The 57,671-nt window shown below is 43.4% G+C and carries 44 protein-coding genes and 2 pseudogenes (2 of these 46 cut by a window edge); 32 read left to right on the forward strand and 14 right to left on the reverse strand.

The window, feature by feature from the left end; translation table 11 throughout:
- Positions 1-711, reverse strand: partial view of a 4-hydroxythreonine-4-phosphate dehydrogenase PdxA gene (gene pdxA, locus A0125_RS13230; protein ID WP_066757095.1) — the 5' portion only. 345 nt of this gene lie to the left of the window's left edge; the window shows 711 of its 1,056 coding nt (coding positions 1-711); the start codon lies at positions 709-711; the stop codon falls past the left edge of the window.
- A 117-nt stretch (positions 712-828) separates the two neighbouring features.
- Between pdxA and rsmA the strand changes: the two genes are divergently transcribed.
- From rsmA to A0125_RS13245, 3 genes are read left to right on the forward strand one after another with little or no spacing between them, the layout of a single operon-like run.
- Positions 829-1,611 carry a 16S rRNA (adenine(1518)-N(6)/adenine(1519)-N(6))-dimethyltransferase RsmA gene (rsmA, locus tag A0125_RS13235; protein ID WP_066757098.1) on the forward strand — a complete coding sequence of 261 codons (783 nt, stop codon included), beginning with the start codon at positions 829-831 and terminating at the stop codon, positions 1,609-1,611.
- Positions 1,608-2,777 (forward strand): FAD-dependent monooxygenase, encoded by a 1,170-nt coding sequence (locus A0125_RS13240; protein WP_066757100.1) that lies wholly within the window; start codon positions 1,608-1,610, stop codon positions 2,775-2,777. Before rsmA ends, A0125_RS13240 begins: the two co-directional genes overlap by 4 nt.
- A complete protein-coding gene (locus A0125_RS13245) occupies positions 2,777-3,709 on the forward strand; it encodes an NAD(P)-dependent oxidoreductase (RefSeq protein ID WP_066757110.1) in 933 nt (310 codons plus the stop codon). Before A0125_RS13240 ends, A0125_RS13245 begins: the two co-directional genes overlap by 1 nt.
- Positions 3,710-3,929: 220 nt before the next feature.
- On the opposite strand, the gene acs is transcribed toward A0125_RS13245, so the two are convergent.
- Complete coding sequence (acs, locus tag A0125_RS13250; protein ID WP_066757281.1) at positions 3,930-5,846, reverse strand: acetate--CoA ligase; 1,917 nt, start codon at positions 5,844-5,846, stop codon at positions 3,930-3,932.
- A 167-nt stretch (positions 5,847-6,013) separates the two neighbouring features.
- On the opposite strand from acs, the gene A0125_RS13255 reads away from it, so the two are divergent.
- Positions 6,014-6,886, forward strand: coding sequence for a UbiA prenyltransferase family protein (locus tag A0125_RS13255; protein ID WP_156472547.1), 873 nt, complete (start codon positions 6,014-6,016; stop codon positions 6,884-6,886).
- On the opposite strand, the gene A0125_RS13260 is transcribed toward A0125_RS13255, so the two are convergent.
- Positions 6,880-7,545, reverse strand: coding sequence for a class I SAM-dependent methyltransferase (locus A0125_RS13260; protein ID WP_066757116.1), 666 nt, complete (start codon positions 7,543-7,545; stop codon positions 6,880-6,882). The genes A0125_RS13255 and A0125_RS13260 overlap by 7 nt on opposite strands.
- A 426-nt stretch (positions 7,546-7,971) precedes the next feature.
- On the opposite strand from A0125_RS13260, the gene A0125_RS13270 reads away from it, so the two are divergent.
- The 5 genes and pseudogenes from A0125_RS13270 (at position 7,972) to uvrA (ending at position 13,338) form a co-directional block, all read left to right on the forward strand.
- Positions 7,972-8,526, forward strand: coding sequence for an RNA polymerase sigma factor (locus tag A0125_RS13270; protein WP_066757125.1), 555 nt, complete (start codon positions 7,972-7,974; stop codon positions 8,524-8,526).
- On the forward strand, positions 8,516-9,400 hold the full coding sequence (locus A0125_RS13275) for a hypothetical protein (RefSeq protein WP_066757129.1): 885 nt from the start codon (positions 8,516-8,518) through the stop codon (positions 9,398-9,400). Before A0125_RS13270 ends, A0125_RS13275 begins: the two co-directional genes overlap by 11 nt.
- Positions 9,401-9,411: 11 nt before the next feature.
- Positions 9,412-9,543, forward strand: a complete 132-nt coding sequence (locus A0125_RS16440) for a hypothetical protein (RefSeq protein WP_262507308.1) — start codon at positions 9,412-9,414, stop codon at positions 9,541-9,543.
- The gene (locus A0125_RS13280) at positions 9,543-10,409 is read left to right on the forward strand and encodes a DUF4097 family beta strand repeat-containing protein (protein WP_066757132.1); all 867 of its coding nucleotides are present in this window, start codon (positions 9,543-9,545) and stop codon (positions 10,407-10,409) included. The genes A0125_RS16440 and A0125_RS13280 overlap by 1 nt, the downstream gene beginning before the upstream one ends.
- A gap of 68 nt (positions 10,410-10,477) precedes the next feature.
- A pseudogene (gene uvrA / locus A0125_RS13285) lies at positions 10,478-13,338 on the forward strand (excinuclease ABC subunit UvrA).
- On the opposite strand, the gene A0125_RS13290 reads toward uvrA, so the two are convergent.
- On the reverse strand, positions 13,335-13,793 hold the full coding sequence (locus tag A0125_RS13290) for an energy transducer TonB (RefSeq protein ID WP_066757135.1): 459 nt from the start codon (positions 13,791-13,793) through the stop codon (positions 13,335-13,337). The pseudogene uvrA and the gene A0125_RS13290 sit on opposite strands and share 4 nt — an antisense overlap.
- Positions 13,794-13,876: 83 nt before the next feature.
- Complete coding sequence (locus A0125_RS13295) at positions 13,877-14,860, reverse strand: hypothetical protein (protein ID WP_066757139.1); 984 nt, start codon at positions 14,858-14,860, stop codon at positions 13,877-13,879.
- Positions 14,861-15,003: 143 nt separating this feature from the next.
- Between A0125_RS13295 and A0125_RS13300 the strand changes: the two genes are divergently transcribed.
- On the forward strand, positions 15,004-16,131 hold the full coding sequence (locus A0125_RS13300) for an acyloxyacyl hydrolase (RefSeq protein ID WP_231863232.1): 1,128 nt from the start codon (positions 15,004-15,006) through the stop codon (positions 16,129-16,131).
- A gap of 5 nt (positions 16,132-16,136) precedes the next feature.
- On the opposite strand, the gene topB is transcribed toward A0125_RS13300, so the two are convergent.
- Together topB and A0125_RS13310 are read right to left on the reverse strand one after the other, a co-directional pair.
- Positions 16,137-18,254 (reverse strand): type IA DNA topoisomerase, encoded by a 2,118-nt coding sequence (gene topB / locus A0125_RS13305; protein ID WP_066757143.1) that lies wholly within the window; start codon positions 18,252-18,254, stop codon positions 16,137-16,139.
- A gap of 31 nt (positions 18,255-18,285) precedes the next feature.
- Entirely contained in the window at positions 18,286-19,632 is a 1,347-nt protein-coding gene (locus tag A0125_RS13310; RefSeq protein ID WP_066757153.1) for a deoxyguanosinetriphosphate triphosphohydrolase, read from the reverse strand.
- A gap of 147 nt (positions 19,633-19,779) precedes the next feature.
- Here A0125_RS13310 and A0125_RS13315 point away from each other — a divergent pair, with 147 nt between their 5' ends.
- The 7 genes from A0125_RS13315 to A0125_RS13345 all read left to right on the forward strand — a co-directional run bounded on the left by A0125_RS13315 (position 19,780) and on the right by A0125_RS13345 (position 30,579).
- On the forward strand, positions 19,780-20,847 hold the full coding sequence (locus tag A0125_RS13315) for an aldose epimerase family protein (RefSeq protein WP_066757155.1): 1,068 nt from the start codon (positions 19,780-19,782) through the stop codon (positions 20,845-20,847).
- Positions 20,848-20,895: 48 nt separating this feature from the next.
- Positions 20,896-22,407 carry a TlpA disulfide reductase family protein gene (locus tag A0125_RS13320; protein ID WP_066757157.1) on the forward strand — a complete coding sequence of 504 codons (1,512 nt, stop codon included), beginning with the start codon at positions 20,896-20,898 and terminating at the stop codon, positions 22,405-22,407.
- Positions 22,408-22,573: 166 nt separating this feature from the next.
- Positions 22,574-23,182 carry an RNA polymerase sigma factor gene (locus A0125_RS13325; protein ID WP_066757162.1) on the forward strand — a complete coding sequence of 203 codons (609 nt, stop codon included), beginning with the start codon at positions 22,574-22,576 and terminating at the stop codon, positions 23,180-23,182.
- A 109-nt stretch (positions 23,183-23,291) separates the two neighbouring features.
- Positions 23,292-24,233, forward strand: a complete 942-nt coding sequence (locus tag A0125_RS13330; protein ID WP_066757164.1) for a FecR family protein — start codon at positions 23,292-23,294, stop codon at positions 24,231-24,233.
- Between the two features lie 112 nt (positions 24,234-24,345).
- On the forward strand, positions 24,346-27,516 hold the full coding sequence (locus A0125_RS13335; protein WP_066757172.1) for a SusC/RagA family TonB-linked outer membrane protein: 3,171 nt from the start codon (positions 24,346-24,348) through the stop codon (positions 27,514-27,516).
- An 11-nt stretch (positions 27,517-27,527) separates the two neighbouring features.
- On the forward strand, positions 27,528-28,964 hold the full coding sequence (locus A0125_RS13340; RefSeq protein WP_066757175.1) for a hypothetical protein: 1,437 nt from the start codon (positions 27,528-27,530) through the stop codon (positions 28,962-28,964).
- A gap of 13 nt (positions 28,965-28,977) precedes the next feature.
- Positions 28,978-30,579: a calcineurin-like phosphoesterase C-terminal domain-containing protein gene (locus tag A0125_RS13345; protein WP_066757178.1), complete on the forward strand. Its 1,602-nt coding sequence runs from the start codon at positions 28,978-28,980 to the stop codon at positions 30,577-30,579.
- 130 nt (positions 30,580-30,709) lie between these two features.
- On the opposite strand, the gene argH is transcribed toward A0125_RS13345, so the two are convergent.
- A complete protein-coding gene (argH, locus tag A0125_RS13350) occupies positions 30,710-32,044 on the reverse strand; it encodes an argininosuccinate lyase (RefSeq protein WP_066757181.1) in 1,335 nt (444 codons plus the stop codon).
- Positions 32,045-32,260: 216 nt separating this feature from the next.
- Between argH and A0125_RS13355 the strand changes: the two genes are divergently transcribed.
- From A0125_RS13355 to hemB, 7 genes are all read left to right on the forward strand, one after another.
- Complete coding sequence (locus A0125_RS13355) at positions 32,261-35,101, forward strand: alpha/beta hydrolase family protein (RefSeq protein ID WP_197464882.1); 2,841 nt, start codon at positions 32,261-32,263, stop codon at positions 35,099-35,101.
- A 431-nt stretch (positions 35,102-35,532) separates the two neighbouring features.
- Positions 35,533-35,910, forward strand: coding sequence for a 30S ribosome-binding factor RbfA (gene rbfA, locus A0125_RS13360; RefSeq protein WP_066757191.1), 378 nt, complete (start codon positions 35,533-35,535; stop codon positions 35,908-35,910).
- Between the two features lie 18 nt (positions 35,911-35,928).
- The gene (gene aat / locus A0125_RS13365) at positions 35,929-36,621 is read left to right on the forward strand and encodes a leucyl/phenylalanyl-tRNA--protein transferase (protein WP_066757194.1); all 693 of its coding nucleotides are present in this window, start codon (positions 35,929-35,931) and stop codon (positions 36,619-36,621) included.
- Positions 36,622-36,654: 33 nt separating this feature from the next.
- A complete protein-coding gene (locus A0125_RS13370; RefSeq protein ID WP_066757197.1) occupies positions 36,655-37,281 on the forward strand; it encodes a hypothetical protein in 627 nt (208 codons plus the stop codon).
- 194 nt (positions 37,282-37,475) lie between these two features.
- A complete protein-coding gene (gene hemA, locus A0125_RS13375) occupies positions 37,476-38,717 on the forward strand; it encodes a glutamyl-tRNA reductase (RefSeq protein WP_066757200.1) in 1,242 nt (413 codons plus the stop codon).
- Between the two features lie 92 nt (positions 38,718-38,809).
- Complete coding sequence (gene hemC / locus A0125_RS13380) at positions 38,810-40,396, forward strand: hydroxymethylbilane synthase (RefSeq protein ID WP_066757203.1); 1,587 nt, start codon at positions 38,810-38,812, stop codon at positions 40,394-40,396.
- A gap of 7 nt (positions 40,397-40,403) precedes the next feature.
- Complete coding sequence (gene hemB, locus A0125_RS13385) at positions 40,404-41,378, forward strand: porphobilinogen synthase (protein WP_066757206.1); 975 nt, start codon at positions 40,404-40,406, stop codon at positions 41,376-41,378.
- 228 nt (positions 41,379-41,606) lie between these two features.
- Here the strand turns inward: hemB and carB are convergent, their stop codons facing one another.
- Positions 41,607-44,426 carry a carbamoyl-phosphate synthase large subunit gene (gene carB, locus A0125_RS13390; protein WP_066757209.1) on the reverse strand — a complete coding sequence of 940 codons (2,820 nt, stop codon included), beginning with the start codon at positions 44,424-44,426 and terminating at the stop codon, positions 41,607-41,609.
- A 168-nt stretch (positions 44,427-44,594) separates the two neighbouring features.
- Positions 44,595-46,853 carry a glycoside hydrolase family 20 protein gene (locus tag A0125_RS13395; protein WP_066757212.1) on the reverse strand — a complete coding sequence of 753 codons (2,259 nt, stop codon included), beginning with the start codon at positions 46,851-46,853 and terminating at the stop codon, positions 44,595-44,597.
- 210 nt (positions 46,854-47,063) lie between these two features.
- Here A0125_RS13395 and lipA point away from each other — a divergent pair, with 210 nt between their 5' ends.
- Complete coding sequence (gene lipA / locus A0125_RS13400; protein WP_066757216.1) at positions 47,064-47,945, forward strand: lipoyl synthase; 882 nt, start codon at positions 47,064-47,066, stop codon at positions 47,943-47,945.
- A gap of 83 nt (positions 47,946-48,028) precedes the next feature.
- Positions 48,029-48,904, forward strand: coding sequence for a hypothetical protein (locus A0125_RS13405; protein ID WP_156472548.1), 876 nt, complete (start codon positions 48,029-48,031; stop codon positions 48,902-48,904).
- Positions 48,905-48,934: 30 nt separating this feature from the next.
- Here A0125_RS13405 and A0125_RS16670 read toward each other — a convergent pair.
- Together A0125_RS16670 and A0125_RS13420 are read right to left on the reverse strand one after the other, a co-directional pair.
- Positions 48,935-50,574 (reverse strand): annotated as a pseudogene (locus tag A0125_RS16670) (amidohydrolase).
- 141 nt (positions 50,575-50,715) lie between these two features.
- Complete coding sequence (locus A0125_RS13420; RefSeq protein ID WP_066757227.1) at positions 50,716-51,126, reverse strand: BrxA/BrxB family bacilliredoxin; 411 nt, start codon at positions 51,124-51,126, stop codon at positions 50,716-50,718.
- A 197-nt stretch (positions 51,127-51,323) separates the two neighbouring features.
- Between A0125_RS13420 and A0125_RS13425 the strand changes: the two genes are divergently transcribed.
- On the forward strand, positions 51,324-51,818 hold the full coding sequence (locus A0125_RS13425; protein ID WP_066757230.1) for a Dps family protein: 495 nt from the start codon (positions 51,324-51,326) through the stop codon (positions 51,816-51,818).
- A gap of 103 nt (positions 51,819-51,921) precedes the next feature.
- Here A0125_RS13425 and lpdA read toward each other — a convergent pair whose 3' ends face one another.
- Complete coding sequence (gene lpdA, locus A0125_RS13430) at positions 51,922-53,310, reverse strand: dihydrolipoyl dehydrogenase (protein WP_066757232.1); 1,389 nt, start codon at positions 53,308-53,310, stop codon at positions 51,922-51,924.
- A gap of 213 nt (positions 53,311-53,523) precedes the next feature.
- Between lpdA and A0125_RS13435 the strand changes: the two genes are divergently transcribed.
- The 5 genes from A0125_RS13435 to asnS all read left to right on the forward strand — a co-directional run bounded on the left by A0125_RS13435 (position 53,524) and on the right by asnS (position 57,016).
- Positions 53,524-53,844, forward strand: a complete 321-nt coding sequence (locus tag A0125_RS13435) for a DUF3817 domain-containing protein (RefSeq protein ID WP_066757236.1) — start codon at positions 53,524-53,526, stop codon at positions 53,842-53,844.
- Positions 53,845-53,994: 150 nt separating this feature from the next.
- Positions 53,995-54,339, forward strand: a complete 345-nt coding sequence (locus tag A0125_RS15640; RefSeq protein ID WP_156472550.1) for a hypothetical protein — start codon at positions 53,995-53,997, stop codon at positions 54,337-54,339.
- 12 nt (positions 54,340-54,351) lie between these two features.
- A complete protein-coding gene (locus A0125_RS13440) occupies positions 54,352-54,855 on the forward strand; it encodes an RNA polymerase sigma factor (protein WP_066757239.1) in 504 nt (167 codons plus the stop codon).
- Positions 54,845-55,471: a hypothetical protein gene (locus tag A0125_RS13445; RefSeq protein WP_156472551.1), complete on the forward strand. Its 627-nt coding sequence runs from the start codon at positions 54,845-54,847 to the stop codon at positions 55,469-55,471. Before A0125_RS13440 ends, A0125_RS13445 begins: the two co-directional genes overlap by 11 nt.
- A 99-nt stretch (positions 55,472-55,570) precedes the next feature.
- Entirely contained in the window at positions 55,571-57,016 is a 1,446-nt protein-coding gene (gene asnS / locus A0125_RS13450) for an asparagine--tRNA ligase (protein WP_066757245.1), read from the forward strand.
- Positions 57,017-57,113: 97 nt separating this feature from the next.
- On the opposite strand, the gene A0125_RS13455 is transcribed toward asnS, so the two are convergent.
- On the reverse strand, positions 57,114-57,671 hold the 3' end of the coding sequence (locus A0125_RS13455; protein ID WP_066757248.1) for a Gfo/Idh/MocA family protein. The gene runs 864 nt beyond the window's last position; only the last 558 of its 1,422 coding nucleotides appear in the window; its start codon lies beyond the right edge, outside the window; its stop codon occupies positions 57,114-57,116.

Genomic DNA, 57,671 nt, shown 5'->3' on the forward strand with positions numbered 1-57,671 from the left:
CGATTTTGCTTTTTCAATTGCGGGCGCGATGATTTCTCCATCCTCTAGCCCGATCAGCCCATGATCTCCCGCATGCGGGTTGAGCCCTAGCACTGCGATTTTGGGTTTCTGAATCCAAAAATCAGTTTTTAGGCTGGCATGCATCATACGCAACTTATGCAGAATAGCATCCTCACTTAAGGTGTTGGCAACTTCCTTTACAGGAATATGCCCAGTTACAACGCCCACTTTAAGCTCATCACTCACCATAAACATCAAAACATCTTTCGCCTCAGATTTTGCTTGCAGATATTCGGTGTGTCCCGGAAATTCGAAACCCTCTTGTTGTATATTATGCTTGTTGATTGGCGCGGTCACCAAGGCGTCGATTTTTCCGGCTAACAAATCTTCGCAGGCTTTTTCTAGCGAAAGAAAGGCATATTTACCTCCTATTTCATTCTCTTCGCCCAACGTAATTTTTACATCCTCCTGCCAGCAGTTAATTAGATTAGCCTTTTTAGCAATCGCTTCCTCCGCTGAGGAAATGACCTGAAAATTGAAATCATGCGCATTAATAGCTTTGCGATGAAATGATGCCACCTTTGTATTTCCGTATACAATGGGTGTAAAATGCTCCAGTATACGGCTATCTTGTAGTGACTTGATAATCACTTCCAAACCTATTCCATTAATATCTCCTACTGTAATACCGATTTTTAGCTTATCCTTCATCCTGTAATGCTTATAGCGCTGATTGCTCAAAAGTAAACAGTTAAACGGGAAATGGCAACTATTTAAAATCGGTCTGCCCGAGTTTTTTGCGTACTTTTGAAGCATCAAACAAGCACTATGAGTACAGTACGCGCGAAAAAACACCTTGGTCAACATTTCCTAAATGACAAATCTGCCGCCCTGCGAATTGTCGATGCTTTGCAACCAGAGTTGGGATTCCAACAGGTGTTGGAAGTGGGGCCAGGAATGGGTGTTTTATCAGACATTTTGCTCACACGCGAGCAAAACTATCAAACTTGGCTTATCGATATCGACGACGAATCCGTCGGCTATCTGGCTAATCAGTATCCCAACTTGGGCGATCGTTTGATTCATGGTGACTTTTTAGCGTTGGATTTTGATCAACATTTTCCAAGTAGCGTAGCTATTATTGGTAATTTCCCATACAACATTTCGTCTCAGATTTTATTTAAAATACTAGACGAACGACACAAAGTGATACAGATGGTCGGTATGTTTCAAAAGGAAGTAGCCGAGCGCTGTGTAGCCAAGCCTGGAGGCAAAGAATACGGTATTTTGAGTGTTTTCTTGCAAGCCTATTATGATGTAGAATACCTTTTCACGGTCAAAGCAGGTGCATTTACACCACCGCCAAAAGTTCTTTCGGGGGTGATGCGCATGACGCGTAATGATAGAGAAACGTTAGATTGTGACGAAAAACTTTTTTGGCGCGTCGTAAAAGCCGCTTTTAACCAAAGACGCAAAACATTGCGCAATGCCCTTTCCGCGGTGCTCCCCAAAGATCGAATGAGCAATAATCCGCTCTACGAACTACGAGCAGAGCGATTAACCGTGGCCGATTTTGAAAATCTGACCAAAGAGATTGGTGCCGTGCTATGAAAAGCTTAGACTGCGAATTTGCCATCATTGGCGGCGGAGTAGCAGGGTTGAGCATGGGAATCTCACTCCAGGCTTTAGGGAAGGACTTTCTTATTTTTGAGCAAGCAAGTGAGCTGCGCGGTATTGGTGCTGGATTTGGTCTGGCGGCCAATGCTATGCATGCCTTCGAATATTTAGGATTGCGACAAGAAGCAGAGCAGATCGGATTTTACACCAAAACATACAATATCTTGGACCAAAAAGGTCAAGTATTGATTGCGCCAGATACCGCACGTTTGGGCATGCAGTATCAGCAGCATAATTTCACGGTGCATCGGGCAGATTTACATCAATTTCTCCAGTCCAAATTAAAGGCAGATCAGCTTTTGCTTGGCAAGCGCATTCAGCGCTACGAACAGCAACAAGATCGTATTCGATTGATATTCGCTGATAATAGCTCCTATTCTTGTCGCTATCTTCTTGTCGCCGACGGGGTCAAATCACCCATTCGCCAACAACTGTTGCCAATGTCCACACCACGCTTTGCCGGTTACACTTGCTGGCGCGCTACGATCGATAATGCGAACATTGGACTGAAAGATGGTTCTGAAACGTGGGGCGCACAAGGCCGCTTTGGAATGACGCCGCTTGTGCGAGATCGTGTGTACTGGTACGCCTGTCTTAATGCCAAAGCACAAGACGAAACATATAAAAAGTATTCGCCGCAAGATCTTTTGCGTCATTTTGGAAATTATCATTCTCCTATTCCAACTATATTAGCGCAAACTGCGCCCGAGGATCTTTTGTGGAATGATATTGTTGATATTAAACCGTTGTCGCATTTTGCATTTGGATCGATTCTGTTAATGGGCGATGCCGCGCATGCCACGACGCCAAATATGGGACAAGGAGCTTGTCAAGCATTGGAAGATGTTGCCGTGCTGACAGATGAACTCAAAAAGAATCAAACAGTACCGCAAGCATTCGTTCATTTTGAACGACGCAGATTGGCACGCACACGCTACATTACCACAACCTCATGGCGTATCGGCAAGATCGCACAATGGTCCAATCCGATTTTGGTGCCAATACGCAATGTACTTATGCGAGCCATGCCAGCAAGCTGGAGCGAAGCCTCACTTAACAAATTATTAAAACAAGATTTTTTGACCATTAATCCTTCTTAATGACAACACGTATTCTTATCGTAGACGATATTCATCCTGTTTTTTTGGAGAAACTGCAACGTAACCATGTGGAATTGATCTATGAACCAAATATCAACAAACAGGATGCAGAGCTGTTGGTAAAAGATATGGATGGGTTAATTATTCGTTCCAAGTTTTTTGTGGATGAAGATTTTCTAGTCCGCGCGCCCAAACTTCGCTTTATTGGACGGGCAGGTGCTGGTATGGACAATATTGATGATGTGGCTGCACAAAAGCGTGGTATTCAGCTATTCCCAGCCAACGAAGGCAACCGCGACGCCGTAGGCGAACACATGATCGGCATGCTCCTCAGCTTAATGAATAAGCTGCGACGTGCGCATCAGCAGATTACCCATCAACAATGGTTGCGCGAAGAAAATCGCGGGCTTGAGCTCAAAGGATCTACGGTGGCACTGATTGGCTATGGCCATAATGGGCAAGCGATGGCCAAAAAATTGTCAGGTTTTGAAGTGGAGGTGATCGCTTACGACAAATATAAAACCGGTTTCTCCGATCAATATGTGCGCGAAGTATCTATGGAAGAAATTGTAAAACACGCTGACGTACTGAGCTTTCATATTCCGCTAACGCGGGAAACAAAAGGTATGGTCAACGATGAATACCTACATCACTTCCGCAAACCGATCTTCTTTTTGATGGGAGCACGAGGTGGCATAGTCGATGTATCTGCGGTGCTGAAAGGATTGGATGCAGGAAAAATCCGTGGCGCAGCATTCGATGTATTGCCCATTGAAAAATTTCCGGCTTTAGCCGAGCAATCGTGGTTTGAGGAGCTGGTTAGTCGTGACAATGTTTTGCTAAGTCCGCATGTGGCTGGCTGGACAGTAGAAAGTTACTATAAACTTTCTGAGGTATTAGCCGACAAAATTTCACAACACTTAGCTTGTTGAGCTCACTTTGCCAAGCAAAGCAGTCGCTAAGCTTCTCATAACCGATAATCGACCCTAACCATAAAAAAGCCACCTGCTTCGATAGCAGGTGGCTTTTTTATGCTGATGGCTTCGTGATAGAATAGCTGGCTGATAAGGCGAGTACAATCTTCAAAAGATAAGCCCTAGCACCACACACCACCTCTGAAAAAGATGAAATTGATACCCTTCAGCAATTGCATTATTTTTTATGTGCTTGCGCTCCCTCTAAGATCTTGTCAACGATTGAGGGATCCAGTAAAGTAGAGGTATCCCCAAAGTTATCGGTATCACCTTCAGCGATTTTACGCAAAATTCTACGCATGATTTTGCCCGATCTTGTTTTAGGCAGATCTTCCACGAATTGAATCACATCAGGTTTAGCTATCGCGCCAATTAACCGAGTAACAGTCTGTAAGATATTCTGTTTAGTATCTTCTTCTTTCCCATGATGATTGGCAATCACATAGGCATAAATTCCCTGTCCTTTTACCGAGTGGGGATAACCCACGATAGCCGACTCGACAACATCCGAGTGCATGTTGATGGCATTTTCGACCTCAGCCGTTCCAATTCTGTGGCCCGAAACATTTAGCACGTCATCTACACGTCCCGTTATGCGATAATAACCGTCTTTGTTGCGATAGCAACCATCACCGGTAAAGTACATATCTTCATACGTAGAGAAATACGTTTTCTGACACCGCTCATGATCGCCCCAAGTCGTACGGAGCATTCCCGGCCATGGAAATTTGATACATAAATTGCCAGTCACATCATTCTCTACAATTTCTTTTCCGTTCTCATCCATCAGGCAAGGTTGCACACCAGGAAGCGGCAGCATAGCATAGCCGGGAATGGTGGGTGATACACCGGCTAAGGGCGCAATTAATATACCTCCATTCTCCGTTTGCCACCACGTATCAGTGATAGGCGCATTTCCGCCACCAATCTTTTCGCTAAACCAATTCCAAGCTTCCTCATTGATGGGCTCACCTACTGATCCCAACTTACGAATACTGCTCAAATCTTTGTTTTCCAAATATTCATCGCCAAATGCCATTAAGGATCGGATTGCAGTAGGTGCTGTATAGAGAATATTGACTTTGTGCTTGGCCACAATATCCCAAAAACGACCCGCATCTGGAAACGTTGGAATGCCTTCAAACATTACTGAAGTAGCTCCCTGAGAGAGTGGGCCGTATACAATATATGAGTGCCCCGTTATCCAACCGATATCTGCCGTACAGAAATATATTTCATCCGGCTGGTATTGAAACACATTGGAGAATGTATACCCTGTATACACCATATATCCGGCCGTACTGTGTACTACGCCTTTAGGCGTGCCCGTAGATCCAGATGTGTACAAAATAAATAACGGATCTTCAGAATCCATTTCTTCTGCCGGGAAAGCCAGATTACCTTGTGTCTCTACTTTGGAGATTTCATCTTCCCACCACACATCGCGCCCTTTAATCATGGACACCGGTGTACGAGATCGCGTTAACACGATTACGCGCTCTACCGATTGGCATTGTACTAACGCATCGTCAACAATATTTTTGAGTTCGAGCACTTTATTGCCTCTAAAGCCACCGTCAGACGTGATGACTAATTTACATTGCGCGTCGTTGATCCGGTCGGCGATCGATCTGGCTGAGAAACCACCGAATACGACCGAATGAATAGCACCGATACGTGCACAAGCTAATGTGGCGATAGCCAGCTCAGGTACCATCGGTAGGTAAATGCATACACGATCTCCTTTCTTAACATTGTTATTTTTGAGCACGTGCGCGAATTGCTCTACTTTGGCCAACAGTTGCTTGTAGGTGAGTACGCGATGGGCTTCTTGTGGGTCATTGGGTTCCCAAATGATAGCCGGTTTATCTCCATTACTATAAATATGTCTATCCAGGCAGTTTTCAGTAATATTTAGCTTTGCTCCATCGAACCATCGGATATCGGGTTCTTTGAAATTCCAGTTAAGTACATTGGTCCACTTTCTCTTCCAGAAAAAGTGTTCAGCAATTTCTCCCCAGAATGCTTCCGGATCGGAGACGCTTTTATCATAAGCCGCTTGATAGGCTTCAAAGGTATTAATTTGAAAACTCATCTCTTTCAAGTATTGTGTTAGGTTTATAGATTACGTTGCTATTTATTATTTTCAGCCAATCCGTTATTTGATTAACTTAAACACTCGTAACTTTAACTAATTTAGCTTTTATATTAAAAAAACCCAATTTTTATAAGAATGTTTAAACAAGTTTTTTGTTGAAGATCATGATGAAAGCCCTTGCCCGTCTGTTTCGAATTTTGGTCTTTTCTAATGGAATTATTGCGCTGGCTAGTGTAGCCCAAAGCGCGTTAACGTATATAATTCTTGATCTGCCGGTTAATCCTTTCGTATTACTCATCGAATGTTGCTCCACCATCGCGCTATATAACATGAGCTTGTTTTACGCCAAACCTGCAGAGCCCGGAAAATCTCGATTTGCACGAACGCGCTGGTTTTTTGGACATCAGCAGGAGATGGTGACGGTCACACTGATCGCCGTGTTTAGTTTACTATATTGCCTCTGGCACATTCATCTCTACACCGTTTTCTACCTAGGTTTTATCGGTGTGCTGAGTTTGTTGTACAATATTCCCTTTCTTAGGCTTGGCAAGCATTCGGGTGGTTTACGACAGATTCCAGGCCTCAAACTGTTTCATATCGCTACAGTATGGTCGTTGAGTACGGTTGGGTTGCCCGTGATTGAGGCGTGGGCAGAGGGTACAGCTATTGATTGGACCGCTGCAAACTTTCTGGGCATTATTAAAATAGTATTCCTTTTGGTCTGCACGCTCCCTTTTGACGTTCGAGATATCAAGCAAGACTCGTACTATAATTTGAAAACGGTGCCGACTATGATTGGCGAACAAAATGCAATACGATTAAACTATGTGCTTATTGTTTTTCACACCTTATTGATTGCGTTTGCACCTTATGTGTTATCTATACAGATCGGATTATGGATTACGAATCTGTTTATCTTTTTCCTATTGCGTCGATTTATTTTTGTTGCTCAGCAAAAGCATTATCATGCAGTATACTTGTTAGATCTATCCTTGGTCATTCAATTTTTAGCCGTATGGGCAGTATCATTTTATTGATTCTTTAATTGCAATAGCGCAATATAATAGATTCGTTCTACCAAATCCCCGACCTTACTACGGACCTGTTCGGTTCGCGAATATAGGTCTGCTATTTTCCAAGAGCTATCTTTTACTATATCCTGTAGGTTTTCAGGTTCGTAAAGTGTAAAACCATACTGTGTGAATGGCAAAGTCTGCATAAATGCCTTACTGGCGAAGGTAATCGCCAACACGGCATCTATTTTGGCAACACGCGCCAGTTCTTGCAGCATGGCTAACGGATCTGCCCAGAAATAGAGGGTATTCACGGTGAAGATTTTATCGAAAAAATGATCCGCATAAGGAAGTGACGAACCATCGTAACAGTCAAAACATATGGCGTGTTGTGTCATCAGTGTTGCATTGAGCTGTTGCGCTTCAGACTGCATCGTCGACGATATATCAACACCCACATACTGCAAATCATTAGCTGCACCGATCAGCTTAACCAGATGTCCGCCATTGCCGTACCCCAATTCGAGCACATGCTCGGCATCGGCCAAACGCAATGCTTCCAAAGTTTGCAAGGTCATATTGCTATTGGTGTCATTCATGTTTTCGCCAATCTGCACACCATGTTGCCCTTCGGGACAGCGCAGTTGTGCAGCTATCGCCTGTAATTCATTTTCTGTTGCCATACACTCAATATTACTTCATTTTCATGGCGACTGTTTTCTCAGCTTATTTTTTTGCTGCAACATTAACCTACCGCGCTACATTAGCCACGCCCGCCATCGCATTCCAAATGATTATTCTTCTCTTAAGATACAACTATTCAGAATACCAAGTGATCGATAATTGTAATTCGTCTGTCGAAATGTTTCGTACCAGAAAAATTAGCCACACAAATTACACATTCCTTCTTTGGTCACGAGATTTACAAAAGCTCAAGAATAATAGATATCATGAGCGGGCAGATGATCTGTACCAAATTCGAAAGAAAACCCTTTTACGAATGGATTTTGAACATATGAAATTTTTTTTATCCTAATTTGCAACATTGTGCTAATGACGGCGACTATAGAATAGAAACAAGATGAAAAACACCACTGTAAAACAATAAAGTGAAAGCTAGTTGGACTGATAAGGAATTAATAGACTTATGTCTTGCTGGTAAAGACAGCGGATATACACGCCTATACGAACGATATGCGACATCGATCTACAATTCGATTTATCGGTTAGTCAACAATATAGCGGAAGCCGAAGATTTACTGCAGGAGGTATTTGTCAATGTATTTTCGAACGTAAATCGGTTGGTAGAACTAGACAGTTTCGAGGCGTGGACAAAGCGTATTGCTATCAACAAAAGTATTTCGCACCTGCGCAAACGTCGCATTTATTTTTCGGACATCGATGAAATAAAGGGCACCGAAATTCTGCACGATGAAGAAGAGAGCGAATGGCAACAAAGTCGCGTAGAAGATATAGAACAGGCCATAGAACGGCTACCAGACACGGCCAAGACGATCGTGAATTTGTTTCTCTTTGAAGATATGTCACAAGAAGAAATCGGAGAAACGCTCGGGCTGTCGCACACCGCTGTACGTAGTCAGTACCATAGAGCCAAGCAGAAAATAGCACAAATGATAAAGGAGAAAGGGTGTTATGGAAGATAGATTAAAGAAATTTGTAAACGAGAATAGGCAAGCCTTCGAACGGCATCAGCCTTCGCCACTCGTTTGGGATCGGATCAAGAAAAACTTACCGCCACAAACGGCAAACACCACGCCGGAAGAGGAAAAAGTGACACCGATACGGTGGATGCGTTCGGCCCGCACGTGGTATGCAGCAGCATCAATTGTGGCGATATTGACAGTGACAGGGATTTTTTGGAGACAGCTCACGCAGAATGGCATCGCTACAGACGAAAACATCCAAACTCGCCTGGCGCAACAAGAACAACTGTCGGATAGTAGCAATGACGTCGTGAATACAACCACAGAGCAACCAACATCGTCGCCTCTGCAGAGCACTATCAGCAAAGATGGATCAACGCATAACATGGATGCCCGCACAGCAACGATCAAGCCTGCAAAAACACAGAAACACGTAAACAATAATCGTCCGTTAGAAATGGAAATGGAAGATCCCCTAGTAAAATCTTATGCTTTGCTAGCAGATGAGCATTCGGCGATCAATCGGATGGAAGGTGTGTTGCAATTGGCGAGTCTGGATTATATCCCTGATGCTGCTATGGCAAAAATTCAACAACTTATGGGAAGCGACCCAAATGAAAACATCCGCTTAGCGGCTTATGACATATTCATGGAGCACGCTTCAGCAGAGCAAAAAGAAAAGCAAATTCAGGATGTATTCCTGCAACAAAAAGATCCTGCGATGCAGATGGAGCTGATGCATGCTATGGTTGATGCAGATGCATTACAAATCAACGATGCTACGACCAAGCGACTGGAAGCGATTGTAGAAGATCCGTTGACGATTGACTTAGTCAAAGATCAGGCGTATGCCGTATTAATGAAAAATTGGTAAAACACAACATTATGAAAACACAGATAATTAGCAGCGTTATAGCCTTGGCAGCTATGTGTACCTGGGCAACTGCGCAAGTACAACACAATAACACGAAGCGAGAAAAAAAGAATTCCGTTTTAAGAAAAATAGCGGCAAACTAATGGTAAATGCCAATGCAGTATCGGTAGAAGGATATGACGGCAATGAGGTCGTCATTGCAACTTGGGCCGAACATACAGAATATGATGAGCGCGCTGCGGGTTTGCAAGGCATTAATAGTTCAGGATTAAAGGACAATACCGGCGTTGGCTTACAGCTCACAGAATCGGATGGTATAACCATATTAAGTGTCGTAAACCGGCAGAAATTGGACTCGATACATCTTCAGTTGCCGCATAAAATTGCCTTGGCCATCAAAGCACCTTCCAGCTGGACCGAAGGTAAAATCGTTTTGCAAGATTTGCTCGCAGATATTGAAGTGAGTAACACGTTTGGAGATGTGAAACTCCACCAAGTGACAGGACCTATGACCGTCAAAACCGTTCATGGCAATATTGAAGCAGTACTCGACAAACCAGTAAAAGGCCCAGTTTCATTGGTTTCTACATTAGGCTTCATCGATGTTGCTGTTCCGATTTCTACACCGGCAAATTTGGAATTACGCACTACTTTGGGAGAGATCTTCGCAGCCGAAGAACTTAATATTGATCTCAAACCTGTAGCTAACCGAAAAGAACCCACTATTGTATTGGCAAATACAAAAGCATACGTGAACACAGATAGCTTAAGCAACGAAATCGCAGCCAATATGCAGTCACAAGGTTGGCTTGACTCTATCGGAACTGTCGTAGAAGAAGCTATGGAATCAGCCAATGTAGCGTTAGAATCTGCTTTTTCTGAATTACCGCAGTCATTTACGATTTCTGGTTCATCGAATCGAATTCAAGGCACCATCAATGGCGGCGGTGAAAACATCAACCTGCGTACTACGAATGGTAAAATTTACTTGCGTACGACTAAGAAGTAAGCCAAAGCAAAACGCGAAAGTCGACTTTAAAATGCGTAACTTTGCCACCTGCATAAATCAGGATTCTAATGGCAAAAAATAAGACGGTAGATCTGGGTGAACAACGTGAGGTAGAGGTTTTTGGAGCAAGGGTACACAATCTTAAAAACATTGACGTATCCTTTCCTCGTAATGAGCTGGTCGTTATCACTGGCTTGAGCGGCAGTGGAAAGTCATCCTTGGCTTTCGACACCATTTATGCCGAAGGGCAGCGACGTTACATGGAAACTTTTTCGGCATATAGTCGTCAGTTTCTTGGTGGAATGGAGCGCCCCGATGTGGATAAAATCTCTGGATTGAGTCCGGTGATTTCTATCGAACAGAAAACCACTTCAAAAAATCCACGATCAACCGTAGGAACCATTACCGAAATCTACGATTTCCTACGTTTGCTATACGCGCGTGCTGGCGAAGCTATTCGTATGCCAGTGGTCGCAAGATGGAGCGCATGTCCGACGATCAGATCATCGACCGCATTACGACAGAGTACGCGGGTGATCCTATCTATATTTTGGCACCCGTCATCAAGGGTCGTAAAGGACATTATCGCGAATTATTCGAACAGATCCGCAAACAAGGCTATACTAAAGTCCGAGTGGATGGCGACATTTTAGATGTGGTTGCCAAAATGCAGGTTGATCGATACAAAATCCACGACATCGAGATCGTGATCGATCGGCTATATGTCAATGAAGATGATCGCAAGCGATTGTATACATCGGTATTGCAAGCATTAAAGACAGCAAAAGGCATTATCAAAATTGTCAATAAAGAAGATAAAGAAAATTTCTACAGCCGCTACTTAATGGATGCCGAATCTGGCATCTCTTATGACGAACCGCAGCCTAATACGTTTTCGTTCAACTCACCATATGGCGCTTGCCCCAAATGCGATGGTTTGGGTTACGTATTTGAGATCGACAAGCAAATGGTCATTCCAGATCGTTCTTTAAGTATCCAGAAAGGTGCTATCGTACCGATCGGCGCGCTGCGCGAATCTTGGACATCAGCCATTATCAAAGCGATAGCCGCTAAATTTGACTTTTCGCTTTCTGCACCGATCAGCAAACTCACCGAAGAGCAGATCGACCTGCTTTTATATGGTGCCGAAGAGCCAATTCCATTAACCGTCTCTTACGGCAGCTATGGCGCCAGAGAATACAAAGTCAATTTTCAAGGTATCTTTACGATGCTAGAAGAGCACGCTCCCAAACAGCAAGAAGATAGCCGTTCGGTAGAAGATTTCCGCACGAAAGTTACCTGCCCTACTTGCAAAGGAGCGCGGTTAAAACAGGAATCGCTCCATTTTAAGATCGATGGCAAAAATATCTATGAACTAGCATCGACGGATATCTCCAATTTATATGCTTGGTTTGAAGGCTTAGAAGATCGGCTTAATGATCGTCAGCGCACCATCGCGACCGAAATTCTAAAAGAGATACGTACCCGTTTAGGCTTTTTACTGGATGTCGGCCTTACCTATCTCACGCTCAACCGTAGTTCTAAAACCCTTTCTGGTGGAGAAGCGCAACGCATCCGATTGGCCACCCAGATTGGTTCACAGTTGGTAAATGTGTTATACATACTCGATGAGCCAAGTATTGGTCTGCATCAGCGCGACAACGAGCGCTTAATCCACGCCTTGAAAAACCTTCGCGACATCGGCAATTCGGTATTAGTAGTGGAGCACGATAAAGATATGATCTTGCATGCCGATTATGTGATCGATATGGGGCCGGAAGCTGGTTTGCATGGCGGAAAAGTCGTAGCAGAAGGCACACCAAAAGATATACTAAAAGCAGATACGCTGACAGCAGCTTATCTGAACGGTAGAAAAGAAGTAGCGATTCCTGCCTCTCGTCGTGAAGGTAATGGCAAAGAATTGATACTAAAAGGAGCTACTGGGCACAATCTGAAGAAAGTGGATGCCGTATTCCCATTAGGGAAACTAATCGCTGTAACAGGCGTATCGGGCTCCGGAAAATCCAGTTTGATTACTGGAACGCTTTATCCCATCTTGAATCATCATTTCTTTCGTGCTAAAGCAACACCACTACCTTACAAATCCATTGAAGGATTGGAACATATTGATAAAGTCATCGAGATTGACCAAAGCCCAATCGGACGTACACCACGATCCAATCCTTCTACATATACTGGCGTATTCTCCGATATACGGACACTGTTTGTGCAACTGCCGGAAGCCAAAATCCGCGGTTATAAACCAGGACGCTTTTCATTTAACGTCAAAGGCGGACGTTGCGAAACTTGCCAAGGTGCCGGTCTGAAAATCATCGAAATGAACTTTCTGCCAGATGTCCAAGTACCTTGCGAAACCTGCCATGGCAAACGTTATAACCGTGAAACATTGGAAGTACGCTACCGTGGCAAATCGATCGCCGATGTATTGAACATGAGTATTGACGAGGCCGTGGATTTTTTTGAGAATATCCCATCTATCTTCCGCAAGATCAAAACTTTGCAAGATGTCGGTTTAGGCTACATCACGTTAGGACAATCTTCGACAACACTGTCGGGCGGTGAAGCGCAGCGCGTAAAGCTAGCGACCGAATTGTCCAAAAAAGATACCGGAAGTACGTTTTACATCTTGGACGAGCCGACGACCGGACTGCATTTTGAAGACGTGAATGTACTAATGGGTGTCATCAATCGTTTGGTCGATCGTGGGAACAGTGTTCTTATCATCGAACACAATCTGGATGTGATCAAAACGGCAGATTGGGTGATCGACATGGGGCCAGAAGGAGGTGCTGCAGGCGGCAAAATGATGTTTGCCGGCGTACCAGAAGATCTGATTAAAGTGAAGCAAAGCGAAACCGGAAGATTCTTAAAGGAAGAAATGAAAACGCAGTCCGCCGCTACTATCTAGCGTTCTTTGAGGTTGACTATTACGGGTTGTCGGAAACGTGTTTTCACGGGTTGCCCATCGCGCAGCGCTGGTTTCCAGCGTGGTGAACGTTTCATCACGCGCATTACCTCTTCCTCAAATTCTGGACTGATCTTATCTGCATTGAGCACTTCTATGTCGCAAACTTTACCGTCTTCACACACGGTAAATTCTAGATTAGCCTGCTGCACCAGACCAAAGCTGATATAAGTATCCTCATCAATGCTTTGCTGGATGTTGCGTATGTTCAGATTTCTATTTAGAAAGTTGCTCCAAGCCTTTGCGCCGCCCGCAAAACGCGGAATTACATCTACCTCAGTATAGATAGTATCCACTTCAATCTGATTTACCGCACTAACGCGAGCAAAGCTCGATATCGCACTGAGTACCAACCACAGTATAAATGTGGTGGAGAAGATAAATTTAATTAATTGCATCCTTACGTTCCTAATTTTCTAACAGGTTAGAAACAAAAATCACTCCACGAAAAGAAAATAGTGCGTAACGCAGCATTGCTGTATTAAGCGAGTGGCAAATCGACCTTTTCTATAAAATTACCCTCTCCATCTTGAATAAAACTCATTGGTTCTTCTGGATTTTTAATAATCTCAAATAGCGTATATCCCCATGGTTTCCAAAAGTTCTCTAGCACCTGTCCAAAGGTTTTCACTTGCCAATGATCGAAAATAGGCTTCATGGTCCAATCTTGCATCGGCATCGGCTCTACATAAATCATCTTGGGTGTATCCATAAACGTGTATTCTGGCAACTTATTAAACAAATAGGCCGAATAAAAATAACGCGCACAGATTTCTTCGAATTGAATCGGATGCAATACCTTGTCTTTAACCGTAGTCAGCACATCTTCATGATAGATCGCATGCGTTCCATTATCTTGCAGCGTCGCGATAATCGCAAAATCATTCATCCGCAAGGAAAATATCAAAGTATTGATCTCATCACGGTAGATAAATGTTTCAGGAGCATTGTCCACAGGAAGAACCAGCACTGAGAAAGGATTTCTATTTTCAAATTCCATCGGATGTACAACCGATTGCAACATCGCATGTAGATTGCGAAATTTGTGCACCAAAGCTTGCGAAAAATTCATCTCCTCCCCACTCATGGTCGCTTGGCGGATACCCGCTTGTATTTCATTAAAGACCACGCCGTACAAGATCTTGGCAACCCATTGAAAGAGAACTGCCGCCGGAAGCTCTTTCACCGCCTCATAGCCCACAGCCATGGCATGCTCTACCGCAGATTCTATTGATTCAAGCTGTATGGCCGCATCTGCAGAACAGGGCAATTTCAATTTTTTATACGTCGAAAAACTCTCATCCAACATCTTGAAAGGTTTTTCCTCCAAATCAAAAGCACGCATCATCCACACAGGAAATACTTGAATTTGCTCATCAGCGGAGCTCAAAGTTCTTCCTGTCAGGAAACAGGTGTGATTATCGAAGGTAAAGTCCAGAAAAGGATTGTAAAGTCTTGTCGTCATATCGTAGGCAAAGGTAGTGCTTTGCGCAAATTAACGAACACCACGCCAAGCTAATGACGTAAATATGGCGCTGAATGACTATAACGAAACAAAAAAATCTAAAAATGTATGTAATTTTGCGCCTTATTAAATAAATTCTATTCGTGCTATATCGTTCGTTTACGCTATTTTTCATTTTATTTATTGTCATCGCCGATGGCGTCTACGGACAAAATGACTCAATCATAAGGCAAAAATCTCCTATTATTTTCGAAATAGAAGTAGAAAACGGCGGTATATTGCAACAGAAAAATGCACGTGTCTCCTATCAAGACGCCTATTATGAAGGCATCAATTTCAAAGTAGGCTGGCAGCAGCGCAACAAAAAAGACCCGTACTTTGAATTGTACAACAATCCCATTTACGGTATCGGATTCTATTCTAGCACCTTCCATAATGATATCATAGGCAATCCATACGCAGTTTACGGATTTGTGCAAACACCTATTGCGCCAAGAGCGCATAGCCGGTGGTCTTATGATTATCGTATTGGATTAGGTTTGTCAGGAAATTTTTACCCATTTGATGAGGAGGACAATCCTTTGAATCTTGTTATTGGTTCGAAGAACAATGTATTTATCGATTTCGGTATTCGCGCACAATACGCTTTTCATCCGAAATGGCGTGCTGGCCTTGGCTTCGCCTTTCACCATTTTTCCAATGGTGCATTGGCATTACCCAACTCTGGTGTAAATCTTGTACCAGTAACGATTTCGGTGAATTATCAACCCAATCCGATGCCTATATCGGCTCGCAAAACAGATCTGCCGCCATACAGCAGAAAGACATTATTCCACATTAATTACGGCGCAGGTGTCAAACAGCTAAGTCAGGATAACGATCACCTGTATTTTAAATCTACGGTAAGTGCGTATGCCAGCCGACATGTCAGCCATAAGTGGCGTATCGGTGGCGGCTTGGATCTTTTCTATTCTTCATCTGGAAATGATGATGAGATCGCAGGTGATAAATCAGGTGATTTAGGCTCCAAACTTTCGGGCGGACCCTCGTTTTATCTGGCGCATGTGCTCAATCAACGATTAGTACTGAATGGCAATGTGGGTTACTATATCCACAATCAAGTTTTCAACGGCGAGATCAATAAGTTCTTTCTGCGTGCAGGAGCACGTTATTATGTCTACCAAAATATCAATGCCGGTGTATCGATCAAAGCACATATGGGCAAGGCCGATTTCATCGAATGGACCGTCGGTTATACCTTTAATCGCTAGCTCGGTTATTCTACCGGGCTAACGCGCAGATTTTCGAATGTCAAGGCCGCCTCTACCATTTGGCCTTGCTTATTCTTCACACCTTTCAGCACCGAAGTTTTCCCTTTCTCCAAGAGGTTTTTCATTTCCTTTTCTTCCAAGAATACGCCATTCAACGTACGCCAAATCTTAAAATCGCAACCTTGCGCATAGCGATCACATTGTGCGATTTTCTCAAAGAGATGGATGTTGCCCGGTGCACATTTCGGACATTTGATTTTGCCTTTTTGCTGCGGTTTGGCTTCCTCTTGTGCAATCGCAATTTTCAATTGCAGCAGCTCACCCGTAATCTTCGCGGTGTAATCTTTGATGTGCTTCATAAAGACGTCGTAAGACACTTTATTGGCGCGCATTTCTTCGAGCTTCTGTTCCCATTTACCCGTCAACGTAACTTTTGCAATAGAGCGATCTTTTACCAAGTTGTAGATCGTCAATCCTTTATCAGTAGGCACCAATTTTTTCTTTTCTCGACGGATGTACTCACGTTGAAATAAGGTTTCGATCGTGGCAGCACGTGTAGCAGGCGTTCCTAATCCACAATCTTTCATTGCCTGCCGCATTTCCTCATCTTCGATCTCCTTGCCCGAAGTTTCCATCGCCTTTAACAGCGAAGCTTCGGTATGCACAGGCTTCGCTTTGGTAAAACGCTCCGATAAAGCTAGCGAACGCATGGTGTGCCATTCCCCCGTCGTCAACTTCGGCAATTGCGCATTTTCATTATCCTGATCTTCGTTGCCTTTTTCTTCTTCCGCGGCGGGCTCCACTTGTTCGGCAGACAGGCGCCATCCGTACTGACGGATCACCGTTCCTTTGGCAATAAGTTCTGTATCCGCGGCTTTGAGCACTACGGTCGTAATGTCTTTAATACATATTTCGGAAAAGCTTTCGACCATTCGCTTCGCGATCATCTCATACACGTGCTGCTGGTCTTTGGGCATCGGTCCCGGTTTTTCATCGGTCACGAGCAAAGCGTGGTGATCGGTGACTTTTTTATCGTCCACCGAACGCCTATTTAGCTTCGCTCCGATCAGGTTTCGGCTTATCGCAGCAATATTTTCTGGCGCAGTAGCCGCCAAATGTTGGAATAAAGGATCGATCGTCTCGAACACATCTTCTCCGATATACCGCGAACCCGTACGTGGATAAGTAATCACCTTTTTCTCGTACAGCGTTTGCGCAATGCTCAACGTTTGATCGGCAGAATAGCCGTACTTCTTGTTCGCATCCTGCTGTAGTGTAGTTAGATCGTACAATAGCGGTGGTTGCTCTTTCGTTTCTTTGGCTTCTACTTGCGTTACTTCAGCGTTATCGCCTACTTTGAGCTGTTCGAATCTTGCGTCAGCATCTTCCTTTTTATCGAACTTATTGGATGTCGCCGTGAAAGATATACCGTCTTTCTCAAATCCTGCTTGAATCTTAAAAAATGCTTGCGGCTTGAAATCGAGGTTTTCGAGGTAACGTGCACAAATCATGGCCAAAGTCGGCGTTTGCACACGACCTAAAGACAGCAAACCTTTGTTTCCGGCTGCCAGCGTAATCGCTTGCGTGGCATTGATACCGATGAGCCAGTCGGATTCCGAACGAGATCGTGCCGACATATACAAGCTATCGTACTCCGTACCTTCTTTCAACGCTGCAAAACCTGCTTTAATCGCCTTATCCGTTTGTGAGGAAATCCACAACCGTTTGAACGGCACCTCCGATTTGAGGTAATAATAGATATTGCGAAAGATCAATTCTCCCTCGCGCCCTGCATCCGTTGCCACAATGATTTCTTCGGCTTTGTCCAACAAGCCTTTTATGGTATTTAGCTGTTTGGCGGCACCACTATCATCGATCTGACGACCATCTTTACGTACTTTTTTTACTTCTAGTGCAAATGCTGGTGGAATGATCGGCAAGTTGCTGGCCGCCCAGCTATGATAACCATACGCTTGCGGCGTACACAATTGCACTAAATGCCCAAACGCATAGGTAAAAGCATAACCATTTCCTTCGATATAGCCATCTTTAATATCTTTTGCCCCCATCACTCGCGCCAAATCCCGAGCAACAGATGGCTTCTCCGCAATTACTACTTTCATGCTTTCTCGTATCGAAACCTAAGAATTGTGTTTAGTCTAAGGAAGGAATTGTGATTCCCTGTATCTTGCGGTACAGATCTACTGCATACACATCAGTCATACCCGACACGAAGTCTAGCACAGAGCGAATCTTGTGATACACATCATCGGACGACGTATGAAACTGCTCTGGGATCATCGCCACTACTTTCTTATCGAATTTTGTCTTTTTGGTTTTGAGGTAAGCAGGCAAAAACTCACCCAACAAAGCATTCATGACTTTAAAACCAGCTATCTCAATCTGTACTACATTGGGTGCGTTATAGATACGTTTTATTGAAAGCTCTTCAATCCGCTTCATCTGGTCGACCAACGGCTGATCTAGTGCATCCATCAATGAAGATTGAAAGGTGCCAGATAACAATTCATCTTGTTTTTCGGTAAACACCTTCGCGCAGCCATGAATCAATGTATTGATGGCTTTAGCGCGTAATAAAGAGACGCGGCTGCCCTCGTCAGCCAGTCCATCCAGTCGATCGCGCAGATTCGCATCGCCGCAAAGCGGCAATAATAATTCTTCCACTTCTTGATACGACAGAATCCGCAAATGATGTGCATCTTCAAGATCGATGATATTATAACAAATATCATCGGCTGCTTCTACCAGATATACCAACGGGTGACGCAGATAGCCGTCTGGATTCTCTGGATCTACTTGTAAACCCAGTTCGATCGCGATTTTGTCGAAAATAAGTTTTTCACCTTCAAAGAAACCATACTTTTTGCGGTGATGATTGCCATTTACGTGCCCATCTATCGCCCGGCAAGGGTATTTTACGATAGCTGCAAGACTGGTATAGGTGAGCGCAAAACCTTTATCGTCTTTACCATTAAAAGCGTGTGTCAAGATGCGCAAAGCATTGGCATTGCCTTCGAAATGGGTTAGATCTTCCCACTGAGCCGCCGTAACTTGACTTTCATATTCGCGACCAGCTCCATCTGTAAAATAAGATGATATGGCGGCTTCGCCGGAATGTCCGAAAGCGGGATTTCCCAAATCGTGCGACAGGCAGGCTGCCGAAACAATATTGCCTACCTCTTGTAGGAAAGGAACCTCGATATCAATATTTGGATTGCTTTTTTTAGTCATCGTGTAAAACAACCGACCTAAAGATCTGCCAACGCTGGCTACTTCTAAGCTATGTGTAAGACGGTTATGTACAAACACTGATCCGGGCAATGGAAATACTTGCGTTTTATTTTGCAATCGGCGAAAAGGTGATGAAAAGATCAGTCGATCATAATCCCGTTGAAACTCAGATCGCGCATCTATTTGATCGTTGAGCTCGCGCGTTTCGTAGCCCCATCTCTTGGCCGATAAAAGTTGTTTCCACTGCATGTATTATATCGTTTTTGAGGTTCAAATATACGGTTTAATCGTGATAAGGGGAATGAGTAGGTAAGCACTTTTGAGACACCAATAGCCATTTGTCAAGATTGAAAATATTCGCTATCTTTAGTCTCCGAATATACAGAAAAATCCTATATGACCACATACCGCCTGCCCGATTCCGCACGCTTCAAAACAAAACACCGCGAAAAAAATACGCATCTTATCGTACTTCAAAATCAGGCTGGTATGCAGGTTGCGCTGACCGATTATGGCGCACGGATTGTAAGTATAATCGTGCCCAACCAACAGGGCGAACCGACGGACGTGGTTTTGGGCTTTGATAACATCGAAGATTACTTAAATGCAGAAGCTAAATTTCTAGGCACTACGGTTGGCCGCTATGCAAATCGTATCGCAAATGCGCGTTTTGAGCTTGATGGGCAAGAATATTTGCTAGAGAAAAACAACGGCAGCAACTGCCTACACGGTGGTAGCGATGCGTTTCATGATCGTGTGTGGGATCGTCAAGTGAGCTTGCAGCATAAAGTCGACTTTTATTATACGGCCAACGATGGAGAAGGCGGCTTTCCGGGCAATCTCAATGTGCATGTATCGTATGAGTTGACCGACGAAAACGAATTAAAAATTGCTTATAGAGCTGTGACAGATCAGAAAACAGTGCTCAATCTCACCAATCATGCGTACTTCAATTTGCATGGTGAAGGCCAAGGTGAAATACTGGATCATTATGTACGCATTCCTTCCGATCAATACATTCCAACCAACGAAGATCAAATACCTCTGAATACGGGCGAACAGGTAGCGGATACACCGTTTGATTTTCGAAGCGAAACACTCATTTCAGACAAATTGGATTTGAGCCATCCGCAGCAGGCAGTAGCCAAAGGATTTGACCACAGCTATGTAGTGACTAGCATTGATAAAGAACCTGTGGCCACAGCACGCTCCGGATCTTCAGGCATTCAGTTGGAGGTTTTCAGTTCCGAACCTTCCGTGCATTTTTACACTGGAAATCATTTATTCGGAAAGGATACAGGCAAAGCCGGAAAAGCATATACGCCCTATACGGGGCTGTGTTTTGAAACTCAACATTTCCCCAACTCTCCTAACATGCCCGAATTTCCGTCTGTAATACTTGACAAAGGACAAGAATTCCAGTCTAAGACGATATATAAATTTTCGCTTCATAATAAATCATGAATTGAGGTGAATTTGGAAAACATGAACCTATAAAAGATAAAATTTAATATGAAAAACATAAGATGGATAGCGCTGGCTTGTAGCGCCGTATTGTATTTCCAGCAAGCTGCAGCGCAAGAAATAGTGGCCGAAAAAGAAGGAGCTACGTATGAAGAAATTGTTGCACAAATCAATAAATTGGCCACTAGTGGTGCAGAGGAGGATATCGTGCTACTACGCCAAGAGGCGCAAGTATTAGCGCTAAAGAAAGATGAAGATCAACGCAATTTGGCCGCTATGGTCTACGAGCGTGCATTGGACGATTCCACTCGTGCCAAAGAGATTCGTGCAGCTATTGAATCAGATTTTCCTCAAGGAAAGTTTGTGCGCGATAGAGAATATGGAACGATATTTAATCAAAACGAAGAAGCGACTGCTGATGAATTAGAACAACGCTATTTAGCCTGGGCGTCGAAGTACCCTTCAGATAATTATGCAGAAAAAGATCGCGGTATCTATCAAGCAGGCATATACCACTTGTCATCTCGCTACCTCAAAGAGTCCAACACGACGAAGACACACGAGCTGTTAAACCAATTAAAAGGTTCTGACTTTTACGTGCCTGCGGTCTCGAATGCCTTTGCTAAGGCTGAAGAAGATAAGCAGGATTTGAGTACATTCTCTACTCTACTAAAAGATGCCTATACAGTCAGCAAAGCGGCTGCTCAATCGGAAGACCCAAAAATTAATAGAAGTAATAATGCTTATTATTACAATGCAGTAACTCCGCAGTACGCGACGTTATTGACCGAAGAGAAAAACTATGACGATGCCATAGCAATCACACAATCCTCGCTTGAAGAATCGCACTATGGCGGATATTACGCCTTGCAAAACGCGAAGGCTTTGGGCAACGCCTATGCGCAAAAAGGTGATAAAGCACAAGCGCTAGATACGTACGAAAAGTTTATCTCAGCCAATGGTAAAGATTCAAGCATCGTAGCACAAGCCCAAGTACTTTACAAAGCAATACACGGTGAAAATGCGGATTTTGAAGCACATCTCGCTGACTTAGATAAGCAAATGACGGAAGCGTATTTTGCGAAGTACGAAAAGGAAATGAACAAAGAAGCCGCGCCGGCATTTACCTTGGTCAATCGCGAAGGAAAAGAAGTATCACTTTCAGATTATAAAGGTAAGGTGGTCGTTTTGGATTTCTGGGCTACCTGGTGTGGGCCATGTATTGTTTCATTCCCAGGCATGCAAGCAGCCGTTAATAAATATGCTAATGATGATGAAGTTGAGTTTTTATTTATTGACACCTGGCAACGCGAAGAAAACTACAAAGAACTAGTAGATGAGTTTATCGCGAAAAACAACTATAACTTTCACGTACTATTTGATGAAATGAAAGACCGTTCAAAAGCGACGGTTACGGCTTATGGCATCCAAGGTATTCCAGCCAAGGTGATCATCGACAAAGAAGGCTTTATCCGGTTCCAAAACTCTGGATCAGAAAGCAATGTAGAGAAATTAGTAAAAGAATTAGACACTAAGATCGCATTAGCAAAACGCGGTTAAGCAAGCTGACATAACGTATTGAACGTATCAAAAAATCCTCTGGAAGAATTCTTCCGGAGGATTTTTTTGCTGTGATCAAAACGAATATATTAGACAACAAACTTATAACAGTATCCTTACGCACTTTTAATTTTCCCTTAATCTATGCTTACGATCTTTGTGATATATGCTCGTATCACCTACCCATGAAGATCATATCAGCGACTTAGATAATTCGCTGGATTTGACGACGTCCCATGTGCTGACTCATGCACAACTATCCATCATTTTTCAGCGTAACTGGGAACGATTGTACCGACTTGCTTACCATTTACTAAAGGATAATGATGATGCCCAAGATGTGGTGCAGGAAGTCTTTATCAACATTTGGGATCGGCGCCACGAACTGCAAATCCACGCCAACATCGACCATTACCTCTTTGGAGCTGTTCGTTACAAAACCCTCACCCGACTGCAGACCAAATTAAGTTATAACAAGCGAAACATTCCATTAGAAAACGCTTTAGTAGATAGCTTTGCAGAAGCCGTAGATCCAATTCTTGTGCAAGAATTGCAAGAGGAAATCGACAGACAGGTCAAACTATTACCCGAAAAAATGCGACAGGTTTTTTATCTACGTACCGTAGAATGCCTTTCTATTCCGCAAATCGCGGAAAAATTGCTCATTTCAGAGGCTACCGTAAAAAATCATTTGGCTGCCGCTCGACGCAAATTGCGCACCCAATTAGGTGATGCGGCCTATTTGGCGGCAGCAGTTTTCCTTAACCAATTGTAAGCCAAACATTCGCGCAGCAATCTTTAATAGATAGGTAACGATTTCATAACACAGCGTACTAGTCCTCCCCCTACCTTTTCTAGACTTATAAGTAACGAACAGTACTTATATGCAGCGGAAAGAAATTCAGCAAATCGTAGAAAACTACCTTAAAAAGAGAAACACCTTAAGGCAAACGGAGGCGTTGCGACAATGGCTTTCGCATTTAGCAAAAAAACCGCTACCACATAACCAAGATGAACAGAAAGCCATCCGCGAAAAGATGTGGCTACACATCGAGGAAGCAACCCGTAAGGTGTATTATGACGAGCCAAAAACAGGGAATAACCGCATCTCCATCTGGAGTGCAGCGGCCACCGCTGCTGCTTCGCTACTTCTGACCTTTGGTCTCTATCATTTCTTTCAACCGGAGCGCCTCATCTATCAAACAAGTGCTGACGAAACGAAGCACATCACACTAGCCGATGGTTCGACCATCTTCTTAGAGGAAAATTCGCAGGTAGAAGTTGGGCCAGAGTTTCAGTCGGATACCGCACGTACTATTCATTTCGTCACCGGAGAGGTTTTCTTTCAAGTGCAGAAAGATGCTTCCCGACCTTTTAGGATTAAAGGATCGGCGATGCAAACCGAAGTATTGGGTACTTCATTTCGCATTCGTTCTTACGAAAACGAATCGCTGTGGCACATCGCTGTAAAAACTGGAAAAGTGGCCGTATCCTCGCTGCATGATCCAAGTAAAAGATACACCTTAATCGCGGCCGACAGTTTGGTGTACAGCAAGACGGACGATCAAGTAAGGCATTATATACATCAGGCAGCTAAATCGGGTTCTCTGCTATTCCATGATGACAACTTCCAAAATATTGCCCAAAAGCTACAGCAACGCTACGGCATCGATATTATTCTCGAACCATCCTTAGCCGACGATCACAAATTTTCTGGCGAATTCACCGCAGAAGATGATATGGAAGACATTTTGGAGATGATCTGCTTAGCTACCGGAACCACCTACCGACAGGAAAATGGAAAAATAATTATTCAATCCAAATAACAAACTGGACAGAGTGCTTGTACCCCGGCTGGATCGCGCGCAAACTATATAATCTTGCCAAATACACCACTTCAATCCTTATTAATCAAACAACAAACATCAACCACAAAAAATGAAAAGTTACCTATTGCTGCTTACCGGAGCCTGCCTTTTAGGGGCTGCTCCCACACAAGGTAAGATGCTGAGAACCTTCTCCACGTACACTACGCAGGCAGACGGGAGTGCTTTGCTTGTCACTTTGGAGAATATCGCCAAGAATGCTAACAAACGATTGGTCTACGACAAAGAGATCCTGATCGGAAAAAAAGCGGCTAGCTACGATAAAAATCATTCGCTACCGCGGATGCTGGAAGAGTTGCTACGCGGCACGGATATCGCCTACCAAATCAAAGGCGATATTATTCTGTTGCACGCATCGAGTGAAATCCCAGCGCCAAAAGTGGAAACACGAAGCCAATCCCAACAACAAGCAGTACTTCGCGGTATCGTACGCGACGAGCTGACGCGCCAACCTGTATCGGAAGCCACGATTGCGGTGGTGGCTAAAAATAGATCCATCAAAGCGGGAGTAGATGGAAATTTTAAGCTGGATCTTCCAGCGGCAGAAAGCTGGATCATTCGCGTAAGCTTTATGGGATATAAAACCAAAGATATTACCGTTTCGCGCAGTAGCTTATCACAAAAACTGGAAATTGACCTTGCACAAGATCTTTTCGGATTGGATGAAGTAGTGATCACTGGTCAAGGTCTTGACATCAATAAAAGAAGGCTTTCTACGAACATTGCCAGCATTGGCGGCGACGAGTTGGCGAAAGTTCCAGCCACACGTTTCGACCAACTCCTACAATCAAAACTCCCGAATGCGCAGATCCGCCTAACGGGTGGACAATCTGGCGCGACTTCCATCATTCGCGCGCGCGGTGTCGTTTCTGCTTTTATGAATTCTACGCCCGTGATATATGTTGATGGTGTGCGTATGGATAATCTAAATACCGCTTCGGCGATTGGTGGCGGTAGCGCACAAGGTGCTGGCGTGAGTGCGTTGGCTGATATTCCGATCGATAATATCGAACGCGTTGAATATGTAAACGGAGGTGCGGCTACGACTTTATATGGCTCGGATGCCGCCAACGGTGTGATTCAGATTTTTACCAAAAAAGGTGGCGCAGATCGCACCAGCGTATCGGCCGAGGCGACGCTAGGTGCGGAACGTGCAACAACGGATTTCCTACATTTCCAACGGACGAAGGAACTCTTGTTTGAGCCAGGACTTTTCCAACGCTATAATGTGGCCGTGAATGGCAACAGCGGAAAAGTAGGATACAGCGTAACCGGTGCGTACCTCAACAGTTCGGGTGTACAGTTATTCAAGCAAAACCAAAACAAGCGTTTTGACCTGCGCACAGGATTCAAAGCCGAACTGCACGAAAAAGTATCGTATGAAAGTAGTTTCTCTTTCGTCAACAACAGCTTCAAGCGTACACGGAATGGTAACCAAGGTGGATACACCGGATTGTGGTTTGCCGAAAGTGGTGCTTCGGCGGTAACTGGCCCAACGCCAAGATTCAATCCGCGAATTGATGATCTATCTGAGGAGGAATTTGAAAAGATGAAAACTTTTGTACACAACGCAGAACGACTGCAAGATAATGAGATTGTGGTGAATCGCTTTCAAACCGGGCAAACCTTCCAATATAAACCCGTTCACAACATCAACATTAAAGCGGTCGGTGGTATCGATTATCGTGTGGTGCGCAACCAAACGATTCAAACCAACGAATACCTAACGCACACTACGGGTAACTTGACTACGGATCGTGGAAGCATCAATAATGGCGAACGGAAATTCTGGGGATTGACCTTGGAATTAAACGGACAACATCGCGCGGAGATCGGCGACTTTTCTGCAGTAACGACCGTCGGTGGTCAGCTATTTCGTAACGAAGATAAGCAAGTGGCTTACAATGGTACGAATGTGCGCGATGGCGCAAGAACCATTCGCGAAGCGATCGCTACGAGCAGTGATAACTTCGTAGACGAAGTGGTAAACTATGGTGTGTACGCACAGACGAACCTGGGTTGGAAAAACAAACTCTTCTTGGATTTGGGTCTTCGTGGCGATGGTAATAGTGCCTTCGGCAAAGATATCGGTGTGCAGTACTATCCGAAAGTCGGATTCTCCTACATTCCTTCGTCAGAAAGTTGGTGGAGCGAAAACCTTCCCTTTTTACCTTCTGCCAAATTGCGTGGTAACTATGGTGTAGCAGGGAACTTTCCACCGGCTTTCCTGAATTTGAGAACGGTGAGTTTCGCGGGATATTTGGGTAGTCAAGCGGCGATGTTTGGTATGCCGGGTGTAGACTTACGCCCAGAGAAAACGACTACATTTGAAGCAGGTTTGGATTTAGGTTTCTGGAAAGACCGCATTACTTTGTCGGCTGGCTTGTATCATGCGGTAACGAATGATGCTTTGTTTTCTGTACCAGCAGCACCTTCTACAGGCGAAGCATTAGCGCTTAGAAATGTCGGCACGATCCTGAATCGTGGCTTGGAATTCTCGACGCAAATTGTCGCGATTCAGAAAGAAAACACTTCCCTTCGTTTCAATCTAGCGGTAAATACCTTGTACAACAAAGTATTGTCTTCTAACGGAGCTGCGCCATTCAACTTGGCTGGATTTAGTGAGCGTACGATACAGACCGTGGTACAGGAAGGTTATCCCATCGGATTTATTCGCGGTGCCTATGGCGTATTTGGTGAAGATGGTGTGTTGGAAAGCACCACCCCATTGCAAAATCTGGGCACCACAATTCCAGATCTTTTCGGTAGCATGGGCGTCAACTTCCAATGGAAATCACTTAACCTATTTGCTAATGCAGATTACCAACAAGGCGCTTATGCCAACAATTGGGACAGTCAATTTAGATACAATTACGGCGCTGGCGATGAAGGTATTCCCCAAGGGGAAATCAACTCGGAATTCAAGCGGACCCGTTGGTTGCAATTCACGAATATGTTCGTAGAGAAAACCGATTATATCAAGATCAGAACGATTGGAGCAAGTTATACATTGCCACAGCAAATGATCCGTTCTTTTGCGAAAAGCATGGTCGTGAGCGGTACGGTGATGAATCCATTCAACTTTGCGACATCCAGCTTTGATCCAGAAGCGACCATTAGTGGATCGGCACAAGGTCAAGGTCGCGCAACGACGGGCGGTATTTCTTACGCGACTTACTCCGCACCTAGACAATATTTGATCTCTGTTAAAATGTCCTTTTAAGAAATAATACCATGAAATTAGCATTCAATCCTTTATATCTATTAGCGGGCGCTAGCTTATTGCTAAGCTCTTGCGAACTTTTCGAAGTAGAAAATCCATACGTGACCGAAGATCGTTTTATCGACGGACAACAATCATTGCCGACTTGGCTCAACGGCGTACGTCGCCAAACAAGCCTGACCGTGGGTACGGTGGTGGAGTTTACCGAAATCGTTTCGGACAATTATTTCAACAATTACACACAAAGTAGTAAGGTTTTTGACAATCCAGAGATCAACCACTTTGATCGTGACGTCACGAATATTCAGGCAAACATTCAAAAGCTGTTGGAGATGAGCGAATTTGGATTAACCAAATTTACCTTTTCTGATACGCCAGCAGATCAGCAAATCCGTGCGGAGCTCCTCTTTTCTAAAGCATATGCCCATATTTTAGGAGCTGACTTGTACGTAGGATTGCCTACGACGGTATTGGGCGAAGTAAAATCGCCGGTGGAACTACGTAATCTGGCCATTGCACTGCTCAACGAAGCATCTACACTGTATAGTGATTCGGCCGATAAGAACGCCTGCACCTTGTTAATTGCACGTTGTCATTATGGTTTAGGAAATAGGACCGAAGCCGCCAACTTTGCTACTCAAATCGTAGCGACACCACTGCTGCTACGTCAAGTAAGATATGGTACGCAAAATGGACCATCGAACAACTTCCAAAGCGCTATTTTTTCAAATACCACCAACTGGTTTGCTCCGCTGCCACGATTGGACTTTTTAGATCCGAAGTATTTTCACCAAACCAGCAATATCTTCGATGACGAGAAGCCTATTGCTATTGCCAAAGCCGAAGAAGCGTACCTGATCTTGGCGGAAGCGCAAGCCGTACAAAATAATTTGACCGCGGTAAAGCAAACGTTGAAAGATTTATTGAGCAATACGGTGAGCAAAAGGCCAGTAACGCCGCTTAATGACAAGAACGACACGCGTAATGGTGGTAATAGAACCGATTATCCGATAACGGCCGTGCAGGTTAAGTTCGATGCGCAAAGCCCAGCTATTTCTGGCTTTGTTTTAGATCGTTCCAAAGGAACTATTCCGGCTTACTCGGTATCAGGTACGCACATCACCAATGTAGAAATCGATGCCATACAAACGCAAGATGACGCACTATATCTGATCTATTTACTACGCCAAGAAATCTTTATTGCGGAAGGGCGAAGAATGACGGACTTGGGTATTCGTTTCCCGGTTTCGGAACGCGAGCAGTTGAACAACCGCAACGTGAGCGAGCAACATATCAAAGCGATCATTCCAGATTTCATCCCAACCAACCGAGGATTGGACGATTTCACCTACGATCGTGCGAACGGCATCGTGACGATGGCCTATGATATGAATAAGGTATTGGTTCAACATAAAGCATCGCCTTACGTGATGCCATTCATTAAATAATCTATTAAAAACTATGAAGAAGAATCTATTTGGCCTATTGGCTATGGGCTTAGTATTCGCGGCGCTAACAGGCAATGCACAAGAATTGGCCAAAGGCAAGGTTTATGAAGACCTCAACAAAAATGGAAAATGGGACAAAGGTGAGCAAGGCGTTGCCCAAGTAGCTGTGAGTAATGGTGTACAAGTCGTATTGACCGATGCAAAAGGAAATTATGAACTTCCTGTTGGCGAAGACAATATTGTATTTGTCATCAAACCAAGCGGATATACAGTCCCTCTAAACGAGCATTATTTGCACAAATCTTACTACATCCACAAACCCAAAGGTTCGCCAAAGGAATTGACCTATGCCGGTGTGGATCCAACCGGGCCATTGCCAAAGTCGATTGACTTTGCTCTACATAAAAATGTAGAGAAAGAAGAATTTCGTATGTTGCTATTTGGCGATCCACAAGCATATACGGCACAAGAAATGACTTTTTTTAATCGTGCGATTGTGGATGAGGTGGTCGGCATACAGAATGTGGCTTTCGGTTTGAGTTTAGGAGATTTGGTAGGCGACGATCTGAGCTTGCATCCATCCTACCGCTCTAGTATTGCCCGCATCGGCTTGCCTTGGTACAATTTAAAAGGCAATCACGACATGAACTATGATGTGACTGCAGATAGTTTATCGGATGAAACTTTTGAGAGAAACTTTGGCCCAGCCAATTACTCCTTCAATTACGGCCATGTGCATTTTATCGTATTGGATAATGTGCGTTACCCAAATCCACGAACCGGAAAAGGGTATTTGGGCGGTTTCCGCAAAGATCAATTGGATTTCGTAGAGAACGACCTGAAGCATGTAGATCATTCCAAATTAATTGTTTTGGCATTCCATATCCCGTTGGAGCATCGCAATGGCGATACCTTCCGCGCGGAAGATAGACAGCGTCTGTTTGATCTATTGAAAGACTATCCGCACACCTTGTCGCTTTCTGCACACATGCATACGCAGACACAGCATTTTTACGGAAAAGCAGATGGATGGCAACAGGAGAAACCGCATCATGAATATAACGCGGGTACCACGTCAGGAGATTGGTACAGCGGCGAATTGGATGAGCGCGGTGTACCAGCGGCAACAATGCGCGATGGCACGCCAAATGGGTATGCGTTTGTGGATTTCAACAAACATGATTACCGCATAAGCTACAAGCCATCGGGCAAAGATTCTACCTATCAGATCAACTTGTACCACCCGAAAGTAGTTGGGCAAGGGAAACGCACACGCGCAGCAATTTTTGCTAACTTCTTTATGGGTCATCATGGAAATAAAGTCGAATTTGCCATCGATGGTGGCAAATGGGAAAAGATGGTACCGGCCAGAACAATCGACCCCGCATATTCTGCAATTTTATATCCTTGGGACAATCTGGATACGTTGCTTCCGGGTCGTCGTCCGACGGATGGCATGACTAGCACGCATTTGTGGCGCGTCGGATTACCGGTTGACTTGGCCGTGGGCGAACATAAAATTAAAGTACGGGCAACAGATGATTACGGTCGTGTACACGAAGCGACGAGTACCTACCGCATCGAACCGACGAAGGATTATCCGGATCTAAAGTAATCGGATAAAAGGCGCCGCCTGAAAAGGACTTGGAAAGCCGACACAAAGCGTCGTTGTGTAGAACTTTTATAGCAAAGAGGGCAGCCTGTGGATAGACTGCCCTCTTTCGTATAAAAGCTTATTGCACTGTTTAATCTGCTAACAAATTATTCAACGCTTGCTCTACCTGCTCAAAGCCAAATGAAGATTTTGCTTCTTCGAACAAACGAACTACCTGATCATTACACAAATTGCCAATACTGCCTTCGTGGGTATGATTCACGGATTTCTCCGGACTGAATGTTCCTTCTTCAATCGCTAAACCAATATTTTTGTATGCTTCGCGGAATGGAATTCCTTGCAGCACTTCATTGTTTACTACTTCTACACTAAAAAGGTAATCATATTTCGGATCTTCCAATATATCTTTTTTAATATCGATATGCTGAAGCATAAAAGTAGCAATCTCTAAGCAGTCTTTGAGTGACTGGAACGCTGGAAAGAGATTTTCCTTCAACAATTGTAGATCGCGGTGGTAACCCACAGGAAGATTAGTAGTCATCAAAGCAATCTCATTAGGCAAAGCCTGAATCTTATTGCACCGTGAGCGAATCAACTCAAACACATCAGGATTTTTCTTATGCGGCATAATGCTCGACCCAGTCGTGAGATGAGCTGGAAAAGAAATAAACCCAAAATTTTGATTGATAAACAAACACACATCCATCGCGAATTTGGCCAGTGTGGCTGCAATAGAACTCATGGCTTGCGCCAGAATGCGCTCCGTTTTACCGCGCCCCATTTGCGCATATACCACATTGTAGGTTAGCTCTTCGAAACCTAGCAAACGAGTCGTCATGGTGCGATCTAGCGGAAACGAAGAACCGTAACCGGCAGCCGAACCCAAAGGATTCTTATTGCACACTTGCCAAGCGGCTTTCATCAAATGCAAATCATCGACCAAGCTTTCGGCATACGCTCCAAACCATAAGCCAAACGACGAAGGCATGGCAATCTGCAAATGCGTATAGCCTGGCATTAGCACATCGCGATGCGTGTTACTCAACTCGATCAATTGGCGAAACAATCCTTCGGTGTGCGAAACCATACTTTCGATCTCCGTCCGGAAATACAATTTTAGATCTACCAGTACTTGATCATTGCGAGAGCGACCAGAATGTATTTTTTTCCCGGCTTCGCCTACGCGCTGTGTGAGCAACATCTCGATCTGCGAATGCACATCTTCTACCACAGCTTCAATCTCGAAGTTGCCATTCAGAATTTCCTGATAAATCTTTTTTAGCTCACCTTGCACCGCAGCAAGATCTTCGGTAGTCATCAAGCCGATGCTATGTAGCATCTGCGTATGTGCAAGAGATCCTAACACATCAGCGCCTGCCAAATGCATATCCATTGCCCGGTCATTGCCTACGGTAAAGTTTTCTACAAATGTGTCAACGTCTATATTCTTTTGCCAAATCTTCATAGTATAAAATCATGCTTCTGTCCTGCGCACCAGAAATAATGTTGGCTTTTGCCAGATAAACCGGTCGAAGGATCATGTTAAATCCACCAAAAGTACCAATTGCAGATCGTTAAATCAATTGTTTCGAGCCGGTAACCTTGCTGATACCTAATAGAAAAAGAATTAAAATTCAATATATTCGAAAATCCAAAAATAATGATCAACGATTACCTCTCTATGAAATTAAATCACGGTATACTATTGGGCGTGCTAATATCCGCAGCTTTAGTTGTAAAAGCACAAGAAAATAAACCACCAATCACGTGGAAAGACATCCCTCAATGGGAATATCTGCGGATGAATGTAATGACCATTTCCAATGATGCAAAGTGGTACGCGTATGCGGATGGACCCACTCAAGGTGATCTGCATTTGCGATTAAAAAGTGCTTTTGATACGACAGCATATCAGTACAAAATAGGTGGAGAAACAGGGCCAATTCGTTTCAATGAATCTTCTACGCACGTCGCATTTCTGGAATCGGCGCCATACACAACCATCAAGTCCAACGAAAAAGCGAAAAAACCAAACTTTAAAACGTTACGTCTGGTAACGGTAAAAGATACCAGTAGCATTGTATTCGACAGGACAAGATCATTCGAATTTTCGAATGAAAGTGGCAACTGGCTAGCGGTAAGATTTGAGTCGGTGGGTGATGGCCCAAAAGGTCCGGACGCCGCCAAAGGAAGTGACTTGGTGTTATACAATGTGCAGAACAAGCAAACGTTCAACATCGGTAATGTCCATGAGTATCAATTCAACAAATCAGGACAATACTTGGCATATACCATTGATGCAAATAACAAAAACGGAAATGGTGTATTCTTACGTGATATGCAAACAGGTACAACCTACGCTTTGGATAACGACAAAGCAACCTACAGCAAAATCAACTGGAACAAGGAAGGTACAGCATTAGCCTTGCTAAAAGCCAAAACCGATAAAGCCTACAAGACGCCCGTATATACCTTGATCGGTGTGAAAGATATCAAGGGAAACGCCTCCAACATCATTAGCTATACCGGATTGGATGAAAAAGAAATCAGCGCAGGCTTTGGCATCAGCGAAAACAGTAGCCCATATTGGTCCAAAGACCTCAACACGATCTTCTTTGGCATCGCCAAACTAGAAAAGACAGAAAACAAAGCGGCGGCGGATAGTACAGCGCAAGATTCTACCCAAATTGCCACTAAAAAACCGGCACCAAAATCCGACAAGGATGCCGAGAAGCCAGACATGATCATTTGGAACTGGCAGGATAAAAGATTACAATCGGCTCAGCGCACACAGTCGAACCGCGATAAAAACTACACCGTACAATCGGCCTATCACATAAAGACGAAGCAATTTGTATCACTCGCAGACAGCGCGCGCAAGAGCATTGCGCTAGCACCAAATCAAGATCTAGGTTATGCACTCGATTACACGCCGTACGAGATGGCATCTAGCTTGGATGGGCAGCAGTTTGCCGACCTGTATCTGGTAGATGTCGCGACTGGTCAAAGTCGTAAGGCTATTGAAAAGCTATACCTCAATGCACTACGCAACCTTTCTTTTTCGCCAGATGGCAAATATCTTTTGTACTATCAGAATGGTCATTACCACAACCTGAACACGAGCAGTCTAGCTTCTACAAACTTGACCGACAAGATCAAAGCCAGCTTTATCGCCGAAAAAGTGGATAATAATGTGGAAAAACCGGGTACGCCAAATTTTGGTTGGACTTCGGATAGTAAATATGTTTTCCTGAGAGACAACTTCGACCTGTGGAAAGTATCTACAGATGGCAAATCGGCCTTGATGCTAACCGATCATTGGAAAGACCAACAATGGACTGCTAATCGACTTTTGTCCAACTTGTATCCTGATGATGATTTTACCGATACGAAGAAGGATCAATACTTCATGGTGTTCAACGAAGCGGACAAACGCTCCGGCCTTGGACTGTTGAAATCAGGAAGCAATAAACTTGAAATATTGCAACAGTCGGACGACCTATATTCGTACATCATCAAACCAAAACAAGCTAAACACTTATTTTTTGCAAAAGAGAATAATACAACAGCTCCAGAGCTCTACATTGCAGAGAATGCCAGCTTCCATAACATCCGCAAGCTCACCAGCAATACGCCCAACAAAGATGATTTTGCGCTATCCAGCGGCGCGAAACTGATTAGCTATGTGAATGATTTTGGTGATACGCTGCAAGCTACACTTTTCTTACCGGCCAATTATGTGGAAGGCAATTCGTATCCGACCATTACCTATATCTACGAGCGTTTGACAGATGGGACGAATAGTTATTCTAACCCAGCTTTTCCTGGCGGAGGATTTAATCGCGCCGTTTATAATAGCAACGGATATGCCGTGCTGATGCCCGATATTGCTTATAAATTGAATGATCCTGGTATGTCTGCCGTGGCTTGCGTAGTACCTGCCGTAAAAGCCGCTATCGCAACTGGGATCGTAGATGAACAACGCGTTGGTATTCACGGTCACTCTTGGGGCGGATACCAGACTTCTTTTCTTATCACGCAAACAGATATCTTCAAAGCGGCTGTTGCCGGAGCTCCGCTGACAAATATGATTAGTATGTATAGCTTGATTTATTGGAATTCTGGCTCTACAAATCAGAGTATTTTTGAATCGTCACAAGGAAGGTTGACAACCGGATATTGGGACAACTGGGATGCTTATACACGGAATTCTCCCATCTATCATATCAAAAATGTGAATACGCCATTGGTGATTTTGCACAACGATAAAGATGGTGCGGTAGATTATACGCAAGGCATAGAATACTTCAATGGACTACGACGATTGCAGAAACCAGTAACGATGCTAACCTACAATGGGGAGAATCACGGCCTGGCGAAAGAGGTAAACAAAAAAGACTATGCCGTGCGTATGATGGAGTTTTTCGATCATTATCTGAAGGGCGCAACTTCTCCCGACTGGTGGGAAAAAGGTATCGATTACTTGGATATGGACAAACATTTGGAAGATCGCGCATTTTAAAAAAACAATTCAGCGGGCGATTAAACGTTGCTTTATACGATTTAGCTGAAAATACATGGAGAAGGCATAAAGCACTAAAAGTAATCACTCACTTTTTTTTGCGTTTTAGTTTGTGAGGTCTAATTCAAAACCCTATGTTTGTGATGTAAAGGGAGATGAAAAAGAAATCTGAGTAAGCTAACCCTTACTCATTACTACCAGCAGTAAACTTTAAACTTGATAGACCTAAAAAGTCTTAAAACTTACACGAAATTCATGCTATCCAATTATAAACTAGTTTTTGATGAAAAGCTTGTCTGATCCTAAGACAAGCTTTTTCCTTTTAACGGTATTTTATCTGCCGCCACCACGTCCTGAGCCTTCCTGCCCATGTGAGCTATTTTCCCTATATTTGTAGATCAACATTGCGTTACCTTCTAATCCATCTTACCATGGCAACTGAGAGCAAAAGACAACAAAGATTTGCTGGTGTAATCCAGCAAGATTTAGCAGAGATATTTCAACGGGAAGCACACCAGTGGGCGCCGAATGCATTTATTACCGTTACTAGAGTACGTGTTACGCCCGATCTTGCGATTGCGCGCGTATACCTTAGCTTCATTAATACACAGACCGCCAAAGAGGATCTTGAAAAAATCAAAGGTAAATCCAGCGAAATCCGCTACAAATTGGGTACGCGCATCAAGAATAACGCTCGTATTGTCCCGCATTTAGAATTCTTTTTAGATGACACCAATGAGTACGTAGAACATATGGACAAAATTTTTGACCAGATTAGCAAAGAGCCTCGCCAGCCAGACGAAGATTAAGAGACCCATATCGCGCTCATGATCTTTCAACTCAATTCCGATCCGACGCAGATGCCCGATCCGACACTGGCTGAAGAAGATGGATTGATTGCCGTAGGCGGCGACCTATCTCCTACTCGTTTGTTGCACGCATACCACCAAGGTATTTTCCCTTGGTATAGCGAAGATACACCAATACTGTGGTATGCTCCGCAAGAGCGTTTTGTATTAAATCCAAAAAACATTCGCATCAGCAAAAGCATGCGTCAAGTGTTGCGATCTGAACAATTTAGCTGGACGTACAATCAGGCATTTACGACAGTGATCGATGCTTGCGCCACGGCATCGCGAAAAGATCAGGACGGCACTTGGATCGTGGATGATATGCGAACGGCTTATATCCAATTGCACAAACTGGGATTTGCACATTCTATTGAGGTGTGGAATAAGGCCAGCGAATTAGTTGGAGGACTGTACGGAGTTTTAATAGGTCGGGTGTTTAGTGGCGAAAGCATGTTTTCCATAGCAAGCAATAGCTCGAAGTATGCTTTAATCCAATTTGCAAAGCATTTTGATCTACAATTGATCGATTGCCAGATCCACTCAGCCCACCTGGAAAGTATGGGCGCAGGTATGGTTTCGCAAGAATCTTACTTGCAGATATTGGATCAGCAAGAATATATACAAAATGGACTCGATCTACTGATCTATCCGAATCAAGATACAATATAGATTTTACTACATTTTACGGCTAAGCAATAACATATGAATTTCAAAATAGGTGATTTTGTACGATTTGTGGATGAGGCAATAGAAGGACATATTACGTCTTTCCTGAGCGACGGCATTATAGGCGTGACGGATGACTCGGGATTCGAAATTCCGGTATCGGTAACGAAAGTTACAGCAGTACATGGTGATATGAAGCGTGCGGATGATGATGGCGACACTACAGCGACCACGCTAGTTGGTGAGTTCGTAGAAAAAGGCATTTATGTCGCTGTTACAGGCGAGCAAAAAGAGGGATTAGCACGATTTTGGATTGTAAACGAAACTTCGTTTCAATTACTGATCTCTATCGGTGAAACACAAGCAGGCAAACAGAAAGGAATATTTAGCGCAATGCTAAGTCCGCAGAAAACCGTTGAATTTCATAAGGCTAATTTTTCGGCGGTGGGCAAATGGCCAACTTTTACGATCCGCATTATCAGGCACAGCGACAACTTACACAGTGCACATGCCGTACTGGAAGAAGATGTACGTATCAAGCCCGTATCGCTCAGTGAACCAAAAACTAGGCTTGATCTGCTCGCAGAAAAAGCTTGGGTAACTCAGCTTGACATCGAGAAAAAGGACATTGGCTTACAGCGTTTAAAGGATTTTGGTAAATAGATCGTCAGTTGTTATAGACAAATCACCGTGTTGATACGCATATAATAAAATTAACTATCTGAAATACTGCCGATTAGAACTATTTTATCACTATTTAAAATCGTTCTAAATTTGTCGCTTTGACAGATTTTTGACAGAAACAGACGGCTTTTGATCTACATTTGCAGGACGAATCATAGCGCGAGAAGCAGACTTTGGAAAATTTAAAGGTAATAGCGTTTACACACAAACATATCGAGTTGAAAGACTTGGGAAATTTGGTAATCTGCAACGAAGAGTTGAACCACCGATTAATCAATCTCAAAAACAGCTTAGATATTCCTGAAATATTTTACGTTGGCACTTGTAACCGTGTCGAGTTTGTGTTTTATGGAGCGCATGAACTTACCGATGAGTTTATTGCACATTTCATGCACAGCATGAATTTTTGTGTTCCTTCCGAACGCTTACAATGCTATCTTGGCCAAGTCAATAAGTACTCTGGATTAGAAGCTCTCAATCACTTACTTCGTATGTCGTGCTCTATCGAGAGCTTAGTGGTAGGAGAAAAAGAAATCCTAGCACAGGTACGTCGAGCATACGAACGCTGTCGCGATGCTGGATTTACTGGAGATTTCATGCGCATGATGATGGATCGCTTGGTCAAGACCGCGAAAGAAGTATATACCCATACTAATATTTCGCGTAATCCTATTTCCGTAGTTTCACTAGCTTACCGAAAATTAAGAGAAGTAAAATTGGTAGAAAACCCACGCATCCTGATTATCGGTGCAGGTGAGACAAACCAAAATCTGGCGAAATACCTGAAAAAACATAAATACAAAAACTTCGTCATTTTCAACAGAACGGTAGAAAAGGCTTATGCGTTGGCTTCTGAACTTCAAGCTGCGGCCTTCCCACTATCCGAATTAGCCAACTACAAAAAAGGCTTTGATGTGATGATCACTTGTACCGGTTCTTCAGAACCTATTGTGGATCAAGCATTATACACTTCGCTATGCAATGGTGAAGTTGATAAGAAAGTAGTTGTGGATCTGGCTATTCCCAACGATATCGATGCCGATGTGATTGCGCAAAACCCAATCCATTATATCGAAGTTAGCAGTTTGCAAGCTATTGCACAGAAGAACATTAAAGAACGCTATGATGAACTACATCATGCCGAGAAAATCATACATCAGAACATCGAGGAGTTTATTCCGATGATTAAACAAAGGCGAGTAGAAGTGGCCATGCGTCAGGTCCCAGATAAAATCAAGGAGATACGCGCTACTGCTATGAATGAAGTATTTGCACGTGAGTTGAATGGATTGGATCCGCAAGCGCGTGAAGTCTTAGAGAAGGTCATCAATTACATGGAGAAGAAATATATTAAAGTCCCGATGGTGATGGCCAAAGAGATCTTAGTACAATCACCTGACATCTCACAGAATTAAAAAAGACTTCTTTCCACTCTTTTTTATCATCTTTTCTCTGGCATATTAGCATCATTTTAGCTAATATAGCCCCACACTTTTACTATTTCATTGTGAAAAGAAAACTTACAATCGGCACGAGAGGAAGTGCTTTGGCATTATGGCAAGCTAACTATATCAAAGATCGACTACAAGCTATTGGAGTAGAATCCGACTTGAAGATCATCAAAACACAGGGCGATATCGTACAACACTTGCGCTTAGATAAGTTAGAAGGAAAAGGTTTTTTCACCAAAGAACTAGAAGAAGAATTGCTTTCTAATCAGATTGATCTAGCCGTCCATTCGCATAAAGACTTACCCACTATCAATCCGCCTGGATTATCAATCGCCGCAGTATCCGAACGGGAAGATCCAGCGGAATTACTCATCATTCGCAAAGAAGCGGTGGATATCTCCCAGCGATTATCGCTGAAGCGTAAAGCCGATGTTGGCACCTCATCCAACCGTAGAAAAGCACAATTGCTTTCTTTGAGAAACGATCTGGATTTTGCAGATTTACGCGGTAATATCCAAACACGCGTGCAGAAACTACGTGATGGTAAATATGATGCCATTATGCTAGCCAAAGCAGGCATCGAACGGGTTGAAATGGACTTATCTGAATTTCACGTAGAAGCTATTCCACCCATAAAAATCATTCCTGCACCTGCTCAAGGCGTACTAGCGGTACAGATCCGTGAAAATGATCAGGAACTATATGATATCTTGCAGCCAATCAATGATTTGGCAGTACAAGAAACCATCGCCGTAGAGCGTAAAGTGCTTAACCTGTTTGACGCAGGCTGCCATGCGCCATTAGGCTGTTATTGCCGTAAGCATGATGGGCTATACGAAGTGTGGACTTCAGTTGCTGAAGATAATGAAGAATTTCCAGACCGATTATTCGTTCGCGCTGAGACTACAGAGGGATTAGCGCAACACATTTTTGAAAAATTCCAGAAAGATCGTGCGCTTCCTAAGTCTGTATTTATCACACGGGATTTGGATGATGAATCTTACCTCTCTCGCTTCTTGAATAAGCATGAGATAGCGGTTGAGGGCAGGTCCCTAATCAAAATCTTTCCGATCATTAGGCATTTGGACTCCTTTATCCTCAAGCATGTAGATTGGCTATTTTTTGGCAGTAAAAATGCAATCGACCATTTCTTCAAGTTGGAACCATTCCTGATGAAGAAAACTAAGATTGCGGTATTAGGGCAAGGTTCAGAGCAGGCTTTACGGAAGTACAATCGGGTTGCTGATTTCTCCGGCGACCAGATTGGAGTGACGGCTGAAGAATTTGCACAAGAATTTGCTAAAATCGCGAATGGTACTAAAGTCGTAATCCCTTGCGCTAAAGAAAGCATGAATACCGTACGCGATGCCTTGAGTGAAGATACAGAAGTAATCACCATCCCGATTTACGAGACCGTACAATTAGAGGATGTAGATAAAACTAATGCCCAAGTACTGATCTTCACATCGCCGAGCAATGTGGAGGCTTATTTCCGCGAACATTTGTTGGATCCGGGACAGAAAGTAATCTCAATTGGTACATCGACGGGTAAGAAATTTGATGAAATGGGTATTCCGTATGTTTTACCATTCTCGCCTGATGAAGTGGGATTGGCAGAAGCAGTATTTGGATTAGAAATATAACAAAACAATGATTCGACCACGCAGAAACAGAAAATCGGCCGTAATTCGTGATATGGTGCAAGAAACGCACCTACATGCAGGCAACTTGATTTTTCCCTTATTTATTGTAGACGGTGACAACCAGAAGACGGAGGTAAAATCCATGCCAGGCATCTATCGTTACAGTATAGACAATCTCTTACGTGAAGTAGAAAGCTGTATGAATCTTGGATTGAAGGCTTTTGATTTGTTTCCAAATATCGAAGATTCTCTAAAAGATAAGCACGCTACAGTTAGTTACCAAAAAGGCAACTTGTACCTGCGTGCGATCGAAGCGGTGAAGAAAAATTTCCCGGAAGCTTGTGTCGTAACGGATGTAGCGATGGATCCATACAGTTCGGACGGACACGATGGCATTGTGGAGAATGGCGAAATCTTGAACGATGAAACGTTGGAAGTATTGGGCAAGATGGCGCTGGCACATGCCGAATCTGGTGCAGACATCATCGCACCATCAGACATGATGGATGGCCGCATTGGCTATATTCGCGATGTATTAGACACGAATGGATTTACCAATGTATCATTAATGTCGTACACCGCAAAATACGCTTCTGCGTTTTACGGTCCATTTCGCGACGCGTTGAATTCCGCGCCCAAATCAGGTGATAAGAAAACGTATCAGATGAATCCGGCTAATGTGCGCGAAGCGCTGATCGAAGCACAGCTAGATGCAGAGGAAGGTGCCGATTTCTTGATGGTGAAGCCTGGGCTTCCGTACTTAGACGTGGTGAAGCTATTGCACGATAATTTTGACTTACCAATCGCTGTATATAATGTAAGCGGTGAATACGCCATGCTGAAAGCAGCCGCACAAAATGGTTGGTTAGACGCAGAACGTGCAACGATGGAAACCTTATTGAGTTTCCGCCGTGCTGGTGCTTCCTCTATCCTTACTTACCACGCCAAAGAAGTATTGGCGAATGGCTGGTTGCCGCGATAAATCAGCCGGATGAGCAGTGGAAACCATAGTAATCCGCTTCGCTAGGACATAAAATAAAGAAGCCCATTCGAAAAATCGAATGGGCTTCTTTATTTTATGCAGCTAACCGACATGTCCGCTCAGCATCTCTTTTACCACCGAATGGCATACGTCTTATTAGCTTAAAAAATAACGGTGGCCATCATTGAAGATAGCCACCGTTATTTTTATTTATTAAACAGCTCCAATCTATTGTGCATTTAAGAACATCGATTTTTGACTGTATAAATCGCGGAAATGCGGATCTTCCAAATCTTTGATAAAACGAATCGCCTCACCAGTAGATTTCATTTCGGGGCCGAGCTGCTTATCTACCTCTGGAAACTTAGAGAAAGAGAATACAGGCTCTTTGATCGCATAACCTTTCAGCTTGCGCTCGATGGTGAAATCACTTAATTTATTGGCTCCCAACATCACTTTCGTCGCGATATTGATATATGGCACATCGTATGCTTTCGCGATGAATGGCACGGTACGCGATGCGCGTGGATTAGCTTCGATTACATAAACTTGCTCATCTTTTATCGCGAATTGTATGTTCAACAAACCACGAACATTCAACGCTTTGGCCAACTTTCTAGAATACACTTCCATTTTAGATTGCACATTTTCAGACAAGCTGAATGGTGGCAATACTGCTGACGAATCTCCAGAGTGGATACCCGCAGGCTCGATGTGCTCCATCATACCGATGATGTGTACATCTTCGCCATCACAGATCGAATCGGATTCAGCTTCTTCTGCACGATCTAAGAAATGGTCGATCAATATCTGGTTTCCTGGAAGCGTACGTAACAATTTCACGACTGCTTTTTCCAAATCTTCGTCGTTAATCACGATGCTCATACCTTGGCCACCCAACACGTACGAAGGACGAACTAGTACCGGATAACCTACTTGATTCGCTACCACAATAGCTTCTTCAGCAGAAGTTGCTACACCGTATTTCGGATAAGGAATTTCCAGTTCTTTCAACAGATCAGAGAAGCTACCACGATCTTCTGCCAAATCCATATCAGCAAAAGATGTTCCGATGATCTTCACTCCTAACTCTTCCAATTGCTTCGCCATTTTCAAGGCTGTCTGCCCGCCTAATTGTACGATCACACCTTCTGGTTTTTCTAGCTCGATGATCTCACGAACGTGCTCCCAGAACACTGGCTCGAAGTACAACTTATCTGCCATATTGAAATCGGTAGATACCGTCTCTGGATTACAGTTGATCATGATCGCTTCGTAACCACATTCTTTGGCGGCTAACAAACCGTGTACACAAGAATAATCGAATTCGATACCTTGACCGATACGGTTAGGACCTGAACCTAGTACTACGATTTTCTTACGATCAGATACTTGTGATTCGTTTTCATCCTCAAATGTCGAGTAGTAGTATGGTGTTTGTGCCGGGAATTCTGCCGCACAGGTATCCACCATTTTGTACACGCGGCGAATGCCTAGTTCGGTACGGCGATCGTATACTTGATCTTCTGTCACATTGCCCAACAACCAAGAAATCTGTACGTCAGAATATCCTTTTTGTTTCAAGGTCAAGAAGAAATCACGTGGAATATTGTTTAGTTGGTAACGACGTAATTCCGTTTCTAAATGCACCAATTCTTGGATTTGCACTAAGAACCATTTGTCAATATGCGTCACCTTGCGGATGGATTCCAACGGCACGCCCATTTCGAAGGCATCTTTAACGTGGAATAGACGATCTGCACTTGGGTGCTCTAACGAGTACATAATTTCTTCTAGATCGCGTGATTGACGACCATCAGCGCCAAGACCTGCCCGGCCTGTTTCCAAGGATTGTGCTGCTTTCTGCAACGCCTCGATAAAGGTACGTCCGATAGCCATCACTTCCCCTACGGCTTTCATCTGTAAACCTAATTCTTTATTAGCGCCTTTAAATTTATCAAAGTTAAAACGAGGTACTTTTACGATCACGTAATCCAACGTTGGTTCGAAGTAAGCCGAAGTAGTTTTCGTGATTTGGTTTTGCAACTCATCTAAGTTGTAGCCGATGGCTAATTTGGCAGCGATCTTGGCAATAGGATATCCTGTTGCTTTAGATGCTAGTGCCGATGAACGAGATACACGTGGATTGATCTCAATAGCGATGATTTCTTCGTTCTCTGGATTTACTGAGAACTGTACATTACAACCTCCGGCAAATGTACCGATCGAGCGCATCATCAGGATCGCCTGATTACGCATATCTTGGTAACACTTGTCAGATAATGTCATACCTGGTGCTACCGTGATCGAATCACCTGTGTGGATACCCATCGGATCGAAGTTTTCGATCGTACAGATAATGATCACATTATCGTTGGTATCACGCAGTAATTCTAATTCAAATTCTTTCCAACCTAGTACCGCTTGCTCTACCAATACTTCGTGTGTTGGTGAAGCATGCAAACCACGATTCAAGGCAGCATCAAAATCTTCTTTTTTGTGCACGAAACCACCACCTGTACCAGCTAATGTGTATGAAGGGCGAATTACCAATGGAAAGCCAATTTGTTGCGCAGCTTCTTTACCTTCTAAAAAGGAGTTAGCAATTTTGGAGTTGGCAATACCAACGCCAATATCAATCATCAGCTGGCGAAACTCTTCGCGGTTCTCTGTCTTCTCAATGGCGGCAACATCCACACCGATTACTTTCACATTGTATTTGTCCCAGATACCTCTGTTGGATGCCTCGATACATAAGTTCAATGCCGTCTGTCCGCCCATAGTAGGCAATACAGCATCGATTTGTTGCTCTTCCAATATTTGCTCGATACTCTCACAAGTAAGTGGCAATAGATACACATTGTCCGCGACGATATTATCTGTCATAATCGTTGCTGGATTGGAGTTGATGATCGAAACTCGGATACCTTCTTCTTTAAGAGATAAGGCGGCTTGTGAGCCCGAATAATCAAATTCGCACGCCTGTCCGATGACAATAGGCCCTGAACCGATAATTAAAACCGAGTTGATGGAAGTGTTTCTTGGCATTTCTTTGAATTCAAAATGTTAAAATACAAATTGTTAATTGTGGGACAGCGCAACGGGATGTGCATTGTAGAGTGCGGAATTCCGACTGCTTTGTCGGAGTGCAAAATTACAGTTATTTTTTGTAAATCGAGCCAAACTTGTACGAATAATATAAAAAATACTGATAAATTAATCTACAACGATCTCATCGACGAATAAAAAGGCTTTCTTGGTATTCTTCGCTTCGAATTTTATAAATTTTGCCATCACCGGCTTATCGAATTTAATTTCGAAAGATTGGATATCCAAGACAGCTGGATTTTTATCGATGTGCGGCACAAAGGATCCTGCTTCACGATAGCTTTTACCATTGTCCGAAACCGATACTTTGATCGAACCTGGAAAGAATACACCTGGGCCGGGCATTTGCATAAAGCGCGCAGCTACACGGCTCAATTCTTCGCGACGATCCAGATCGATCACCAATTCGATATCTGATGTAAACCCTTGCCATTTGCCATCTTGATAGCTTACACCACCTTTGCGACCGTCTACCAAGGTACGTTCTCCCTGTGCAGCGTAGCTGTCATTCCACTTTGTATTGTACTGCACGGATTTTCCGATCGCCTTATGAATATCTAATTCTACTATTTCGATCGGGCCCATCCGCGCAGAATCTAAAAACGAAGCTGCTTTCAGTGTTGCGCTTACCGCCAAATCGATCGGTGCGATATAGAGTGGTGATTCATTGTTTGGATCTGTACCATCTGTAGTGTAACGTATCGTGGGCGTATACTGCTCGGAAGACAAGGTGATGCGATTCGATTTTTTTGCCGCATCGTACACTACATCGTACAACACATCGAAGCTTGGTCGGTAGTAATTGACGCCTAAATCTTGTAACAGCGCATAATGTTTTTGCAAACGCCGCTTAAAATCTGGAAAATCCCGCTGGTCTTGCTCTGTCCAGTTGATTTCTGCCAGTGCCAATGCGCGTGGAAAAGCCATATATTCTACTTGCTGCGGATTAGGCATGAATTCTGTCCAAAGATTTGCTTGTGCTCCTAAAATATGCTTGGCTTTGTCTTTAGCGATCTTCTCGGATAATGGATTGTAGCTATACACGCGCTCTAACGGAAGATAACCACCAAAAGCCTTAGGTTGTGTGCGCGGATCGAATTGATAAAAATCAAAATAAAGATGGCTTTGTGGCGTCATGATGACGTCGTGCCCTTTATTGGCTGCTTCTATGCCGCCTTCTTCGCCCCTCCAGCTCATCACAGTGGCGCCATCGGTCAATCCTCCTTCCAGAATCTCGTCCCAGCCAATCATTTTGCGTCCTTTTGATTGCAGGTATTCATCCATCTGCTGCACGGCGTAGCTTTGCAGTTCTTCTTCCGTCTGAAGATTAAGTTTTGATTTTAAGGCCTGACATTTAGGACAGGTTTTCCAATGGGACTTATCGGCTTCGTCGCCTCCGATATGAATATATTCCGAAGGGAAAATAGTCAACACTTCGTCCAGCACATTTTTCAAAAAGGTGAAGGTCTGCTCATTGCCTACACAAAACTCATTTTGTGTATAAGGTAAGCCCGTGCAAGAAAGCTCCGGATACACGGCCAGCACTTCTTCGGAATGGCCAGGCATTTCGATTTCAGGAATAATATTGATGCCTTTTCTGGCGGCATAGGCGACGAGCTCACGCGCTTGTGCTTGTGTATAGAATCCGCCATGCGCATTGGCCGTTCCCTGCTCTACGTAGCGTTTGCCGTACTTTTCCCAATCGGCAAAATGTGCCTGCGGTCGCCATGCTGCTTTTTTGGTAAGCTCTGGATAACGCTGGATCTCCAACCGCCATCCTGCTCCATCAGTAAGATGCCAGTGAAACTGATTGAATTTATACAGAGCCATCACGTCGATGTACTTTTTGAGAAAAGCAATAGGCATAAAATGGCGCGAAACATCCAAATGCAAACCTCGATAGGCAAAACGAGGTTTGTCTTGTATTTCTACAAAAGGAAGTGCAGCAGTATGCTGTAGCATACTTAATTGATGTAAACTCTGAATTGCCGCCAGTGCTCCTGCACTATCTGGCGACTTTATCATCACTCCGCTTGGGCTAATTACGAGTGTATATTCGGACGGCCGAAGACGATCTGACTCGGATGACTCCAGAATCCAAATACCAGCTGGCTGATGCTTCTTCATCTTTCTAAACAGTTCGTAGGAAGCAACCTGTAATTTTGGCACTTCGCTTAGCAAGGAGCTCAACTCTTGAAAACGCTCGCTGTAATACACTGGAAAAGATTGATTTAAATTAAGTGCACCATCTTGAAGTATGACTCGATCTGGTTTGGGAATGATATCCACGTGTAGCTCTTGCGCCATGCTGCTGCACCAAGTTATCAAGAGAAAACCGCCAAGTAGTGCGAGTCGCCAAAGTGTCATAGGAGAATAGTATAGTTTGTACCCAAAGATCCTAAATAAAGTGTGAACGAACAATGTATGGATTGTAAAACTTTTATGAGACGGAGTGCTCGTTCTACGCGAAAATCGTTTCAGGTAGGACGGCTAATGACTTCATAAATGTGGGCAACTTATGAAACTCGCTCGACAAATGCCTTGCGTAAGAAATGAAATAATGTGTAACTTTGTTGTATGATTGAATTACCCGTTATTCCAGCACAACAAACTCAGCGGAAACCCGATTGGTTACGCGTAAAATTGCCTGTCGGCAAGGAATATCGCCACGTGCGTGGGCTGGTTGACGAGCACAAGCTGCATACGATCTGTGAAAGTGGCAACTGCCCTAATATGGGCGAATGCTGGGGTGCCGGCACGGCTACCTTTATGATCTTAGGCAACATTTGTACTCGTTCATGTTCATTCTGTGCAGTAGCGACAGGGAGACCGTTGGCAGTTGATTTGGACGAGCCTAATCGTGTGGCGCAATCCGTAAAACTGATGGAAGTAAAACATTGCGTGATTACTTCGGTAGACCGTGATGATTTGAAAGATGGCGGATCTACCATATGGGCAGAAACCGTCAATGCGATTCGACGTGAAAGTCCACAAACAACATTGGAAACCCTGATCCCAGATTTCAAAGGGCAATGGGATAATTTAGATCGCGTATTAGCTGTACGACCAGAGGTAGTATCGCACAATCTGGAAACGGTGCGTCGACTAACGCGCGAAGTACGTATCCAGGCGAAATATGATCGCTCATTAGAATGCCTACGTCGTATAGCAGCAGCCGGTTTGCGAACCAAATCTGGCATCATGCTTGGCTTTGGCGAGACCGAAGAAGATGTAGTGGAAGCAATGCGCGACCTGTATGAGGTAGGTGTAGATATTCTAACCATCGGTCAATACTTACAACCTAGCAAAGCACACCATCCTGTGGTAGAATGGATAACACCTGCACAATTCAAACGCTATCAAGAAATCGGATTAGAAATGGGTTTCAAATATGTTGAATCTGGCCCACTCGTAAGATCTTCTTACCACGCCGAGAAACACCTGTTCGATATGCAATAAGCAATTGCTTGACTATTAGGCTGTTTTTGCTTAAATTAGAGCAAATGAAGCAGCCAGATTATAAAAGATTTCTTCTAAGAGCAATGCTAATCGCATTGCTCTTTATATTATTGGTCAGCACGGTGCTCTTCGCGTTGTATATTCATACGCAGGATGACAACTTTCCTTTTTTCCTGACACGCATTGTGTTACCGTTATCTGTGGGTGCTGCCATCAGCAGTGTTTTTACTACCTATATTTACACAAAAACAAACCTTTACCTTCGCTTTCTACCGTTTACGCACGGGGCACTGCACCGCGTCGCAATAGCACTTATTTTGACGTGTTCGGCGACATTACTATTTCAACCGCTCGCCAGCAGTATTCGATACAACGTGGGCAAAGTATTGCATTTAGAAAGTATAGAAGAGATGCCGCCACACCAACAGCCTACTTTTCTATCGCTGGGCGAGTGGCATGTGGATCGTATGCGTGTTATTCCAATTCATACTTATGAGAATGGATGGGGCTGGAATCGTAACAAAGTGCACCTAAAGTCATTATTTTTATTACCCATATTCTCGCAGAAGAATGCTTACGAAAGGGCTGCTAAAGCTTGGCTTGCCTTCAAATACGAAGATACGATTACGAAAGAAGAGTTTGCTCTAAACAGAGGTCGACACTCTTTTGAGCAATCAGTACGGCATTTCAAGAAAATTAATGTCGGAGCTTTTTTGTATTTTCAACTATACGATCAGGGTTTAGAAAAACAGGCGCTAACACAATTGGCTCGTCGTCATTCTTATTTTAAAAGCTCTTATAGTGCTGTTTATCAAGGCAACGCTGTTGATCGAGATTTACTTTCTTTACGTTATTTTATTTATACTCTACTGGCACTGCTATTTTTCGTCGGGCCACTATATTGGCTCATCGTTCGCTATGGCATGGTTGCGGATCGTAGCAATACTATCTTGCTCTAAACGATTACTGTAAAACGAGGACGATGTTACTTATTTACGTTGATAAACAGTTTTGCCGTCTATTACTGTGCGCAACACAGTCACATCTCGCAATTCTTCATTTGGTATCGTCATGATGTCTTGCGACAAGATAACAAAATCAGCATCCTTTCCACGTTGAATATTACCTCGTCGGGATCCTTGAAAGCAGGCTTGGGCTGCCCAAATGGTCATTCCCATTAATGCTTCACGACGGGTCAGCGCATTTTTCATTTCAAATCCTCCTTCTGGGAAACCAGCGGCATCTACCCGCGCAACGGCTGCATGAAAGCTATTGAGCGGATTAAAGTTTTCTCCCGGAAAACCGCTCCCAATCGCTACCATCCCATAATTATCTACCAAACGCTTCAGCGCATAGGCATTGCGCAGGCGCTCTTCACCAATTCTATTTTCTACCCAGTACATATCTGAGGTCGCATGTGCAGGTTGTAGTGAAGGGAATACTCTAAATCGATCAAATTTTTCGAAATCTAACTCATTGATGACCTGAGCATGTTCGATGCGCCAACGCCGATCATTATTTGGCCCGATGTATTTGCCATAAAGATCGAGTACTATCCGGGTTGCAGAATCACCTACAGCCGCGTGCTTAATTGGAAGTTGGTAGCGGCAATCTCTTTTATCGTTCGCTCCAATTCTTCCGGCGTTTGCAGCAGATATCCGCTTGTAGTGCTGTCGTCCGAGTAAGGCAGCAATAAGCTTGCATTACGAGTTCGCAACAAACCGTCTGCCGTAAGCTTTACCGCGCGAATACTAAGCCGCCCGTCGTCGTAGTATCCGCTACGGATCATACGTCGCACCGTACGCAGATTGTCCTCAATCATGGCGTAATTACGAATCTTCAGTTTGTTGCCGGTGTAGAGGTTTCTCATAAACTCCAAATCCCGTTCATTTAAACCGGCATCAACAATGCTGGTGAGGCCAACGGAAAACAGGAGCTGCTCTGCTTTGGTTAGTGCGCGTAGCTCCTGATCGTCATTGACTTCTGGTATGTGCTTCTTCACTAAATCCATCGCATTGTCCATTAAAACACCGCTCAAATGCCCTAACGAATCTGTCAACATCAACCCACCTTCAACATAAAAGGCGGTATCTATACCTGCCACTTCTAGTGCTTTAGAATTCACAGTAGCGGCTTGATAATCTACGCGAGTAAGGTAAACTGGAATGTTGGGAAAGTACTTATCCAATGAATCGCGTACCGAAATGGTGTTATCTTCCCATCGCTCTTGATCTAACCCGGCACCTACGAGCCACGGACGATCAGGATATGTTTTACGATGAGCTTGCAAACGCTGCAATGCATCGCTAAGCGAATGGGCGCCATATAGATTAGTCATATCTAATGAAGAAGCGAAGTCCATGAAATGGGCATGCGAATCGTAAAAACCAGGGTAGATAGCTGCGCCTTGTGCATCAATAGTTTCTTTCGCTTCATAACGCTGCAATAGCCGGTCGGAACTGCCGATTTCGATAAATACACCACCACGCACGGCAAATGCTTCTGCGATAGTGAAAGCCGAATCGACCGTATACACCCTTGCATTGTATACAATCAGGTCTACCTCATGATTGGTAGTACAAGAGGCAAATAAAAATAGCAAACCAAGAGCTGCGAATAACGATTTCATGTGTGACTATATGCTTTGTGCTAATTTACAAAAGAAATGACGGAGATTATGCACGGACATAGATGTGCACGAGAAATAAAAAAGCTTTTCGCCAGTGCGAAAAGCTTGATTTCATTCAAAAGACCAAATAAAAAAATCGGACTAGCAGTACTCGTCAAATGCTGCTACCAGATTGTCTGCAATCATTTGTGCAGGACGACCTTCGATCATGTGACGCTCAATCATGTGTACCAATTGACCGTCTTTAAATAAGGCCATCGCTGGCGAAGATGGAGGATATGGCAACATATATGCACGCGCTCTATCGACAGCGTCTTTTTCCATACCAGCGAATACAGTGACTAATTTATCCGGATGTTTTTCGTTTTTAACAGCTGCTTTGGCAGCAGGACGCGCATTGGCTGCGGCACATCCACATACTGAATTAACTACGACAAACACGGTTCCTTCTGATGGAATGACGCTTTCTACTGCTTCAGCAGATTTCAGCTCTTCAAAGCCAGCATCTACCAATTCTTGGCGCATTGGGCTTACTAAATATTCTGGATACATATCTTCTCTGTTTTAAATTTATACAAATATAAGAGGAAACCTACAGCGGGTCAAGGGTAAGGAATCAGTAGAATGTAAGATTTATGAATGGCAACATTTTTAGAAAATCCTACCTATCTAAAAGTGACATAAGTATTACTAAAAAGTGCTGATCAGGCATGTGATTTGCACCAACTTTGGTATAAATATATAATATCATGAGTACACTATCGAAAACACATAAGAAAGCGGAAATCGGTTTGCAAGAGAAAGACATGGCGAATGTGTCAGAATTTTTAAATAAGCTGTTGGCAGATTATACCGTATTATACACAAAGATTAGACATGCACACTGGAATGTGGAAGGCCCAGATTTTCATTCGCAGCATCTATTTTTCGAAACGTTGTATGACCAATTGGCGGTCAATATCGATGACGTAGCAGAAAGGGTACGTATGCTTGGACATTATGCTGTAGGATCATTAGCGAAATATTTGCAATTAACACATCTTTCGGAAATCCAATACGGAGGTACTGATAGCCAAGGGCTGATCAAGGAATTGACGTCGGATTTCGAAACTGTTATAATGGTTATCCGATCTGGAATAGAACTGGCTAATGCAGCGGGTGATACCGGCACAGAAGATTTCTTGACCGGGTTGATGGAGGAACACGAAAAAACAGCATGGATGCTGCGCTCGCATCTTAGTTAGATAAATGCACCTGTTTATTATAGTTTATTCAAAAAGAAGCCGCTTACTTTGTTGATTGACAACTCGGAAAGCGGCTTTTATATTTGATAACAACTTGTACTACCTACAAGTGGATTACTTCTCCGTAAGCATCAGCTGCTGCTTCCATGATCGCTTCGCTCATGGTTGGGTGTGGATGCACTGATTTAATGATTTCGTGTCCTGTAGTTTCTAGCTTACGAGCTACTACTACTTCAGCAATCATCTCCGTTACATTTGCACCAATTAAGTGTGCTCCTAAGAATTCACCATATTTCGCATCAAAGATTACTTTCACAAAACCGTCTTTCGCGCCAGCAGCAGATGCCTTACCTGATGCAGAGAATGGGAATTTACCTACTTTTACTTCGTAACCAGCGTCTTTCGCTGCTTTCTCTGTGTAACCTACCGAAGCAATCTCCGGTGAGCAGTACGTACAACCCGGGATGTTGTTGTAGTCAATGGCATCTACATGTAAGCCTTTTATTTTCTCCACGCAAGTGATCGCTTCTGCAGAAGCTACGTGTGCCAAAGCTTGACCTTTTACAATATCACCAATAGCATATACGCCATCAATGTTAGTTTTGTAAAAATCATCTACCAATACGCGGCCTTTATCGACTTTCACACCAACTTCTTCAAGCCCGATATTTTCGATATTTGGTGTGATACCTACTGCCGAAAGTACAATTTCGGCTTCGATAACCTCTTCGCCTTTCGCTGTTTTGATTTTCACTTTAGATACATCGCCTTTTGTATCTACACCTGTAACTTCTGATTTAGTTAAGATATTGATACCTGCTTTTTTCAGTGATTTCTCCAATTGTTTCGAGATCTCTTCGTCTTCTACTGGTACGATGCGATCCATAAACTCAACAATAGTAACCTTAGTACCAATTGTATTGTAGAAATAAGCAAACTCGACACCAATGGCGCCAGAACCAACTACTACGATAGATTTAGGTTGTGTAGGCAAATTCATCGCTTGGCGGTAGCCAATGATTTTTTTACCGTCTTGAGGCAAGTTAGGCAATTCGCGAGAGCGAGCTCCTGTAGCTAAGATCGTGTGTTTAGCCGTATATTCTTTGGTTGCACCATCGGCACCTTTTACTTCGACTTTACCACCTTTTTTGATTTTGGCCGTACCCATGATGACGTCGATTTTATTCTTTTTCATCAAGAACTGGATACCTTTGCTCATTCCGTCAGCAACACCACGGCTTCTCTTTACGATAGCTCCGAAGTCTGCTTCTCCGCCATTCACTTTAATACCATATTCTTCGGCATGGTTCAGGTATTCGAAAACCTGTGCACTTTTCAACAATGCTTTTGTAGGAATACAGCCCCAGTTCAAACAGATTCCACCTAATGCTTCACGTTCTACAATCGCTGTTTTAAAACCGAGTTGGGATGCTCTGATGGCAGCAACATACCCACCTGGACCACTACCAATAACAATAATATCGTAATTCATAAATATAACGTTGTCGTTTTGATTCTATTAGACAAATATACCAAAAATACACCTTTCTACATTTTATTCCGCAAATTCCCTGTCAAAATACTTGCGAACAAGACGATGAACATCAAGATTTTGTCAGGTGTAAGTCAGTTCCGGAAAAAGAATTCTACTCATCCCCTTTTTATACCTTTCTTTGCGAACCATTCAAATGCGATTAATATAGTTATGCTCAGAATTTTTAGACAAGTTGCGCTGTGGGAGGCGATCTCCACCATATTTTTATTCTTTGTCGCAATGCCTGTTAAGTACGTGTTGCCTCGCTTTATGGAGATACCTGATGATATTCGTCTCGGCACAGTACGTATCGCCGGATCTATTCATGGCTTTTTGGTCGTGATTTTCGTGGTGCTATTGATTACATGTTGGCAATCGTATAATTGGAAATTTAAACGGGTAGTGATGTACTTTGCGGCTTCTCTGATCCCGATCGTTTCCTTCTGGGTGGAGCGCGATGTGCTGAAGATTATTAACAAAGAAAAGATCTAATCTTGGGTTATTGACATGCCAATTACATAGCATCTTCTTCTTGAAACATTTGCATCAAATCTGGTCCAAATTGTATTTTTTATTTTTTTCTGTAACGTTTTGTCAACACCGATACTAACGGTGTGTAATAACTCATAAAAACAGAAAAAAATGACTACAAGTTCGATTCGTCCGTACAAATTTATCAGTATCACAAGAGACACGCTCTTTATGCTTGGTCTTTTGTTTTCGGGGATTTCCCTGTCTTTCTCGGAAGCATTACTTGCTACCGAAATTAATCTATCTTACATTGGGGGTATATTGTTGCTTCAAGGAGCCGCATTATATACCTTTAGAAAAGATGGCTCACCTCGTATTTGGCTGACACCTATATCGCTAGTCTTCTTAGTGCTGTTAGCTATGGTCTTATTCTTTATCAGTAATGGAGACTATTGGTTCGTAGCCTGCTTGACACTATTCTTCAACATTTATCTTCTCAGAAAAACAACACGATAAGCGAAGTTCAGTATGTCGAAAGAACAACAATTTCTTCATTTGCTTCAGCAACATCGCAATATACTATACAAGGTATCGAGGATGTATATGGATACGGCACAAGATCAAGAAGATCTTGTGCAGGAGATCACATTTCAGCTATGGAAATCTTATTGTGCTTTTGAGGGAAAAAGCGAGTTCTCCACATGGATGTATCGTGTTGCTTTGAACACGGCGCTTACTTACTTCAAAAAGGAGAAACGAAAAGTGGATCAGATTTCACTAACAGGAGCAATCGACAAATCCGAAGATGATCATCATTCTGCCGTAGCAGAAGAACGATTAGACTATTTTTATAAAGCTGTACAAGATTTAACTAAAGTAGAAAAAGCGTTAATTTTTCTCTTTTTGGAAGGTCATTCTCATCGGGAAATCGCACTAAATCTAGGTATTAGTGAAGGTAATGCTCGCGTAAAACTAAATCGTACCAAGGAAAAATTGCAAAACATCATTAAAAAAAATGGTTATGAATTTTGACGAAATAAAAAAACAATGGGATCAGCAAGCGGGAGATCTTGTACAGGTGAGGCCAGCAAGCCTACAAAAAACACAATCTATCTTGGAGACAATCCGAAAAAATTTCAAAAGGGAGCTGATATACACATCAATAGCACTTATTTTTCTATTAACAATACCGTTCTACGAGGACTTTCACGAAGTAATTGTTATTGTCTACTATCTTATCATTTTACAAGTAGTCTTAATAACTATCTCCCATTTCAAGAATATTCATCGCATTACAAGAATCGACCGAAATCCCTACATCCTCAATTCAAAAGAGAACTTACAACAGGTATATTACGAATTGAAGTACACTATTGAGCTGCAGAGAAGAATGATTTTTTTCATGGCACCCTTATCTACCATGATTTACTTTATATTGATTGGTCGTGAAAATGCGATGCAATGGTTCTCCAACTACTACCATTTCACCGATACATTGGATAAGAACCCGTGGTTTTTCGTCTGGAATCTGCTGGGTTTAGCCACTTTCCTAGCATTCGTCATGTATCGATCATCTGTCCAAATAGAAAAGAGGTATGGCACACCATTGACAGAGATCAAGAGTGTACTAGAAGATATCGAAGAATAGTATTTATGTGTGTATTTAAATCTGTTTTTTTATGATTAAGGCTTATTTTCGTATCCTTGCATAGCAAAAGCGCAATCGCGCAGGGTATAGATATTTATAATGGAACATACACGTATTAAACAACTGCTAATCGCAGAAGACTTTGGTCAAGAGGTAATCGTTAAAGGATGGGTGCGGACTTTTCGCAACAATCAATTTATTGCCATCAATGATGGCTCTACACTTAATAATATCCAAGCTGTAGTTGACTTCGAGAATACCGATGAGCAGCTACTGCGTCGCGTAACGACTGGTGCTGCCGTTCGTGTAAAAGGCGAGTTGGTACAGTCGCTTGGCAAAGGGCAACGCGTGGAAATCAAGGTAAATGAATTGACCATTTTAGGTGATTCTGATCCGGAAAAATATCCATTACAACCCAAAAAACATTCCCTAGAATTTCTGAGAGAGATTGCGCACTTGCGCTTTCGTACGGGTACGTTTAATGCGATTTTTAAAGTACGTAACGCCTTGGCATTTGCCGTACACCAATTCTTCAACGACCGCGACTTTGTGTACATGCATACGCCTATCGTGACGGGCTCTGATGCAGAAGGTGCGGGTGAAATGTTTCGCGTAACCACGATCGATTTTGACAATGTACCGCGCAATGAAGATGGCACGGTAAATTATAAAGAAGATTTCTTCGGGAAATCAACCAACCTCACCGTATCTGGACAGCTAGAAGGTGAACTGGCAGCAATGGCTTTAGGGAATATCTACACCTTCGGCCCGACTTTCCGTGCAGAAAATTCGAATACTACGCGTCACTTAGCGGAGTTTTGGATGATCGAACCGGAGATGGCTTTCTACGAGCTGGAAGACAATATGGATCTGGCGGAGGAATTGTTGAAATATGTGATCAACTATGCGTTGAAAAACTGTCCAGACGAGATTGCCTTCTTAAGCAACCGATTGTTGGAAGAAGAGAAATCTAAGCCGCAGAGCGAACGCTCTGAGATGAACCTGGTCGACAAGTTACAATTTGTACTAACCAACGATTTCGAACGGGTTACGTATACCGATGCGATTGAAATCCTGAAACGGAGTAAACCAAACCAAAAGAAACAGTTTAAATACTTGATCGAAGAGTGGGGCGCTGATTTGCAATCGGAGCACGAGCGTTATTTGGTAGAGAAACACTTCAAAAAACCGGTGATCTTGACGGATTATCCGAGAGAGATCAAATCATTCTACATGAAGCAGAATGAACCAGATGCGCAAGGCCGCCACACCGTTCGTGCGATGGATATCCTGTTCCCAGGAATCGGAGAAATGGTTGGTGGATCGCAACGTGAGGAAAACTTAGAAAAGTTATTAGCGCGTATGGCAGAAGTCGGTATTCCGGAGCACGAAATTGATTGGTTTTTGGATACGCGACGCTTTGGCTCAGCACCGCACTCCGGATTTGGAGTTGGTTTTGAGCGATTGGTACTATTCACCACCGGTATGAGTAATATTCGCGACGTGATTCCTTTCCCACGTACTCCAAAGAACGCAGAGTTTTAAGAGTAACCAATCCTTTATATAACAAGAGCGCCTCTTAAAATGGTTATTTTAAGAGCGCTCTTGTTGAAAATTAAATGATAAGCTAATCTGGAACGTGCTAAACCTGCAACTGTCCTTCGGCAGATTTGGCAGAAGCACGAATCTTGGTATTGCCACCGCCATCTAAGCTAAGGTTTACCGGAGTATTGCTTTTCCAATGGCCTTTGGTGAAATCTGGAAAATTTAGCTGACGACTATTTTGTGCGGATGATTGTATACTCAGCGGTATAATAGCACTCCAAGACGCGGCATCATATACATCTTGGTCTAATGGCAAACCATTGCGAAGACAATCAATTAATCGCCAATCCATGATAAAATCCATACCGCCGTGTCCGCCAACAGCCTTGGCCTGTTCTCCAATCAGTTTCACCAGTTCTGGAGTATATTTGCTTTCCAGCTCAGCCGTAGCTTCTGGCGTTAGCCAAGCATGCCCATTTTTATAATTTCTAAATGATAATCCTTTCGTGGGATATTTTTGGGCAAAGCCCATAGTACCGCTCAGTAAGTGGATACGCGAATACGGGCGTGGCGAACTGACGTCATGCTGTACCATCAAAGTTTTCCCTTTCTCGGTTTTCATCAATGTGGTATTCATATTACCTCTGTAGGACTT

The organism is Sphingobacterium populi (genome assembly GCF_001586775.1).
Classification (GTDB): Bacteria; Bacteroidota; Bacteroidia; order Sphingobacteriales; family Sphingobacteriaceae; genus Sphingobacterium; species Sphingobacterium populi.

What these genes read in the sequence shown, in the direction of transcription:
- rsmA (WP_066757098.1), top strand. Translation starts at nt 829, where the DNA reads ATGAGTACAGTACGCGCGAAAAAACACCTTGGTCAACATTTCCTAAAT.
- A0125_RS13240 (WP_066757100.1), top strand. Translation starts at nt 1,608, where the DNA reads ATGAAAAGCTTAGACTGCGAATTTGCCATCATTGGCGGCGGAGTAGCA.
- A0125_RS13245 (WP_066757110.1), top strand. Translation starts at nt 2,777, where the DNA reads ATGACAACACGTATTCTTATCGTAGACGATATTCATCCTGTTTTTTTG.
- acs (WP_066757281.1), bottom strand. Translation starts at nt 5,846, where the DNA reads ATGAGTTTTCAAATTAATACCTTTGAAGCCTATCAAGCGGCTTATGAT.
- A0125_RS13255 (WP_156472547.1), top strand. Translation starts at nt 6,014, where the DNA reads ATGATGAAAGCCCTTGCCCGTCTGTTTCGAATTTTGGTCTTTTCTAAT.
- A0125_RS13260 (WP_066757116.1), bottom strand. Translation starts at nt 7,545, where the DNA reads ATGGCAACAGAAAATGAATTACAGGCGATAGCTGCACAACTGCGCTGT.
- A0125_RS13275 (WP_066757129.1), top strand. Translation starts at nt 8,516, where the DNA reads ATGGAAGATAGATTAAAGAAATTTGTAAACGAGAATAGGCAAGCCTTC.
- A0125_RS16440 (WP_262507308.1), top strand. Translation starts at nt 9,412, where the DNA reads ATGAAAACACAGATAATTAGCAGCGTTATAGCCTTGGCAGCTATGTGT.
- A0125_RS13280 (WP_066757132.1), top strand. Translation starts at nt 9,543, where the DNA reads ATGGTAAATGCCAATGCAGTATCGGTAGAAGGATATGACGGCAATGAG.
- A0125_RS13290 (WP_066757135.1), bottom strand. Translation starts at nt 13,793, where the DNA reads ATGCAATTAATTAAATTTATCTTCTCCACCACATTTATACTGTGGTTG.
- A0125_RS13295 (WP_066757139.1), bottom strand. Translation starts at nt 14,860, where the DNA reads ATGACGACAAGACTTTACAATCCTTTTCTGGACTTTACCTTCGATAAT.
- topB (WP_066757143.1), bottom strand. Translation starts at nt 18,254, where the DNA reads ATGAAAGTAGTAATTGCGGAGAAGCCATCTGTTGCTCGGGATTTGGCG.
- A0125_RS13310 (WP_066757153.1), bottom strand. Translation starts at nt 19,632, where the DNA reads ATGCAGTGGAAACAACTTTTATCGGCCAAGAGATGGGGCTACGAAACG.
- A0125_RS13315 (WP_066757155.1), top strand. Translation starts at nt 19,780, where the DNA reads ATGACCACATACCGCCTGCCCGATTCCGCACGCTTCAAAACAAAACAC.
- A0125_RS13320 (WP_066757157.1), top strand. Translation starts at nt 20,896, where the DNA reads ATGAAAAACATAAGATGGATAGCGCTGGCTTGTAGCGCCGTATTGTAT.
- A0125_RS13325 (WP_066757162.1), top strand. Translation starts at nt 22,574, where the DNA reads ATGCTCGTATCACCTACCCATGAAGATCATATCAGCGACTTAGATAAT.
- A0125_RS13330 (WP_066757164.1), top strand. Translation starts at nt 23,292, where the DNA reads ATGCAGCGGAAAGAAATTCAGCAAATCGTAGAAAACTACCTTAAAAAG.
- A0125_RS13335 (WP_066757172.1), top strand. Translation starts at nt 24,346, where the DNA reads ATGAAAAGTTACCTATTGCTGCTTACCGGAGCCTGCCTTTTAGGGGCT.
- A0125_RS13340 (WP_066757175.1), top strand. Translation starts at nt 27,528, where the DNA reads ATGAAATTAGCATTCAATCCTTTATATCTATTAGCGGGCGCTAGCTTA.
- A0125_RS13345 (WP_066757178.1), top strand. Translation starts at nt 28,978, where the DNA reads ATGAAGAAGAATCTATTTGGCCTATTGGCTATGGGCTTAGTATTCGCG.
- argH (WP_066757181.1), bottom strand. Translation starts at nt 32,044, where the DNA reads ATGAAGATTTGGCAAAAGAATATAGACGTTGACACATTTGTAGAAAAC.
- A0125_RS13355 (WP_197464882.1), top strand. Translation starts at nt 32,261, where the DNA reads ATGAAATTAAATCACGGTATACTATTGGGCGTGCTAATATCCGCAGCT.
- rbfA (WP_066757191.1), top strand. Translation starts at nt 35,533, where the DNA reads ATGGCAACTGAGAGCAAAAGACAACAAAGATTTGCTGGTGTAATCCAG.
- aat (WP_066757194.1), top strand. Translation starts at nt 35,929, where the DNA reads ATGATCTTTCAACTCAATTCCGATCCGACGCAGATGCCCGATCCGACA.
- A0125_RS13370 (WP_066757197.1), top strand. Translation starts at nt 36,655, where the DNA reads ATGAATTTCAAAATAGGTGATTTTGTACGATTTGTGGATGAGGCAATA.
- hemB (WP_066757206.1), top strand. Translation starts at nt 40,404, where the DNA reads ATGATTCGACCACGCAGAAACAGAAAATCGGCCGTAATTCGTGATATG.
- carB (WP_066757209.1), bottom strand. Translation starts at nt 44,426, where the DNA reads ATGCCAAGAAACACTTCCATCAACTCGGTTTTAATTATCGGTTCAGGG.
- A0125_RS13395 (WP_066757212.1), bottom strand. Translation starts at nt 46,853, where the DNA reads ATGACACTTTGGCGACTCGCACTACTTGGCGGTTTTCTCTTGATAACT.
- lipA (WP_066757216.1), top strand. Translation starts at nt 47,064, where the DNA reads ATGATTGAATTACCCGTTATTCCAGCACAACAAACTCAGCGGAAACCC.
- A0125_RS13405 (WP_156472548.1), top strand. Translation starts at nt 48,029, where the DNA reads ATGCTAATCGCATTGCTCTTTATATTATTGGTCAGCACGGTGCTCTTC.
- A0125_RS13420 (WP_066757227.1), bottom strand. Translation starts at nt 51,126, where the DNA reads ATGTATCCAGAATATTTAGTAAGCCCAATGCGCCAAGAATTGGTAGAT.
- A0125_RS13425 (WP_066757230.1), top strand. Translation starts at nt 51,324, where the DNA reads ATGAGTACACTATCGAAAACACATAAGAAAGCGGAAATCGGTTTGCAA.
- lpdA (WP_066757232.1), bottom strand. Translation starts at nt 53,310, where the DNA reads ATGAATTACGATATTATTGTTATTGGTAGTGGTCCAGGTGGGTATGTT.
- A0125_RS13435 (WP_066757236.1), top strand. Translation starts at nt 53,524, where the DNA reads ATGCTCAGAATTTTTAGACAAGTTGCGCTGTGGGAGGCGATCTCCACC.
- A0125_RS15640 (WP_156472550.1), top strand. Translation starts at nt 53,995, where the DNA reads ATGACTACAAGTTCGATTCGTCCGTACAAATTTATCAGTATCACAAGA.
- A0125_RS13440 (WP_066757239.1), top strand. Translation starts at nt 54,352, where the DNA reads ATGTCGAAAGAACAACAATTTCTTCATTTGCTTCAGCAACATCGCAAT.
- A0125_RS13445 (WP_156472551.1), top strand. Translation starts at nt 54,845, where the DNA reads ATGAATTTTGACGAAATAAAAAAACAATGGGATCAGCAAGCGGGAGAT.
- asnS (WP_066757245.1), top strand. Translation starts at nt 55,571, where the DNA reads ATGGAACATACACGTATTAAACAACTGCTAATCGCAGAAGACTTTGGT.